This window comes from Streptomyces sp. x-19, from assembly GCF_046549115.1.
Lineage (GTDB): Bacteria > Actinomycetota > Actinomycetes > Streptomycetales > Streptomycetaceae > Streptomyces > Streptomyces albulus_C.
In genome coordinates this window covers 458,405-516,075 of the sequence record NZ_JAJPWK010000005.1, presented here as the reverse complement: position 1 = coordinate 516,075, position 57,671 = coordinate 458,405, and the positions used below count along the sequence as shown (strand labels likewise).

Here is a 57,671-nt window from a genome sequence, read left to right as displayed (position 1 = left end):
AAGGTCGTCATCGACGGGCGGTTGCGGCAGCCCAACGGCATCGTCGTCACGGCGCCGGGGGTGGCCGTGCAGAACCTCACCGTGCAGAACAACACGCAGAACGGGGTCCTCGTCACCGGCTCGGCGAAGGCGGCCGCCGGTCTGCCGGGGGCAAGTGGTGGCTACGACACCGGCGATGAGCCCGTCACCTTCCTGAAGTCGTTCCTGGTCTCCTACGTGACGGCGACCCGCAACGGCCTGTACGGCATCTACGCGTTCTCCGCGCAGAACGGCGTCATCGAGCACTCGTACGCGTCGGGCGGGGCCGACTCGGGGATCTACGTCGGACAGTGCAAGCCCTGTCGCATCGTGGTGCGGGACAACGTCGCCGAACTCAACGCGGTCGGATACGAGGGCACCAACGCCAGCGGAGACATGTACGTGATCGGCAACCGCCTGGTCGGCAACCGGGTCGGGCTCACCACCAACTCCGACCACCAGGAGAAACTGCTGCCGCAACAGGGCGCCGTCCTCGCCGGCAACCTGATCGCCGCCAACCAGCAGAAGGCCACCCCGGCGCAGGCGGACGGCGCGTGGGGCATCGGCATCGGCGTCGACGGCGGCAGCGACAACCAGTTCGTCCGCAACCGCATCGCCGACAACGGCCATGCCGGCCTGGTGATCACGGCGACCGCCGACATTCCTCCGGTCGGCAACCAGGTCGTGGCGAACGCGTTCACCGGCAATGGCGTGGACGTCGGCTGGACGTTCCCCACCGCCACGCGGGGGCGGGGCAACTGCCTGCGCGGCAACGACCTGCGCAGCACGGTGCCCGCCGTGCTCGCGACGACCGCGCCCTGCCCGCTCCCGCTCAAGTCGACCTCGCCGAGCGGTAGTTGGCCGAGGCCGACGGCGCCCGCCGGCATCCCGTTCACCGAGGTCGCCGCGCCCGGTCCCCAGCCGCAGTTCCCCCACGCCACCACTGCGGGCGCCACCACCGTCCCGGCCGTTCCGTCCCTACCGGCAACGGCGGACGTCCCGCTGCCGCCGGCGTCCCTGCTCGCCGCGCACGCACGAGTGCGGACGTCCTGAACGGCGGCTACGACCTCGGGGTGACTCCCGGTGCGGGCTCGACCGGAACGTACTTCTGGGGGCCGAAGTCGATGACCACCGGTTGTGTCTCGGAACCCACGCTGATCCGGACCCGGTACATGGTGCCGTCCTCGCCGACCCAGTAGCGCACGGTGCCCGCCGTTCCGGCGCGGCCACGGGAGTACGGCCCGGTCATGACGTCCACCCGGTGCCCGTCCACCTCGTCCCGTCCCCACCAGGCGGCGCCGTTCTGCGGCAGCAGCTGGGCGTTGTCCGGTCGGTCGCTGGCGAGGTTGAGCGCGATGGTCAACGAACTGTCCAGTGCGCTGCCGGATGACTGCAAGGGACGGTTGTACCAGCCCGAGCGGGGCGGCGCGGCGGGTGCCTGCGCCGGGGCATGCGCCATCGGGTGGACGAAGACCGAGGCGGCCGTCCACTGGATCAGCCCGTCGCTGGACGTGTCGCGTCCGGCGCCGTGCACCACGCCGTAACCGAGCTTGCCTTGGAAGTCGAGGGATCCGGTGACGACGAGCCCGCCGGCGGCGCCCGGCACGGTGATCGTCACCGTGCGGCCGTGCGCCTGGTAGTTGCGGAACCGCGTGATCGCCAGCCTGTTCGCCTCGTCCGACGTCAGTGCGCGCTGACCGCTGTCACCCGAGCTGCCGTCGACGATGGCGAACGCGGCCACCGCGGCCAGCGCCGTGCCGATGCCGATGCCGGCTGCTGCCCAGCGTGGCCGTAGCCAACGGCGCCGGCCGGCCGCACGGCCCGGTGGGGCTTTCTGGGTTCGGACGCTTCGCACCCGGCTCGACGCTGACACTCTGCTGCTTCACCCTCTCCGTCACCGCACTGCTCGGCCGCCGTGCGGTCACGGCGGCACTCGGCAGGCGGTGTCAGACGACGCCGAGGCCGGCCCTCGTGGGCCGGCCAAGACGTGAGCCGCCCGACCGCGCCCGCCGGGACGCGGGCGGGCAGCTCACCGTTGTTCCGTTCGTTCAGTGTTGCCGGGCCCGGCGCTTGCGGCTCACGAAGGCGAGGGCCAGGCCCCCACCCACCAGCAGGCCGACGGCGGCGAGCATCTCCGGCAGCCGGGACATACCGGTATTCGCCATCGATCCCGAACTCCCGCCGCCCGGTGCCGGGTTGGCGGGCGGCGCGGGCGACGGCGGCGTGGAGGCCGGAGGCGCGGACGGAGTGGGCGTCGGGGTCGGCGTCGGCGTTGCCTTCGGGACGTACACCCCGGCGTCGATCGTGTGGTCGACCCCGCCCGGCTTGGCCGGCGCCGTGACGGGAGCGAAGCCGTTGCACGGCTTCCCGGTGGTCGGCGGGGTCACGTTCGAGTCGTGCGCACGGTTGGCACCGGCTCGCGGGAGCGTGAAGCGCAGCTCGCTCGTGGGGGGTTGGCCGGGCACCTTGCTGGTGTCCGCGGTGCACACGTCGAACTGCACCGTGTACTTCGCGCCCGGTGTGAGCTGGTACGCGGCGCCGACACCACCGAAATAGTATTCACCGGCGGCATCGGTCCTGGTCGTGGCGACCTGTTTGCCGTGCGCGTCCAGCAGGTTGATCGTCGCCCCCGGCAGCAGGGGTTCCCCCGGGTCCTGGATCCCGTTGTGGTCGCCGTCGAACCACACGAGGTTGCCGATCTGGATCGGTGCGTTCGCCGCCGTGTAGGCGATGTCACCGAGCCCGCCGGCCTTGCCGAACCCGTTCTGTTCCTGACCGATGAACTGGTACGCGTTGGCGGCCGGACTGTTGCCCGGGCCCTGACCGGTCGCGATGTCGTAGTAACCGGTACCGGCGGTTTCGATGTTGACGGTCGGGTCGAACTCCGTACTGACGACCCATTGTTGCTGCGGGATGTAGGCCACCGAACCCAGCGCGGTCTCCTGGTGCCCGCCGCCGAAGAAGTCGCCCGGGAAGTATTCGACGACTCCGCCGTCCTCACCGCCGTCGTTGGCGGGGGTGGCGTGGTTGGGGCACTTCCCCGTGCCTTCCCACGCGTATCCGCCGCCGGGATCGGCGCAGGCCATGGTGATGTCCCCACCGGACATGCCGAGTTCCGGCGTGTTGTTGTCCGGGCGGGGGTCCAGTCCCTTCGCGCTGAGCACGTCCATGAACCGATCGCGGAAGCCCAGGATCATCGAACCGTCGCGGGCGAAGGCGAGGGAGGCGAGCTCCGGCTGCGGATCGATGAAGGCGCCGCCCAGCTTCCGTTGGTCCCACGTCTCCAGGCTGGTGTTCCACGGATTCCAGTGGGTGGCCTGGGCGACGTTGCCCGCACCGGTGAAGACGGTGCCGCGCTGGTCGGTGAGCACGTGGGTCAGCACCGTGTTGAACCGCTTGCCGTCGTAGGCGTAGACGACGGCCTTGAGGTCCGCGCGCTGCTGGGTGCTCTCCGCGTCGCACACGCCGCCGACGTAGAGCGTGTTGTCGTGGACGGCGAGACCGAACGGTCGCCAGTCGCCGGCGCTCGCGCACCCCGGGTCCGGGATCCGCACCGTGGCCTTGGGCCCCGCGGCGGTCGCCCCGGTGGCGTCGAAGCTCACCAGGCTGCGGGTCCGCAGGTTCACCGCGTACAGCGTGGAGCCGTCCTCCGACAGGGCCAGGCCGCCGATGCTCTCCTTGCCCGGTGCGTCGGTGAAGCCGGGGTCCTTGATCATGTTTGCGGTGTCGTGCTGCGTGGACGTGGCGCCCGGCACCTGTGCGAACAGCTCCGGTGCACCGGAGCCGTTGGTCGGCACCGTGTAGATCGCGCCGCCGCCCTTCGGCCCGTACGGGGCGTACCGGCGGGCGAACGCGCCCTGGAACAGCCGGTTCTGGTACTTGTCGTACGCCAGCCCGAACGTCGTGCCCACCTGGGCCTGCGTGGCCAGCGTGGTGGGGCACGACACATCGCCGGGACACGTGCCACGGACCTTCGTCCCGAACGCCACCAAGGCCCGGTTGTCGGTTCCGTTGGCGCCGTTCTGGACGGGTACGAAATACCGCGAGTCCGGCAGGGTGTAGTCGGCCGGATTCCAGACGCCGGTCACCACCGAGGCGTTCTTGCCGCCCGACACGTCCACGAACGACGTGAAGCTGTTGAAGTGGTTCTCCGCCGTCGACGCAGGCGCCGCCTGCAGGTGGTTGTCGTACGGTGCCGGAATGCTGACGTCGACGCGGTATCGGCCGCCGGTCAGCGTCGTCGACCGCGACACCACGACCTTTCCGGTGGTGTCCGTGAGGCCGGTGACGACGTGCCCGGCGCGGTCGGACACCTGCACCTTCATGCCCCGCTGCGGCACGTCCATCGTCGTGTTGATCACGCCGGTGCCGAAGAAGTCGCGCAGCACCTGAACCGTCAGTGTGCCGTCGGTGGTTGAGGCGGCGGCCGGTCCAGCCGTCGCCCCCATGGCGCCGCCCGCCAGCAGAAGAACAGCTAACCCGGTGCGCGCCAGGGGCGCCGCGAGCCTTCGGGCCGGCCGGCCCGAATCTCTGCCCACTTGGTTCATGGCATCACGCTCCACACTTCTCTCTCGACAGGAAGACGAAGTACCTACTTCTCGCTGCGCGTCCACTTCTCGGCACCCGGACACGGGCACCGGGAAACGGGAAAGCGCCCACTGCTGGTGAGGGGAAGGCTTTGTGGATTGAGGCTGTGACAGATGGTGCTTAAGTGGCGCGGGCGAGGAAAAGCGAACGCCCGTTCAAAACCTCGGGGAGAACCACCCTGCATTGCGTGTTCTTGCAGCTCAACCACGGCACTCCGCCCCCACCGCCCACCTCACCGGCCGCCATCGCGAGCAGCGCGCGACATTCTATGGGCTGACGTCTCGGCGTCACCAGCAGAATCCTGTTATCCATCGGGATCGGCAATAGTCACCGAGCGCCCGGAGATTGGCGACCGGAAGAATATGCGAAGGCGACGTCACGGTCGATGAAGGACGACCGGGCCGCACGCCAGGACCCCGCCGGTCTCCGACGCGGGGCGCAGGGGTGTCGCGGGCGGCACCGAGGACTCCGGTGTCGCTCGACCGCAGCACGGCGTGGGTGGGATCGGTCTTCGAACTGGCGGGCGGGTCAGGGGACTTGATCCACGCCGCGGCTCCTGGGGTGTCGCCGCGCACGCGGGGCGCGGGGCCCTCGAAGCAAGAGCCGCAGCTGACACGGCCGGCACCACCACGTCACTCGCGTCACTGTCGCCCGTGCTTTTCTCGCCATCCACAGGCTTGTACCGAGCATCCCGAGCGCGCAACTGATTACTCGTCAAGTCGCCCTCCCCTGACGGGCCTTCCGTGGTGCCGGACCAGCACCTGAGCCCCCTGCGGCCGGGCCCGCTGCCCATGCATGGCCCGATGGCGCACGGCCAAGCACGGCCGGGTGCTGCCCAGTTGGCAGTGCCGCTTCGCCCCGGGGTGGCGGTGCCGGTGGCCCCGGCAACCGCCGTCGCCACAGGTCGCAAGCTGCGGCTTCGTGGCCGGGCACCGCAGGTGGTGACCTTTCCGTGGAATCACCTCCAAAGTTTGGCCACAAGTTGCACACATTCCCCTCTCCAGGTGGGCTCCGATGGTCTACATTGACGCTGCTTCACATGACACCAGGCGACAAATCATGATCTTTAGGTCCGGTGCCACGAACGACCGGCAGTCGTGCCCTCGGCGCCAGACCTGGGGGGATCAATCCTTTGAGCCCGAGAGAGGGTCTCGGGTGAGGGGAGCCTGAGGCTTCGACGGTTTCCGCGCACCTGGGGGGCCGGCACGGCATGCGCGTCCCCCGCTGCCTGGACGGGGCGTTCATGCGGCACCGCACCGGCGGGGATGTCACGCGGGAGGACGGGGCCTCCTGGGGGAGGAACGGCACGGCGGGGGGCGGGCCGCCCGAGGGGAGAAAGCTGTGGAGCGAATACGTCGAGCCCACTGGAGACCTGGGGGGATCTGTGCAGCAGGGGGAACTGGGCAGCCCGTTGCTCTTGGCGCGCGGCGGTCCGGAGAACGGGGCGACCGACCGGCCCGCGACCGACTGGGAGCAGCGGTACCGCCGTACCGTGATCACCAGCGACACCGTGGCCACCGCCTTCGTGGTGGCGGCGATCGGCAACTTCTTCGGGGCCAGGGACGCGGCCAACTGGCACGAGAAATGGGGGATCCTCGCATTCGGCACCGAGTTGCTGGTGCTGGGGTCGCTCGCGGTGAGCCGGTCGTGGGCTCCGGCCGTACTCGGCCAGGGCGCCGAGGAGTTCCGCCGGCTCGGACGCTCGCTGTTCACGGCGACCGTCGTCCTGGCGCTCGGCGGGATAGCGCTCGCCTCGCGCAACATCAAGCTCTGGATATTCGTCGCGATCCCCACGATCGCACTGATCACCATGACCGCCCGGTACCTGCTGCGTCTGTGGTTGCACAGACAGCGGAAGGAAGGACGGTGCCTGCGACCGGTGCTCGCCGCCGGCAGCCTGGCCACCGTGCGCGACCTGATCGCCCGGACCCGCAGGTTCCCGCACCTCGGCTGGCGGGTGGATGCGGTGTGCACGACGGACGGTCGCGGGGCCGTCGGCGACCAACTGGACGGAGTGCCGGTCGTCGGCCGGCTGACGGACGTCGCGGGCCACGTCCACCGCGACGGGTACCGCGTCGTCGCCGTCACGCCGGACCCGCACTGGTCACCGGACCGGCTGCAGCGGCTGGCCTGGAACCTCGAAGGCAGCGACGCCGAGATGGTCGTGGCCCCCGTGCTGATGGAGGTGGCCGGCCCGCGGCTGCACGTCGACGCGGTGCTCGGCATCCCGCTGCTGCGGGTGAGCATGCCGACCTTCACCGGCGGGCACCGGGCGGTCAAAGAGGTCGTCGATCGGATGGGCGCGGCGATCCTGTTGATCCTCTTCGCGCCGCTGATGGTGCTCGTCGCCCTGCTCGTGCTGGTGGACAGTCGGGGCGGGGCGTTCTACCGCCAGCGCAGGGTCGGCAAGGACGGCCGAGAGTTCACCATCGTCAAGTTCCGCACCATGGTCGCCGGGGCCGACGGGGCGCGTGCCGCGCTGGCCGACCGCAACGAGGGCGCCGGTCTGCTGTTCAAGCTCCGCCGGGATCCACGGGTGACCCGGGTGGGAACGGTGCTGCGCCGCTACTCGATCGACGAACTCCCCCAGCTGTTCAACGTGCTCACCGGATCGATGTCGCTCGTCGGTCCACGACCTCCGTTACCGGAGGAGTGCGCCGCGTACGGCCCGGACATCCGGCGGCGGCTGCTGGTCAAGCCCGGGCTCACCGGCCTGTGGCAGATCAGTGGACGCAGCGACCTGCCGTGGGAGGAGGCCGTCCGACTGGACCTGCGGTACGTGGAGGACTGGTCGCTCGCCCTCGACACGGTGATCTTGTGGAAGACCCTGCGTGCGGTGCTGCAAGGGCAGGGGGCCTACTGATGCGCGGGGGGCTGCGACGTCGTACGGCCGGCGCACGGACCGCAGGCCGAAGGTGCCTGCCCGGGGGGAGGAACGCGTCATGAGAATAAGCGTCCTGGGGCTCGGCTACGTGGGCTGCGTGTCGGCCGCGTGCCTGGCCAGCATGGGTCACGAGGTCATCGGGGTGGACGTCAACCAGGTGAAGGTCGACCTGGTCAACGACGGCAAGGCACCGGTGGTCGAGGAGCGGATCGGCGAGCTCGTCGCCGAGGTCGTGCGGACCGGAGCGCTGCGCGCCACCGGCGACGTCCGCGAGGCCATCGCGGGCAGCGAGGTGTCGCTGGTCTGCGTGGGCACGCCGTCGGAGCCCAACGGCAGCCTGTGCACCACGTACCTGGAGCGGGTCACCGCACAGATCGGCGCCGCGCTGGCGGACCGCGGTGGGCGCGGCGGGCGGCACACCGTCGTGTTCCGCAGCACCATGCTCCCGGGCACCTGCCTGAACCTGCTGGTGCCGATCCTGGAGAAGTCCGTGGGCGGCACGGCCGGGGTGCACGTCGGGGTCGCGGTCAACCCGGAGTTCCTGCGCGAGGGCACGAGCGTGCGGGACTTCTTCGACCCGCCCAAGACCGTCGTCGGCGAGCTCGACCGGGCCAGCGGCGATGTGGTGGCGGCGCTGTACGAGGGGTTGCCCGGCGCGGTGTTCCGGGTGCCGATCCCGACGGCCGAGGCGATCAAGTACGCGGACAACGCGTTCCACGGCCTCAAGATCGGCTTCGCGAACGAGCTGGGCGCGGTGTGCCAGGCACTCGGGGTGGACTCGCACCAGGTGATGGACGTGTTCCTGGCCGACCGCAAGCTGAACATCTCCCCCGCCTACCTGCGACCCGGCTTCGCCTTCGGCGGCTCCTGCCTGCCCAAGGACCTGCGCAGCCTGGTCCACGCGGCACGCCGGGCCGACGTCTCGGTGCCGATCCTCGCCCACGTGCTGGCCTCCAACGCCGACCACCTGCAACGCGCGGTGGACCTCGTCGAGCGCACCGGCAAGCGCCGGGTGGGCCTGTTCGGGCTGTCCTTCAAACCGGGCACCGACGACCTCCGCGAGAGCCCGCTCGTCGAGCTGGCGGAGGTGCTCTTCGGCAAGGGGTACGACCTGCGCATCCACGACGCCAACGTCAGCCTCTCCCGGCTGCTCGGCGCGAACCGCGAGTACATCGAGACCCGGCTGCCGCACCTCGCGCAGCTGCTCGCGGACTCCGTCGACGAGGTCCTCGACCACGCCGAGGTGTGCCTGGTCGGGACCAAGGACCCGGCCGTACTGTCGGCGCTGCCCCATGGCGGCGGCCCGGTGATCGTCGATCTCATCCGCCTTCCCGACGCCGAGGCGCGCCGGGCCGAACCGGGGTACGTGGGCCTTGCTTGGTGACACATCGTTCGGTGAGACGGTCAGCGGCGACGGGACGGCCCGGCGCGCGCTGGTCCTGGTGGAGAACCTGTCGGTGCCGTTCGACCGGCGGGTGTGGCAGGAGTGCACGACACTGCGCGACGCGGGCTGGGAGGTCCACGTCATCTGTCCCCGGGGGGAGAAGCGGGACACCGAGCCGGAGGCGGTGATCGACGGGGTCCGGATCCACCGCTACCCGCTGCGCGCGGCCACCGGGGGCCCGGCCGGCTACCTGCGGGAGTACGGATCGGCGTTGTGGCACACGGCCCGGCTGGCCCGCAGAGTCGGCCCGGTCGACGTGGTCCACGCCTGCAACCCGCCCGACCTGCTGTTCCTGCCGGCGCTGTGGCTGAAACGGCGCGGCGCACGGTTCGTCTTCGACCAGCACGACCTGGTGCCCGAGTTGTACCTCTCCCGGTTCCACCGCGGCGAAGACCTGCTCTACCGCGCCGTGTGCGCACTGGAACGGCGGACCTACCGGGCGGCGGACATCGTGCTCGCCACGAACGAGAGCTACCGGGACGTCGCGGTGCGCCGCGGCGGCAAACAGCCGGCGGACGTCTTCGTGGTGCGCAGCGCGCCCGCCGTCGACCGGTTCCAACCTGTGCCGCCCGAGCCGGAGTTGAAGCGTGGCAAGCCCCATCTGCTGTGCTATCTGGGCGTCATGGGCCCGCAGGACGGCGTCGACTACGCCTTGCGAGCCCTCGCGAAGCTGCGCGACGAGCTCGGCCGGACCGACTGGCACGCGGTGTTCGTCGGCGCCGGCGACGCCTTCGACGCGATGGTGGCACTGTCCCGGCGGCTCGGGCTCTCGGAACAGGTGGAGTTCACCGGGCGCATTCCGGACGCCGACCTGGTGCGCCATCTGTCCACCGCGGACGTGTGCCTCTCCCCCGACCCGCGCAATCCGCTCAACGACGTGTCGACCATGAACAAGGTCCTGGAGTACATGGCGATGGGCCGGCCCGTCGTCTCGTTCGACCTCCGGGAGGCGCGGGTCTCCGCCGGTGACGCCGCCGTGTACGCGCCCGCCAACGACGAGGCCGCGTTTGCCCGGCTCATCTCGCAGCTGCTGGACGACCCGGAGGCGCGGGCCCGGATGGGCAAGATCGGCCAGGAGCGGATCAGCGGCCAGCTCTCCTGGCGGAACTCGCAGGCGGCGCTGCTCGCCGCCTACTCCGCTGCCTGCCGGGACCGCACTCCGGCGTCGGCGGGCCACCCGAACCGGACGGGGAAGAGGCCCCGCCGTTGAGCGACGACACGATACGCCTGGCCACGATCGGGCGGATCATCCGTGGGCGCTGGCGGCTCCTGACCGTCCTCGCCGTGGTGGGCGCGCTCGTCGGCTACGGCGCCTCGCTGCTGTTTCCGCCGAGTTTCACGGCGTCGGCATCGGTCCTGCTGCCGGGGCAGTGGGAGGAGCGCGAGCTGCTGACGCAGGTGGACGTCGCGACCAGTTCGACGGTGGTCGACCGTGCGGCGGCCACCCTGGGCTGGGCCGGGGTGAGCGGCAGCGAGCTGCGGGACCGGGTGGGCGCCAAGGCAGCCGACGGGAACATCATCACGGTGTCGGGTACGGCCGACACTCCGGAACGCGCCCAGCAACTCACCGACCAGATGGTGCATCAGTTCGTCACGTTCGCCGCACGGATGGCGGGCGAGAGCGCCGACCCCGAAGCGGCGGCACGACCCGAGGCGCTGCGGCAGACGGTGGTGCAGACCAGCCGCCGCATCACCGAGCTGGCCGACGCCGCCGATCCGGGACGGACCGTGGAGGGCGTGCAGACCCGCACCGAGCTGGCGAAGCTGCGCACCGCATTACAGGAGGCCCTCAACAAGCTGGACCAGGCCGCCCCGGCCGCCAACAAGGCCAACATGGTCGTCATGGGGCCGGCGACCCGGCCGGCCGGCGCGGCGCCACCGACGCGCACGCAGCTCATCGCCGCCGGGGCGCTGCTGTTCCTCCTGCTCACGGTCATCGGCCATCTCACCGCCGCACGGCGGGGTCACCGACTGCGCGCCGCACCGGAGATCGCCGCGGCGCTGGGCTCGACGCTGCTGGGCACCGTCGACGTACCCGAGGAACGACCCGCGCGCCGGCCGGCAGGCCGGGGCCCGTGGGCCCGGATCCGCGCGCTGCTGGACCTCGACGTCCGGTGGGACGCACCCGCCCCGCAGACGTCCGGCGACGAGGCCACCAGGCGGCTCCGCTACCGGCGGCTGTGCGCCCGCCTCCGGGACGAACTGCCGTCCCCCCGGCGGCTGCTGGTCGTCGTTCCGGACGGCGACGAGATCGCCCGCCGGGCCGCCGGGCAGCTCGTCGTCGAGGCCGGGGGCGCTCCCTCCCCGAGCTCCTCGTACAGGGGGTGTCCCGTGCTGCGGACGGTGCGGGTCTCGGTGGGCCGGCCGATGGTGCCGGACCGCGACGACGAGTCGGGTGTCCTGGTCGTGCTCAGCGCGGGCAGTTGGACCGCGTCGGAGCTCACCGGCATCGCCGAGGCGTGTGCGGACGCCCAGCAGGAGGTCGTCGGGATCGTCCTCGCCGGCCCGGTCCGGGCCCGTCCGACGCGGTCCGCGGACCGTCCTCGGGCCGCCGCGGCGCCGGTGCTCGCGCTGGCCGACGACACGACGGGAGGTGCCGGGTGACGACGCGTACGACGTCGGAGTCGTCGGCCACCGCTCCGCTGCTGGACCTCCAGGCGCTGGTGGTGGCGGTGCGGAGGCGGCGCCGCCTGTGGTGCGCCATGGCGCTGCTGGGGCTGCTCGTCGGCGCGGCGGTGGCGGTCCTGCTGCCGACGCCGCCGACCGCGGTGACCAAGGTGCTGGTCGCGCACAAGGAGGACCAGCCGAACGACCCCGGATCCCTGATCCGCACCGACGTCGCGCTGCTGGGGACCACCCGGATCGCCGACGAGGCCCTGAAGTCCCTCAAGTCCCCGGAAAAGCCGGCGGACTTCCTGCGGGACTACCAGGGCACCGGCCTGACCAACAACCTGTTGCAGATCGACGTGACGGGTCACAGCGACGCGGAGGCGGTGGCCCGTGCCAAGGCGCTGGCCGAGGCGTTCGTCGCGGACCACGTGCGGCGGATGTGGGACGCCGCGAAGGCCGAGGCCAAGGCCCTGGACGACCAGCGCGACCGCTTGCGGGACGAGCTCGCCCAGGTCAACAAGGCGATCGGAGACCGAGCGCCGGGCGGCGGCCCGAAGGACTCCGCGAGCCTTGAGTCGCGCTTCGCCCGCCGGGCCGAACTCACGTCGAGGATCGCCGACTTCGACCAGCGCGCCGAGGAGGCGCGCACCGGCACGCCCCAGGTCATCGCCGGCACGCAGATCGTGGACGCCCCGCGCGCGCTGCCACGCTCCCTGGCCAAGGCCGCGCTCACCCACGCCGCGGTCGGGCTCGTCCTCGGCCTCGTCCTGGGGCTCGCGCTGGCCGCGGTCGGCGTGGTGGTGGCGGACCGCCCGGTGTTGCGCCGGGACATCGCCGCGAACCTGGGCGCGTCGGTCATCGCCGAGCTGCCCCGCCGGTCGGGCCGGCCGTGGCAGCGCCGGCGGATCCGGACGGCGCGCGAACGGCTCGTCGCGTCCCTGGCCCGCACCGTGCGCGGCTCCGCCGAACCGGTGTCGCTGCTGGAACTGGGCTGTGCGCGCAGCACGAGCGCGCTCGCCCTGGACCTCGCCGGGGCCCTCGCACCGGACGGGCCGGTGGTCGTCGTCGACGGGCTGCCCGGGCCGCAGCTCGCGGGTCGCCGCCGAAGGCCGGGAGGCCCGAGCGTGGTCGGCGGCGAGCCCGCGGCGGCCGGGTCGCGCGACGAACGCCGGTTCGGCGTGGGCTCGGTGGCGCCCGGCACCGCGTGGACCGACCTCCAGTACCTCGGCACCCGGACCGTGCTCGTCGTGCGGGCCGGGCACGGCAACGCCGCCTGGCTGCACACCGTGGCGCGGCAACTCGCGGACCAGCGCATCGCGGTGCTCGGCGTGGTGCTGATCGACCCCGATCCTCGGGACCGGACCGACGGCACGCTGTGGGACGGGCTGCAGACCGCGCTGCGCGGCCGCAGCGAACGGCCGGCCCGGCAGAACGGTGGGGGTACCTCCCACGCCGTTCAGGCAGTGGGGGAGGGCCGGCCGCGGGCGCAGCTGCAGCCGATGTGCGCGACGCGGGTCCCGGACAACGACCAGGAGGCTCGGTAGGACATGTGTGGCATCGCAGGGACGTACCGATGGCCGGACGGGAAGGTCGTCACCGACCGGCTCACCGACACCCTCGTCCACCGCGGCCCGGACGGGGCGGGCCGGTACGACCACCCCGTCGGGGACGGCGAAGTGTCCCTCGGACACCGCCGGTTGGCGATCATCGACCTGTCCGGGACCGGCGCCCAGCCGATGGTCGCGGGCGGCCTCGCCCTGACGTACAACGGCGAGCTGTACAACGCGCCCGAGCTCCGTGCCGAGCTGGCGTCCGCCGGGGTGCGCTTCCGCGGCACCTCCGACACCGAGGTGCTGTTGGAAGCCTGGCGGCGCTGGGGCACGGACTGCCTGCCCCGGCTGCGCGGCATGTTCGCGTTCGGGATCTTCGACGAGCGGACCGGTGAACTGGTGCTCGCCCGCGATCAGTTGGGCATCAAACCGCTGTTCCTGCTGCGGCGCGGTGCGGGCCTGGCGTTCGCCTCCGAGCTCAAGGCGCTCGCCGCCGCGACCGGCGGCTCGCTGGAGGTGGACCACGCGGCGCTGGTGGCCTCGCTCCTCTACTACTGGGTGCCGGATTCGCGGTGCGCGTTCCGCGAGGCGGAGAAGCTGCCGCCGGGGAGTTGGCTGAGGTGCCGGCCCGACGGCCGGGTGGAGCGCGGCCGGTTCTGGCACCTGCGGGACGTCGCCGCCGAGGGCCGGGAGCGGGCCCGGGCCGGCGAGCTGCCGGACATCGCGGCCGTCGTCGAGGAGTCGACCCGGCGTCACCTGCGCTCCGACGTGCCCGTGGCGACGTTCCTCTCCGGTGGTCTCGACTCCAGTTACCTGACCGCGCTGGCGGCCCGCGACCGGCCCGGGATCTCCGCCTACACGATCGGGTTCCGCGCCGAGGACGCCAGGTTCGAGGCGATGCCGGACGACCTGCGCCACGCCCGGCAGGTGGCCGGGCAGTTCGGCGTCGACCTGCACGAGATCGAGATCGCTCCGAACGTGCTCGACCTGCTGCCGCAGATGACGTACCACCTGGACGAGCCGATCGGCGACCCCGCCGCGATCAACACGTTCCTGATCTGCTCGGCCGCCCGGGAGGCCGGGGTCAAGGTGATGCTCTCGGGGATGGGCGCCGACGAGCTGTTCGCCGGGTACCGCAAGCACCTGGCCAACCTGCTCGCACTGCGCTACCAGCGCGTCCCGCGCCCGGTGCGGCGCGGCCTGTCCCGGGTCGTGGACCGGCTGCCGGTCGCCACGGCCCGCCGGGGATATCGGTCGGTGCGTTTCGCGAAGCGGTTCCTCTCCTTCGCCGAACTGCCGGAGGAGACCGCGTTCCGGCGCAGCTACACGATGTACGACCGGGACGAGTTGCTCGCCCTGCTCGATCCGGACCTGGCCGGGACGGTCCAGGACGTGCTCGCCGAACACGCGGACGTCTATCAGGACAACGACCTCGACGACTTCGTCAACCGCATGTGCCTGGGCGACGCCCGGATGTTCCTGCCGGGCCTGAACCTCGCGTACACCGACCGGTCGAGCATGGCCGCGTCGATGGAGGTGCGGGTGCCGTACGTGGACGTCGAGGTGGTCAGGGCGGCGTTCGCGGTGCCCGGCGACCGCAAGATCGTCGGGCGGCAGGGCAAGGCCGTCCTCAAGGAGGCGGCCACCTCCATCCTGCCGCGGGAGATCGTCTACCGGCCCAAGGGCCTGTTCAGCGCTCCGCTGCGCGCCTGGATGAGCCGGGACCTGGCGCCGCTGGTGCGCGAGGTGGTGCACGACGGCGTGCTCGTCACCTCCGGGCTGCTGCGCCGCGACGCCCTGGCGCGCATGGTCGCCGAGGACGCCACCGGGCAGCGGGACTACTCCAAGCATCTGTGGCATGTGCTGACCCTCGAACACTGGTATCGCGGCGCGACCTCCGGGTCCGGCCCGAGCGCGCGCACGACGGCGTAGAAGACGGCTGAGGAACAAGGGGACTTCGGGTGAAACAGGTTGTGCAGAACTACAAGAGCGGCGAGCTGGCGGTGCTCGACGTGCCGGTGCCGGGGTGCAAGCCGGGCGGCGTGCTGGTCCGCAGCGCCTACTCGCTGATCTCCACCGGGACCGAGCTCATGAAGGTGTCCGAGGCCGGCATGTCGATGCTGGGCAAGGCCCGCTCGCGGCCGGACCAGGTGGCGAAGGTCATGCAGAGCGTGGCCACCAACGGGGTGCCCGCCACCTACCGCAAGGTGATGGGCAAGCTGGACTCCTACACGCCGCTGGGCTACTCGCTGTGCGGGATGGTCGAGCAGGTCGGGACCGGCATCGACGACGTGAAGGTCGGCGACTTCGTGGCCTGCGCCGGCAACGAGCACGCGTTGCACGCCGAGCTGAACTGGGTGCCGAGGAACCTCTACGCCCCGGTGCCGGACGGCCTCGCGCCGCGGCACGCCGCCTTCGGCACCGTCGGGTCGATCGCGATGCAGGGCGTGCGCCGCGGCGAGCCACAGCTCGGCGACGTGGCGCTGGTCATCGGCCTCGGCCTGATCGGCCAGTTGGTGGTGCAACTCCTCGGCGCCTCGGGAGTCCGCGTCGTCGGCGTCGACCCCGACCCGGCGCGCTGCGAGCTGGCCGAGCGTCTGGGCGCCGCGGCCTGCGGCGATCCCGCGTCCGCGGCCATGGAGGCCGCCGTCGCCGAACTCACCGACGGCCACGGCGTGGACCAGGTGTACCTGGCCGCCGGCGGCGGCAGCAACCAACCCGTCGAGCTGGCCGCCCGGCTGTGCCGGGACCGCGGCCGGGTCGTCGACATCGGCAAGTGCCGCCTGGACCTGCCGTGGAACGCGTACTACGAGAAGGAACTCGACGTCCGGTTCTCCCGCAGTTACGGCCCCGGGCGCTACGACCCGGAGTACGAGCTCCAGGGGCGGGACTACCCGATCGGCTACGTGCGCTGGACCGAGCGCCGCAACCTGGCCTGCTTCCTCGACCTCGTCGCCCGCGGCCGCGTCGACGTGGAGCCGCTGGTCTCGCACGTCGCCGCCTTCGACGACGCCGTCGAGACGTACCGGCGCCTGGAGGACGGCGCTCTGAAGGCCGTGGCCGTACTGTTCCGGTACCCCGAACACCCGGGCGCCGGGGAGGTGGCGGCCCCGGCGGTGGCCGTGCCCTCGGTGCAGGTGCGGCGGAGTCCGGCCCGGAGCGCCAGGACACCGGTGCGCCTGGCGTTCGTCGGCGCGGGGAACTACGCGACGTCGATGCTGCTGCCGCACCTGGCCGGGCGCGACGGCGTCGAGCTGTCGGCCGTCGTCACCACGACGGCGCTGTCCGCGGCCAACGCGCAGCGCACGTTCGGCTTCGCCGAGGCGACCACCGACGTCGACGCCGTGCTCGGCGACGAGGCCATCGACGCGGTGTTCGTCGTCACCCGGCACAGCTCGCACGCCGAACTGACCCGGCAGGCGCTGCTGGCCGGCAAGACGGTGTTCGTCGAGAAGCCCCTGGCCCTCACCGAGGACGAGCTGGCCGGCGTGCTCGCGGCGGTGGCGGAGTCCGGCAACGACCGGTTGCAGGTGGGGTTCAACCGGCGGTTCGCGCCGCTGCTGACCGAGGCCAAGCGGCGGTTCGGCACTCGGACCGGCCCGGCGAGCCTGCGCTACCTGGTCAACGCGGGCCGCCTCCAGCACGGCAGCTGGTACCTCCAACAGGGCACCGAGGGCTCGCGGTTCGAGGGCGAGGGCGGGCACTTCATCGACACGGCGAGCTGGCTGCTCGGGGCCGACCCGGTCTCGGTGTACGCCGTCGCCCCGTCCGGCAACGAGGACCTCCAGGTCGTGCTGCGCTACCCGGACGGGTCCCTCGCCACCCTCAGCTACGTCACCACCGGCGCGCCCGGCTTCCCCAAGGAGACGCTGGACCTGGTCGCGGACGGCAAGGTGCTGCGGCTCGACGACTTCGTCCGGGCCTCGGTGCACGGCCCCGAGAAGTGGGTCAGTTCACGGCTGCCCAAGGCCCGGGACAAGGGCCAGAACGCCGAACTGGCCGCGTTCGTCAAGGCCGTGCGGACCGGCGGGCCGATGCCGGTGCCGCTGGAGTCGCTGGTCGCCACCACGACGGCCACCCTCGCCGTGCGGGCCGGCCTGGTCGGCGGCGCGCCGGTGACGTTGGCGAGGGCGCGATGACCGTGATCTCGGGGAGTACGGGCTGGTACCTGCGGCGGCTGTCCCGGATGGCGCCGGCCGAAATCGGCGGCCGGGTGGGCGACGCGGTGCGCAGGCGGCGGTGGCGGTCGGCGCGGCCGCACTGCCCGCGCGTGACCGGTGCCCGGTTCACCGCGGTGCTGCCCGCCGGGGCGCTCTCCGCCATATCTCCGGACGCCGCGAAACGGCTCGTCGCCGAAGCGGACCGGCTGATGGACGGGCACGTCGCGTACTTCGGGGTGGTCCGCGACGACCTGGCCGACCCGGACTGGTGGGCCGATCCGAAGACCGGACGCCGGGCCCCGTCGGGCTACGCCTTCGACGTGCCGTACCGGAACGAGGACGCGGTCGGCGACATCAAGCAGATCTGGGAGCTGTCCCGGCACCAGTACCTCACCGTGCTCGCCGCCGCCCACGCGGTCACCGGGGACGAGCGGTACGCGGAGCGCGTGGCCGCGCACCTGCGGTCGTGGTGGGCGGCCAACCCGCCGCTGCGCGGCGTGCACTGGATCAGCGGCATCGAGCTGGGCATCCGGCTGCTGTCCTGGGTGTGGATCCGCCGGCTGCTCGACGGCTGGCCGGGCGCGGCCGGGCTGTTCGAGGACAACCCGGTGGCGGTGAACCAGATCTGGCACCACCAGCGTTGGCTGGCCGCCTTCCCCAGCCGGGGGTCCTCGGCGAACAACCACGTCATCGCAGAGGCCGCCGGGCAGTTCGCCGCGGGCTGCGCGTTCGGGTGGTTCCCCGCCTCGGCGTGCTGGCGTGCGGACGCGCTGCGGTCGCTGGAGCGGCACCTGCGCGGCAACACCTTCGGTTCCGGCCTCAACCGCGAACTGGCCACCGAGTACCACGGACTCGTGCTGGAACTCGGCCTGGCCGCGCTCGCCGAGGCGGACGCCGCCGGCGTGCCGGTGCCCGCGACCGTCCGGCTGGTGCTGCTGCGGATGACCGACGCGCTCGCGGCCGTCGTCGACGACCGGCTGCGGCCGCCGCGTCAGGGCGACGCGGACGACGGGCACGGTCTGGTGGTCGACGGCGCGGGCACCGACCGCTGGGCCTCGCTGCTGGCGACCGGCGACGCCGTGTTCGGCCGGCTCGCCTGGTGGCCGACGGTGACGGGCACCGATGTGCGCACCCCGTTGCTGGCCGCGCTGATCGCACCTGACGTGCGGGACGTGGCCCGCCCGGCGAGCCGGCCGGCGCACTTCGCCGACGCCGGGATGACCGTCCTGCGCGGCCCGGCGGGGATCTGGTGCCGCTGCGACGGCGGTCCGCACGGTTTCCTGTCGATCGCCGCACACGCCCACGCGGACGCGCTGTCCGTGGAGGTGCGGCAGGACGGGATCGATGTGCTCGCCGACCCGGGGACGTTCTGCTACCACGGGCAGCCCGAGTGGCGGCAGTACTTCCGCTCGACCCTCGGCCACAACACCCTGCAACTGGACGGCGGTGACCAGTCCGGTTCCGGCGGCCCGTTCCTGTGGACCCGGCATGCCCGCAGCCGCGTCCTGGTCGCGGACCCGTCCGACGAGGGCGTGGCCCGCTGGTGTGCCGAGCACGACGGATACGAGGGCCGGGTGCACCGCCGAAGGGTGGAACTTACTTCCGTGCGGCGGGAGTTGAGGATCGTGGACGAGGTGCGCGGCCGGCGCCGGGCCGCGGTGCGCCTCGCGTTCCACCTCGGCCCGGCGATCGTCGCGGACCTGGTGGACGACCGGGCGGTGCTCACCTGGACCCGGGACGGCGAGGACCGCTCCGCGGTGCTCGACCTGCCCGGGCAGCTGCGCTGGCGGGCCCACCGCGGCGAGACCGCTCCGCCGCTGGGCTGGTACTCCGCCGGCTTCGGGCGCAAGGAGCCCGCCACCACCCTGGTCGGCACCGGCTTCGCCGACGGCGCGGAGGGCTTCACCACCGTGCTCAGGTTCCGCGGCTAGGGGGGCGCGTGGGGAGCGAGAGGCGGCACTGGGCGTGGGCGGCGGCACCGCTGGCGCTGGCCCTGCTGGCGGCGACCGGCTGCGAGGGCGCGCAAGACGCCCGGGCGAAGGCGACCGCTGCGCCCGTCACGTCCGGGGCGTCGTCCACGTCCGTGGCCCGGGTGTGCGCCGCACCCGCGGCCGGGCCGACGAAGGCGCCGGCGGGCGCGGTGACGGTCGATCCCTCGGTGGTCGGCGACCTGGCGGCGAAGACCAAGGACAGTCCCCCGCACACCACGTTCTGGCTCCGCCCCGGCACGCACCGGCTCGCCCCGGACCGCTACGCCCAGGTCATCCCCAAGGAAGGGGACCGCTACCTGGGGGCGCCGGGCGCGGTGCTCGACGGCCGGGAGGAGAACCAGTACGCGTTCGGCGGCGGCGCCCGCGACGTCACCCTCCGCTATTTGACCGTGCAGCGTTTCGTCGCGCCGCAGAACGAGGGCGTGGTCAACCACGACTCGGCCGACGGATGGGTGATCGAGCACGCCACGCTCCGGAACAACTCGGGGGCCGGCCTGATGGCCGGCGACCACCAGCGGGTCCGCGCCAGCTGCCTGCGCGACAACGGGCAGTACGGCCTGAACGCGTACACGGCCCGCGGCCGGGTCACCGACCTGGTGGTCGAGGGCAACGAGATCGCGGGCAACAACACCGGTGACTGGGAACGGCGCCGGCCGGGTTGCGGCTGCACCGGAGGGGTGAAGTTCTGGGCCGTCAACGGCGCCGAGGTACGCGGCAACTGGGTGCACGACAACCGCGGAACGGGGGTGTGGGCGGACACCAACAACAACGACTTCCGCATCGAGGACAACGTGATCGAGGCCAACGACGGCGCCGCCCTGATCTACGAGACCAGCTACAACGCGGTCATCCGGAACAACACGATCCGGCGGAACAACTGGGTCGAGGGCCGTCGGGCCGCCGACCGCGGCGACGACTTCCCGTTCGCGACCGTCTACCTGTCCGAATCCGGTGGCGAACCACGGATCCGAGCGCGCACCGACAAGATCGAGATCTACCGGAACGTGCTGGAGAACAACTGGAACGGCATCACCCTGTGGGAGAACGCCGACCGGTTCTGCAACAGCCCGGCCAACACCTCGTCCGGTGCCTGCACCCTGCTGGTCCGGGACACCCACCGCTGCGCGGAGCCGGCGATCGCCAGCGCACCGCTCTACGCCGACTGCCGGTGGAAGACCCAGCGGGTGGACATCCACGGCAACCGCTTCGTGCTGGACCCGTCCGTCGTCACGTGCACGGCGAAGTGCGACCGCATGGCAGTGCTGGCCAACTACGGAACCTACCCGGACTGGTCGCCGTACCAGGGCGACCAGGTGGCCGAGGCGATCACCAGCCGGCAACACAACCGCTGGCACGACAACGTCTACGTCGGACCGTGGAAGTTCGTCGCCCACGATCCCAGCCGGGTCCTCGACGCCGGGCAGTGGCAGGGCACGCCGTACCAGCAGGACGCCGGCAGCACCCTCGCCCCGCAGGCCGGTGGTTGAGATGGGCGGGGGCCTGACGCCCGGTGGGCCGCCGGGCGGACCGGACACGGCGGGCACCCGGCCCGGCGCGGCACCGCGCCCCGCCGGCACGCCGAAGGCCGTCGGGATCGTCTGGGGGTTGCTGGTCCTCAACACGCTCGGCTCCGCCGGGGCGAAGACCGTCATTCCGCTGCCCCGCTCCCTGATCCAGGTGGTCACCATGGGCGCGCTGGTCGCCGCGTTCGTGCTGGCGCTCGTCCTCAATCGCCGACTGCGTGTGCGCCCCAGCGCCTTCTTGTCCCTGCTCACGCTGCTGCTGGTGACGAGTGTGATCTCCAGCGCCCGCCTGGAGTCCGGGTTCGGTGCGCTGTTCCGCTGCGCCCGGCTGGCCCTCTTCGTCGGCACGCTGTGGCTGCTCAGTCGCTGGTGGGACGACGGCCCGACGTTCGTCCGGCACCACGTCCGGACGTACTTCGCGGTGCTCGGATCGGTGGCCGCCGGCCTGGTCGCCTCACCGGGCGCGGCCCTGCCCGACCTCTACGGCGGGCGCCTCGTCGGCGCGCTGTGGCCGCTCACCCCGCCGCAGATCGGGCAGTACGCCGCGGTGATCGTCGGGCTCACCGTGCTGCTGGTACTGGGCCGCCGGGCCGACCGGGCCGGCGCGGCGGTGGTCATCGTGCCGTCACTGGTCCTGCTCGCGTTGACCCACACCCGGACGGCCACGCTCGGGCTGTTCCTCGGGCTGGCGTTGGCGATCGGCTCGCTCCTGCTGACCAGCGCCGCCGCCCGCCGGTTCTTCACCTGGGCGGTGCTGTGCGCCGCGGTGGCCGCGGTGGCGCTCGGTTCCGTGCTGGAGGCGTGGTTCCTGCGCGGACAGAGCCAGGAGAACTTCTCCAGCCTCACCGGGCGGGCCAAGGTCTGGGACGCGCTGCTGGCGGCCCCCCGGTCGACCTCGGAGCAGCTGTTCGGCGTGGGCCTGGGCGACAAGTCGTTCGGCGGGCTGCCGATCGACAACAGCTGGCTGGCCGTCTACAACGAGCAGGGTCTGATCGGCATCGCCCTCGTGGCGGCGCTCCTCCTCGTGCTGGGCGGCGTCGCGTTGCTGCGGCCGCCGTCGCTGCCGAGGGCCTGCGCGATCTTCCTGATCAGCTACTGCGCCATCGCGTCGTACACCGAGGCCGGGTTGGGCGACGCCTCGCCGTACCTGCTGCACCTGGCCCTCGCCGCCGCGCTGCTGGCGACGCCCGCCGCGGCCACGCCCGTCCCCGCGCCCGAAGTTCCCCGACGCCGCGCCCCGCGACGGGCCCAGAGATCGGAGGTGACCTGACCATGCACGTCCTCGTGGTGCACAACCGCTACGCCTCGGCGCAGCCGAGCGGGGAGAACAAGGTCGTCGACCAGGAGGCGGCGCTGCTGCGCGCGGCCGGCCACCGGGTCGAGGTGTTCGAGCGGCGCAGCGACGACATCGCCGCCCGGTCCCTGCCGGGCAAGGCCGCGGTGCCGCTGCTGGTGCCGTGGAACCCGGCGGTCCGCGCGGAACTCACCGCCCGGCTGCGCACCGAACGGCCGGACGTGGTGCACGTCCACAACGTCTTCCCGCTCCTGTCGCCGGCGGTGCTGGCCGCCTGCGCCGACGCCGGTGTGCCCGCCGTCGCCACGCTGCACAACTACACGCAGGTCTGCCCGCCCGGCACGTTGCAGCGGGACGGCCGGCCGTGCACCGAGTGCGTCGGGGCGGCGCCGCTGCCCGCCGTCCGGCACGGCTGCTACCGGGGCTCCCGGCTCGCGACGGTGCCGCTCGCGGTCAGCCTGTCGGTCAACCGGCGGCGGTGGTGGTCCGGCGTGGAGCGGTTCCTCTGCATCTCCGCGGCGCAACGCGACGTCCTGGTGCGGGCCGGCATGCCGGCCGAACGGCTGGCGGTGAAGCACAACTTCGTGCCCGAACCGGACGTCCGCCGAACGGACGCCGGCGAGCACCTGCTCTATCTCGGGCGGCTCGCGGAGGCCAAGGGCGTGCGGCTGCTCATGGCCGCGTGGGACGAGCTCGCGGCGGGCGGCGGGGTGGGCGTGCCGCTCGTGATCGCCGGCACGGGGCCGCTGGAGCGGGAGGTGACCGCCTGGGCGGCGGCCCGGGACGACGTGCGCTACGTCGGCCTGTACGACACGGCGGAGTGCCGGCGGGCCCTCGCGCGCTCGGTCGCCGTGGTGGCTCCCTCGACGTGGCTGGAGGCGTTCGGCCTGGTGGTCGCCGAGGCGATGGCGGCGGGGGTGCCGGCCGTCGCCGCCGGTCACGGCGCGTTCGTCGAGCTCGTCGAGGACGGGGTGAGCGGGCTGCTGCACCGGCCGGGCGAGGTCGCCTCGCTCGCGGCCTGCATGCGCCGGGTCACGACCGAGCCGGCCCGCAACCGGGAGATGGGCCGGGCGGCCCGCCTCCGCTACGAGCGGGGCTTCAGCCCGGCCGTCGGGCTGGAGCGCCTGCTGGAGGAGTACCGCACCGCGATCGCGGGGCGGTCGGCACTGACTCGCGGCGGGGAGACCCGCGCGAGCAGGGGGGATGGGGACAGTAGATGACACGATGCCGACTCTGCGGCTCGGAAGCGCTGGCGAGCGTCGTCGACCTTGGGGCGACGCCACCGTGCGAGAGCTTCCTCGCCGCGGACCAACTGGACACGGTGGAGCCGACGTACCCGCTGCACCTGCGGGTCTGCGCCGACTGCTGGCTGGCGCAGATCCCTCCGCTGATCACGCCGGAGGAGACGTTCACCCAGTACGCGTACTTCTCCTCCTACTCGTCCTCCTGGGTGGAGCACGCGCGCACGTTCGTCGCCGATGCCGTGCGGCGCCTGGCTCTCGGCCCCGACTCCTTCGTGGTCGAGGTCGCGAGCAACGACGGGTACCTGCTGCGGCACATCGTGGACCGGGGGATCCGCTGCCTGGGCATCGAGCCGTCGGTGAACGTCGGTGCCGCGGCCCGGGACGCGGGGGTGCCCACGCGCACGGAGTTCCTGTCCCCGGACACCGGCTCGGCCGTCCGCGCCGAGCACGGCCCGGCGGACCTGGTCGTGGCCAACAACGTGTACGCGCACATCCCGGACGTCGTCGGATTCACCCGGGGACTGCGCGCCCTGGTCGCCGACGACGGCTGGGTCTCCATCGAGGTGCAGCACCTGCTGACCCTGATCGAGGAGAACCAGTACGACACGATCTACCACGAGCACTTCCAGTACTACACGGTCGGTTCCGCGATCCGGGCGCTGGCGAGCGGCGGACTCGCGCTCGTGGACGTCGAGTTGCTGCCCACGCACGGCGGCTCCATCCGACTGTGGGCCCGGCCGGCCGAGGTGGCCGGCGAGTCGAGTCGGCACGTGGCCGACGTGCTGGCCCGGGAGAAGGCCGCCGGGCTACAGGAGCTGTCCGGCTACACCGAGTTCTCCGGTCGCGTGGCCAAGGTCCGCCGGGACCTCCTGACGTTCCTCATCGGGGCGGCCGAACGCGGCGAGACCGTCGTCGGCTACGGCGCGCCGGGCAAGGGCAACACCCTGCTCAACCACTGCGGCATCCGCCCGGACCTGCTCCCCTACACCGTCGACCGCAACCCGTACAAGCACGGCAGGTTCACGCCGGGCACCCGCATCCCGATCCTGCCGCCCGAGCAGATCGCCGCCGACCGACCGGACTACGTCCTCGTCCTCCCGTGGAACCTGCGGGAGGAACTGGTCGAGCAGTTGTCCTTCGTGCGCGCCTGGGGCGGCCGGCTGGTCTTCCCCATCCCGGAACTGAGCATCGTCGAGGTCACGTCGTGAAAGAGGTCACAGCATGAAGGTCGTCCTGTTCTGCGGCGGCTACGGGATGCGGATGCGCAGCGGCGCCGGCGTCTACGATGAAGCGCCCAAGCCGATGGCGATGGTCGGTCCCAGGCCGCTGATCTGGCACGTCATGCGCTACTACGCGCACTTCGGGCACCGGGAGTTCATCCTGTGCCTGGGCTACGGGGCGCACCACATCAAGGACTTCTTCCTCAACTACGAGGAGACGACGTCCAACGACTTCGTGCTGCGGGGCGGGCGGACCGAGCTGCTGTCCACCGACATCGCCGACTGGACGATCACGTTCGCGCAGACCGGCGTCGAGTCGCCGATCGGGGAGCGGCTGCGCCGGGTGCGGCACCACCTGGACGGCGACGAGATGTTCCTCGCCAACTACGCGGACGTCCTCACCGACGCCCCGCTGCCGGAGATGATCGACAACTTCGCCCGGCGCGACGCCGGTGCGTCAATGATGGTGGTGCCCCCGCAGTCCTCGTTCCACTGCGTCGACCTGGCCGAGGACGGCCTGGTCGGGGGCATCACCGCGGTGAGCGAACTGCCGCTGTGGGAGAACGGCGGCTACTTCGTGCTCCGCCAGGAGGTCTTCGACCACATACCCGAGAACGGGGACCTGGTCGCCGACGGATGCGCCCAACTCGCCAAGCAGGGGCGGTTGGTGGCGCACCGGCACCGCGGCTTCTGGAAGCCGACCGACACCGTGAAGGAACGGGCCGCGCTCGACGCCGCCCACGCCCGGGGCGACCGCCCGTGGGCCGTGTGGGAACGGGGCGGACCGGGGGCCGGCGCGACCGGCAGCAGGGCCTGCGCCGGAGCGCGGGCGTGATCCGGCTCGGGGCGGAGCGCCTGGACCGGATCGTCGCGGTGGGCGCGCACTGCGACGACATCGCCATCGGCGCCGGCGGCACGCTGCTCGCGCTGTGCCGCGCGCGGCCGGGCCTCCGCATCGACGCGCTGGTGCTCTCCGGCGGCGGCAGCGAGCGGGAGCAGGAGGAGCAGGCCGCGCTCACCGCCTTCTGTCCGGGCGCCGAACTGCACCTGACCGTCGACAAGTTGCCGGACGGCCGACTGCCCGTGCACTGGGACGAGGCCAAGGCCGCGGTCGAGGAGTTGCGCGCGCGGACCGAGCCGGACCTCGTACTGGCCCCGCGCACCGACGACGCGCACCAGGACCACCGCGGCCTGGCGCAGCTGGTGCCCACCGCGTTCCGCGACCACCTCGTACTCGGCTACGAGATCGTCAAGTGGGACGGCGACCTCGGCCGGATGGCGGCGTACCAACCACTGTCGCCGGAGACCGCCGAAGAGAAGGTGCGGCTGCTGCAGGAGCACTACCCCTCGCAGCGGCACCGGCCCTGGTACGACCGGGAGTCCTTCCTCGGGCTCGCCCGGATCCGCGGCATCGAATGCCACGCGCGCTACGCCGAGGCGTTCGCCGTCAACAAACTCACTCTCGACCTGGGGGAATGAACCTTGCGCGTACTGCTCACCGGACACCAGGGCTACCTGGGCACCGTGATGGCCCCGGTCCTCACGGCCGCCGGGCACGACGTCGTCGGCCTGGACGCCGGCCTGTTCGCCGACTGCGTCCTCGGCCCGCCGCCCGCGGACCCCGCGGGGCACCGGGTGGACCTGCGTGACGTCACGGCCGCACACGTCGCCGGAGTGGACGCGGTGATCCACCTGGCCGCGCTCTCCAACGACCCGTTGGGCTCGCTGGCGCCGGAGCTCACCCACGACATCAACCACCACGCGTCCGTCCGCCTGGCGCGACTGGCCCGCGACGCCGGGGTGCGGCGGTTCCTGTACGCGTCGACGTGCTCGGTCTACGGCGCCGCCGGCGGGGACGAGTTGGTCGCCGAGGACGCCCCGCTGCGCCCGGTGACGCCGTACGCGGAGTCCAAGGTGAAGGTGGAGGACGACCTGCACGCCCTTGCCGACGGCGACTTCAGCCCGGTGTACCTGCGCAACGCCACCGCGTTCGGCTACTCGCCGCGGCTGCGCGCCGACATCGTGCTGAACAACCTGGTGGGCCACGCGCTGCTGTCCGGCGAGGTGCGGGTGCTCTCCGACGGCACCCCCTGGCGCCCGCTGGTGCACGCCGCCGACATCGCCCGGGCCTTCGCGGCCGCGCTCACCGCGCCCCAAGAGGCCGTGCACGACCGGGCGTTCAACATCGGCAGCGAGGCCAACAACGTCACGGTCGCCGAGATCGCCGCGCAGGTCGCCGAGGCGGTGCCCGGCTCGCAGGTGAAGATCACCGGCGAGAACGGCGCCGATCCGCGGTCCTACCGGGTGGACTTCTCCCGGTTCCGCACCGCGATCCCCGGCTTCGACTGCGCGTGGACGGTCAAGCGGGGTGCGCTCGAACTCGCCGACGCCTACCGCAAGCACGGCCTCACCGAGGAGGACTTCGCACGACGCTTCACCCGGCTCGCCGTGCTGCGCGCGGCGTCCGAGGCCGGCGCGGTCGACGACACCCTGCGGCGGCGCCGATGACCGGGCTCGGCGCACAGATGCACGCGCTGGTGGAGCGGCTGTACCCGCTGTGCCGGAGCATCACCGGCGACGGTGTGCGCGACACCCTGGACATCGTCGGCGAGTACGTCCCGCTCACGGTCCACGAGGTGCCGACCGGAACGCAGGTGCTCGACTGGACGGTGCCGCAGGAGTGGAACATCCGGGACGCGTACATCGCCGACGCCACCGGCAAGCGGGTCGTCGACTTCGCCGCCTCCAGCCTCCACGTGCTCGGCTACAGCGTGCCGGTGTCGGCGACCATGCCCCTGTCCGAGCTGCGCGGACACCTGCACACCCTGCCGGAGCACCCGAGTTGGGTGCCGTACCGCACCAGCTACTACACGCCGGACTGGGGGTTCTGCCTGGCCCAGGAGACCCTGGACGCGCTGCCGGACGGTGAGTACGAGGTGTGCGTCGACTCCACCCTCGCCGACGGTCACCTCACCTACGCCGAGCACGTGGTCCGCGGCCGGGTCCCCGACGAGGTGATCGTCTCCTGCCACGTCTGCCACCCGTCGTTGGCCAACGACAACCTGGCCGGCATCGCGGTGGCCACGTTCCTGGCCCGGGCACTGGCCGAGCAGACGCCGTACTACACCTACCGGTTCGTCTACGCGCCCGGCACCATCGGGGCGATCACCTGGCTGGCCCGCAACGCACAGCGGATCGACCAGGTCAAGCACGGCCTGGTGCTGGCCTGCGCCGGCGACCCGGGCCACCTGACGTACAAGCAGAGCAGGCAGGGCGACGCGGAGATCGACCGGGTGCTGCGGCACGTGCTGGCCGCCTCCGAACGCCCGCACCGCGTGGTCGAGTTCACGCCGTACGGCTACGACGAGCGGCAGTACTGCTCACCCGGATTCGACCTCGGCGTGGGCTCCCTCACCCGCACCCCGTACGCGGGCTACCCCGAGTACCACACCTCAGCGGACAACCCGGACTTCGTCTCCCCGGCGTCGATGGCGGACACGCTCGCCGTCTGCCGGGAGGCGTGCGCCGTGCTGGACCGCAACCGGCGGTACCGCAACCTCAGCCCCTACGGCGAACCGCAGCTGGGCCGGCGCGGGTTGTACGACGCCCTCGGCGGCCGCAGCGACACCCAGCAGGCCCAGCTGGCCATGCTCTGGGTGCTCAACCTCTCCGACGGCGAGCACGGTCTGCTGGACGTCGCCGAGCGGTCCGGGCTGCCCTTCGACACCGTCGCCGCCGCCGCGGACGCCCTGCTCGGCGCCGGGCTGATCAAGGCATGACGCCGATGCCCACCGAGGGCGAGCAGACGACGGCACCGGCGGCCCCGACCGGACGGGCCCGGCGGACCGCCAAGCGGGCCATGGTCGGCCGACTGTCCTGGGGACTGGCCGACCAGGCGGCCTCCAGCATCTCCAACTTCGTGGTGGGGGTCTACGTGGCCCGCTCGCTGGGGGTGGCCGCGTTCGGCGTGTTCAGCCTGGCCTGGGTGACCTACGGCGTGGTGCTCAACGTCTCCCGCGGGCTGGCCACCGACCCGCTCGTGGTGCGCTTCAGCAGCGTGCCGGCGGCGTCCTGGCGCGCGGCGGTGGCCCGGTCCTCGGGTACCGCGCTCGGCCTCGGCACCGCCCTCGGCGCGGCGTGCCTGGTGGTCGGGCTCGCCCTCGGCGGCCGCGTGGGGCCCGCGTTCGCCTGCCTCGGCGTCGTGCTGCCGGCGCTGCTGCTGCAGGACGCCTGGCGGTTCGCGTTCTTCGCCGCCGGCACCGGGCGCAAGGCGTTCGTCAACGACGTCGTGTGCGGCGTCGCGCTCGTCCCGGCCATGGTGGTGGCGACCCACGTGGGCAGCGTGGCCGCCTTCGTGCTCGTCTGGGGCGCGTCCGCCGCGGTGGCGGCGGGGTACGGCTGCCTCCAGTCCGGTATCCGGCCCCGGACGTCCCTGGCGGGCGGGTGGCTGCGCGAGCAGCGCGACTTGGGCTATCGGTACCTGGTCGAGAACGTCGCCCTGAGCGGAGCGAGCCAGCTCCGGGCCTACGGGCTCGGCGCGATCGTCGGGGTCGGGGCGGTGGGTGCGGTCCGGGGCGCCGAGCTGCTCCTCGGCCCGTTCCTCGCGGTGCTGATGGGACTTTCGCTGGTCACCGTCCCGGAGGCGGCACGGGTGCTGCGGCAGGCTCCGCACCGACTGGGCCCGTTCTGCCTCCTGCTGGGCGGCGGGCAGGCCGCGGCCGCGCTGTCCTGGGGCGGGGCGCTGCTGCTGGTACCGGACCGGCTCGGCGTCCTGGTGCTCGGCGGCGTGTGGCCCTCCGCCGCGCAGCTCATCGTGCCGATCACGCTCGGTGTCGCGGGCGCCGGTCTCGGCACCGGCGCGGCGGCCGGGTTGCGCGCGCTCGCCGCGGCCCGACGCAGCCTGCGCTGCCAGCTGTTCGCCTCCGCCTGTTACGTCGGTGGCGGGCTCGGCGGGGCGGTGGCCGCCGGCACCGTCGGCTCGGCCTGGGGCGTCGCCGCCGCGACCGTCAGCGGCTCGGCCGTGTGGTGGCTGCAACTGCGGTCCGCCCTGCGCGAGCGCCACCACTCCCCCACCCCCGAAGTGAGGACCCCATGACCGCCCGACCGAGGCTGAGCATCGGCCTGCCCGTGTACAACGGCGAGGAGTACCTGGCCGAGTCGTTCGAGGCCCTGCTGGGCCAGACCTACGAGGACTTCGAGCTGGTCGTCTCCGACAACGCCTCGACCGACGGCACGCAGGACATCTGCCGCGCGTACGCGGCGCGGGACGCACGCATCCGCTACCTCCGGCTGTCCCGGAACATCGGCGCCACACCGAACCACAACCGGGTGTTCGTCGAGTGCCGCGGCGAGCTGTTCAAGTGGGCCTCGCACGACGACCTGTACGGCCGTGACCTGCTGCGGCGCTGCGTGGAGGCGCTGGACGAGCGGCCGGACGTGATCCTCGCGCACACCGGCCAGGCGGTCATCGACGGCGACGGCCAGGTGAAGGTCCCGTACGAGTACGGGCTCGCCACCGACTCCCCGCACCCGCCGGAGCGCTTCCGCAGCCTGCTGTTCGAGCCGGGCGGCGACGACTTCTACGGGGTGCTGCGGGCCGACGTGCTGCGCCGGGTGAAGCCGCTCGACAGCTACCACCACGCGGACCGCACGTTCGTCGCCGAGCTCACCCTGCACGGCCCCTTCCACCAGGTGCCGGAGCTGCTGTACTTCCGCCGCGACCACCCCACCCGCGCCGAGCGGGCGAACCCCTCCAAGCGCGCCCGGTGCGTCAACCTGGACCCGCGCCGGGCGGGCCCGCTGCACCCGACGCCCCGTCTCCTCGCCGAGTACGTCTGGGGCTTCGCCGCGGCGATCCGGCGGGCGCCGCTGTCCCCGGCCGACCGGCGCGCGTGCCACCGCCACCTGGCCGCCTGGATGACCAGCCGGGTCCGGCCGGGCGCCGGCGAGCGGGTCGAGGACCGCGCCCCGGTCGACCCGGCCCACCTCGGCGTCTCGGTCGACGCCCTCGTGGCCGGCCGTGAGGGGAGGCGGCCATGACGCCCACGCACGCCACTCCGGTGCGCGTCGGGGTGTTCGGTCTGCTCGGCTCCGGCAACCTCGGCAACGACGGATCGCTGGAGGCCGTGCTCGGCTACCTCCGCGCCGCGCACCCGGACGCGGTCGTGGACGCGCTGTGCGGCGGACCCGAGGTCGTCACGTCGCGGTACGGGATCCCCGCGACGCGGCTGCACTGGTACCGCGGGGAGTACCGGACCGCGTCCCGTGCCGGTGCGATCGCGGCGAAGGGGCTGGGCAAGCTCGTCGACGCCTTCCGCACCGCCGCGTGGGTCCGCCGGCACGACGTGGTGATCGTGCCGGGCATGGGCGTCCTGGAGGCCACGCTGCCGCTGCGGCCGTGGGGCTTCCCGTACGCGCTGTTCCTGCTCTGCGCGTCCGGCCGGCTGCTGCGCACCCCGGTGGCGCTGGTCGGTGTCGGCGCCGCCGCGATCGGCAACCGGTCGACCCGGGCCCTGGTGCGCTGGTCGGCGCGGCTGGCCGCGTACCGCTCGTACCGGGACGCCCAGTCCCGCGACGCGATGCGGGCGATGGGCGTGGACACCAGGGACGACGCGGTCTTCCCGGACCTCGCGTTCTCCCTGCCGACGCCGCGGACGGGCCGGCCGGCGGGCCCGCCGGGCCTGGTGTGCGTCGGCGTGATGGCCTTCCACGGCAGCGACGACGACCGGGCCCGGGCCGAGGAGATCCACCGCCGCTACCTCGACGGGACGACGCGGTTCGTCCGCGCGCTGGTCGCGGACGGCAGACCGGTCCGGCTGCTCACCGGCGACGCGTGCGACGCGCCGGTGGTCGCCGTGATCCTCGACGCGGTCGACTCCCCCCTGGTCTCCGCCGCCACGGCGTCCTCGCTCGCCGACCTGATGGCGGAGACGGCGGCCGCCGACAGCGTGGTGGCGATCCGCTACCACAACCTGATCTGCGCGCTGAAGGTCGGCACGCCGACGCTCGCCCTCAGCTACGCGGCCAAGAGCGACGCGCTCATGGCCCGGATGGGCCTCGGCGCGTACCGCCACCCGGCCCGCGAGGTCGACGCGGACCGGCTGCTGGAGCAGTTCCGGGCCCTGGAGAAGGACGCGGCGGAACTGCGGCGGACCCTCGTCGAGCGGAACCTGGCCGCCGCCCGGCAACTCGACTGCCAGTTCGCCGCCTTGACCACGGCCCTGTTCCCTGCGGCCCACCACGCCCACGCCTTGCGGGAGGCTCCATGAACGCGCCCGGCATGCAAGCGACCGAAGTCCCGGCGATCGCCGGCGCCTACCTGTTCGAGCCGACGCCGTACGCCGACGAACGCGGCTTCTTCTGCCGTACCTTCGACGCCGACGTGCTCCGCTCGGTGGGCCTCGACCCGCACGCCTTCGTCCAGGACAGCGTGTCCCGCTCGGCCCGGGGCGTGCTGCGCGGGCTGCACCTGCGCTCGGGCGCCGGCGAGGCCAAACTGGTGCGCTGCTCGTACGGGAGGATCTTCGACGTCGTCGTGGACCTGCGGCCGGACTCGCCGACCTACCTGGGCCGGGCCTGCTTCGAGCTGTCCGGCGAGACACAGGCGACCGTGTACGTCCCGGCGGGGTGCGCGCACGGCTTCCAGGCGCTGACCGAGACCGCCGACACCTCGTACCGGATCGACCGCCCGCACGATCCGGCCGAGGACGTGACGATCGCCTTCGACGACCCGGAGCTCGGCATTCCGTGGCCGCTGCCGGTCACGTCGATGTCCCGGCGGGACCGGGAGGCGCCAAGCCTCGCCAAGGCCCTTGAGAAGAAAGAGAGTTGAGGTCGGCGTGACCACCGAAGACATCGAATCACTCCCCCTGACCCGGTCGCGGCAGGCGAACGAGCGGCTGCACGCCCTGGTGCCCGGGGGCGCGCACACCTACGCCAAGGGCGACGACCAGTACCCCGAGAACCTCGCCCCGGTCATCAGCCACGGCCGCGGTGCCCACGTGTGGGACGTCGACGGCAACCGCTACGTCGAGTACGGCTCCGGACTGCGGTCGGTCAGCCTCGGGCACGCCCACCCCCGCGTGATCGAGGCCGTACGGCGCGAACTCGACCGCGGCAGCAACTTCGTGCGGCCGTCCATCGTGGAGGTCGAGGCCGCGGAACGCTTCCTGGCCACGGTGCCCACCGCCGAGATGGTGAAGTTCACGAAGAACGGCTCCGACGCCACCACCGCCGCGGTACGCCTCGCCCGAGCCGTCACCGGGCGCCCTCGGGTGGCCGTCTGCGGCGACCAGCCGTTCTTCTCCGTCGACGACTGGTTCATCGGCACCACGCCGATGTCCGCCGGCATTCCGACGGCGACCACCGAACTCACCGTGACCTTCCCGTACGGGGACCTGGCCGCAACCGAAGAAGTGCTGACGCGGCATCAGGGCGAGATCGCCTGCCTGATCCTCGAACCCACCGGCCGGACCGAGCCTTCCCCCGGCGCCCCACTGCGTTCGAGCGGGGAAGACCCCACTCCCGGCTACCTCGCGGGCCTGCGCCAACTGGCCGACCGGCACGGCTGCGTCCTGGTCTTCGACGAGATGATCACCGGCTTCCGCTGGTCCGAGGCGGGCGCCCAGGGCCTGTACGGCGTCGTCCCCGACCTCTCCACGTTCGGCAAGGCGCTGGGCAACGGGTTCGCCGTCTCCGCGCTGGCCGGACGCCGCGACCTGATGGAACGGGGCGGGCTGCGGCACTCCCACGACCGGGTGTTCCTGCTGTCCACCACGCACGGCGCGGAAACGCACTCCCTGGCAGCCGCGATGGCCGTGCAGCGCACCTACACCGAGGAGGGGATCACCGACCGGCTGCACGCCCTCGGCGAGCGGTTGGCCGCCGGTGTCCGCGACGTCGCGGCCGGCGCGGGCGTCGGCGACCACGTCGTCGTCCGGGGTCGGGCCAGCAACCTGGTCTTCGCCACCCTCGACGAGCACCGGCAGCCGTCGCAGCGGTACCGCACCCTGTTCCTGCGCCAACTCCTCGCGGGCGGAGTGCTGGCCCCGTCGTTCGTGGTGAGCAGCGCGCTCGACGACGCCGACATCGACCGCACCGTGGACGTGGCGGCCCAGGCATGCGCGGTGTACCGGAAGGCCCTGGACGCCGCCGACCCCACCCCCTGGCTGGCCGGGCGACCGGTGAAGCCCGCGTTCCGCCGCCTGGCGTGAAGCGACGAAGCGCCGTGACCTGACGTCAGCGATGCTCCCGCCGGCCGGCGTTCGCCGTCCGGTCGACCAGCCACGCGGTCGCTGACGTCACCGCCAGGGCGGTGCACCCACCGCCGAGGACGTCGGTCGGGTAGTGCGCGCCCAGGGCGACCTGCGCCCATCCCATCGCGCCGCCGGCCACCAGCGCCGCGGCGAGCACGAGCAGCGCGCCGGCCGCCCTGCCGAGGCCGAGCCGGCCGGTCACGAGCAGCGCCACCACGAGGGAGATCGCGGTGAGGAAGGCGGTGTGCCCGCTCGGGAAGGACAGGTTGTCGCCGTGGATGGTGCGCCCCACCAGGGACTTGATCAGCGTCGCCGTCCCCACGGTCAGGCCGACCCCGGCGACCACGAACACCGCTGCGCGCGGACGCCTGAGCAGCAGGCAGCCCGTCACCGTGGCCGCGACCAGCGTCGCCGATCCGGCGGGCTCCCCCAGGAAGTCCAGGGCCAGGGCGACGTACCGCCACGGCGGCCCCGCACCGTCCACCGCCCCCCGGATCCACGCGTCCACGGTGCCGGGCTTGGAGCCGTCGGCATAACGAACCCCGAGCACGACGACCACCAACGCCGCGAGACCCGCAACCGACCCGAGCCACCCGCGCAGCACCGGGGGCAGCACCCCGGGCGCAGGTCGGCCGGTCACGCGCCCACCGCGCCCGGTCGACCTGCCCCAGCGGCCACAACCACCCCACGGACACCCGCTCCTGGCCTGCCGGATGTCCTGGCCAAGTCGCCGTAATCAAGCATGAGTTGTCACTCTAGCCAACGATCCGGTTCGCCGCCCTCCGCGACCTCCGGCCCGCCGCGGCAGCCACGACGGAGTCGGCTTACGGCCTGATCGGGGACGCGTCATCCGACGATGCGCGCCGCTGAGACCGTCGGGGCGGGCTCAGCGGCGCGGGAACAGAGCATGACGGACGCGCCCAAGCCTCCACCTGCCTCGACCTCCCCCGTGGCCTGGCCGGCTGCTTGCGTGCGGCCGCTCCGTCGACGGTGGGCGGCTCAGCGAAGTGACGTTGGACTACGTCGTGCAACGGCTGAAAGGTGTGCCGACCGTCGGCGGATGATCTTCTGTCGGGTACCAGCCTCACGCAGGTCTCCCTGGAACGGGTATAGGTAGAAGTGCGTATCGACTACGGGGGGTTGCGGTGTCGGAGATGTCCGCGCGTGAGTACGCACGGATTCTGGACCTGGCCACGGCGGCGCTGCACGAGCGGCGCCCGGAGCGGTTGTGGCCGCTGATCGCGGCGGAGGTGCCGCGGATCTGCGGCGGCGACGACCTCTTCATCCGCAAGTCGGAGGAGTGGAGTGCGGAGGCGGGCACGGTCCGCCTGTGGACACCGGGCAGTCCGGGGGCGGGCTGCGTGGACGACGACGCGGGCCGGGCGCTCCGGCACGGCTATCCCTGGGCCGACTACGCACGCTCGACCACCGACCGCGCACCCGTGACCGCGGGCCAGGCGGCAGGCGAGAGGACGTGGCGCATGAGCCCGACGGCCGCCATGATGCGCACGGCCTTCGGCACGGACCACATCCTCGGACTTCCCCTGCCCCGTGCGTCCGGTCCCTTCAACGGCTATCTGCTCTACCGTTCGGGAAGCGCCTTCACGGAAGCGCACTTGGCCCGCGCCAGGAGACTGCAGCCGGTCCTCGACAGCATCGAGCGGCAGCACGAACTGCTCGTCCAGTGGCGGCAGGCGACACGGTCCGCCGATGCCCACGCCGATCCCGACGAACGTGCGGACGACTACGGGCTGACGCCGCGGGAGATCAGCGTCCTGTCGCTGCTCGCCAAGTCCCTGACCGCCACCGCCATCGGACGGCGCCTGGGCATCTCACCGCGTACGGTCCACAAGCACATCGAGAACCTCTACCGCAAGATGGGCACCACGGACCGCATGGCCACCGTCCTGCGCGCCAAGGCATGCCACCTCCTCCCCCGCTCCCCCCAAGCACGACTGTGACGTCGTCTCCGCTACGCGGGAGGCACCCCTTTCACGGCTTGTCGCTACCTCCAACATCCGCATCACAAATGCAGGGCATTTTGGGGAAACACCCAAGCAATTTCCAGGAGATTGTCGAATCCTAGCCGCATATGCAGGATGGATCGTGTCACGCTGCAAAGGAGGCGGTCAGGTGGGCGACAGAGATCACGGCAGTGCCGTCCGCAGGACCGCACTCACCTCCCACCGGCCCCCGCACGGCCGACGGGTGCGCCTGCGCGGGCCCGTGACGCGGGGGTCCGCCCGGGACAACGCAGCCGACCTCCTGGACCGTTCGGTGACCGCCCGCCTGCGCCACGAGCGAGCCGCCGACGGCTGGCAACGCCTCCAGCTCTGGTCGTAGCTCCCGCACGCACTCCGCGGCCCGGCCGGCACAACCGGCGGCCCGCGGGCCCAACCCCCTGACCCTGCTCACGAGGCGAGGCAAGACCACATGACGACACGTACCACGGACGGCAGCGCCGGCGGCGTCGACCACGGGACCGTCGGCGCCGACCACGCGTCCTACCGTCGGCCCGACGAGCGCATCGCCCGGTTCATCGCGGAGGCCCTGGGCGACTCGCGGACCGTCCTCAACGTCGGCGCCGGTGCCGGATCTTACGAGAGCGCGGGGCACACGGTGACGGCGGTCGAGCCCTCGGAGTCGATGCGTGCCCAGCGGCACGCGCGGCTCACCCGGGCGATCGACGCCGTCGCCGAGCACCTGCCCTTCGCCGACGGCGAGTTCGACGCGGCGATGACGCTGTTCAGCGTCCACCAGTGGTCGGACGTCCGATCCGGCCTGCGCGAGATGCGACGCGTGACCCGCGGGCCCGTGGTGGTCCTGACCTGCGATCCCACCCTGGTCCGGGACTTCTGGCTGTACCGGTACGCGCCCGAGGTCCTCGACACCGAGTCCCGCCGCTACCCGCCCCTCGCGGAGCTGACCGCGGCCCTGGGCGGCACCGGCACCGTCCAGACCGTGCCCATCCCGTTGGACTGCACCGACGGGTTCAACGAGGCGTACTACGGGCGACCCGAGATGCTGCTCGACCCGGCGGCGCGCCAGGCGTGTTCGGCCTGGAGCTTCGTCGACGACCGGGTCCGCGAGCACTTCGACGGATCCCTGCGCCATGACCTGGACAGCGGCGCCTGGGACGAGGAATTCGGCCACCTGCGCGGTCAGCCGACGTACGACGGGTCGCTCGTGATCGTGCGCGCGACCCCGTGAGAGGAAGAGGAACGCACGATGGCAGCACCCGACCGGATGGACGAAAAGCTTCGGGCCCTGGGGTTGGTGGAGGCGCAGCGGACGGCCCAGGACCTGTTCGCGGAGGTCGTGGCTCGCGCTCTGGTGGCACCGGGCCACAGTGAACGCGAGGCGGGCGACCGGATCGGGGTGCTGGCGGGAGAACGGTTCGGTTCGGCCGCGCGCCACCGCGGGTGCATCGTCCGCTCCGGCCGTCACACCACCCTTCCGTACGGCGAGGACCCGCCGGACCTCGTCATCGGACTGGACGACGTCGTCGTCATCGACCTCGGTCCGCTGCTCGCCGCGTCCGAGACGGACTTCGCGCGGACCGTGGTCCTCGGCGACGATCCGGTCAGGAAGCGCCTGTGCGAGGCCCTGCCGGAGCTGTTCGCCGCCGGTCGCGAGGCGTTCCACGCGGAGGCCGACATCACCGGCAGCCAGCTCCACGCCGAGGTCAAGGCACATGCCGCCAAAGCGGGCTGGGCGCTGGGCGGTTGGCACGCCGGCCGCCTGGTCGGCGCACCCTCGGCCGCGAACGCCCCCGGCACGCCGGCCGACGCGTACGTCGGCCCGGGCAATGACCGGCCCCTGCGCCGCACGGTCCAGGGAGGGTGGCGGGCCCACTGGATCCTGGAGATCCACCTGATCGACGAACACCACGGCTTCGGCGGCTCCTACAAACAGCTGCTGGACCTCGTGTGAGGGAGGCCGCCGTCAGCGGGCCGGCCGCGACGTGACGCGCGCGCAGGCGGCAGGCGGCAGGCGGCAGGCGGCAAGTGGCAAGTGGCAAGCCGACGTCGCCGGATGGCCGGAAGAGCGCGCCTGGCGGAAACCTTCTCCGGTTTCTTCATCCGAGGCGCAGGCACATATGCAGCAGCTGGCCGGATCGGTGCCGCATTTGCCATGACCGAAGTGCCTCCAGGCCCGCATTTGCAATTTCACGGAATTCCTCACGGCGCATTGCAGTTCGCAAGGTCAGCCACAAAAGACCAGCTCAGACGGACGATGGCTTTGTGAGCCAGGGCGTCGCGGGGCCCTCATGAAATACGCCAAGACGCTGCGCCCATTTGGCTGGCGAACGCGCAACAGGGCCGCCGGGCATGGTTTTCCATCCGGTATTGTCAGGCGTGAAGCACGTCGTGGAAGTGCTTGCCCATTCGTTTCTGACTTTGTGGGGCGTGTATTCATGAGCCTGTCCATCCGCAACCAGATTCCCGGCACGGTTCTCTCCGTCACCGCCGGCGAGGCCATGGCGTCGGTGAAGGTCCGTCTGGCCGGCGGCCAGGACATCACCGCCGCGATCACCACGGAGGCCGTGAAGGACCTGGGCCTGGCCGAGGGGTCCGCCGTCACGGCGCTGGTGAAGTCCACCGAGGTGTCCCTCGCGACCGGCCCGGTGGAGGGCATCTCCATCCGCAACCAGCTCGCGGGCACCGTCACCGACGTCTCCACCGGTGGCGCCATGGGCGCGGTCACCGTCGCCGTCGAGGGCGGTGGACTGACCGCCGCGATCACCAAGGACGCCGTCGAGGACCTCGGTCTGGCCTCCGGCACCGCCGTCGTGGCCCTCATCAAGTCCACCGAGATCTCCCTCGCCGCCGCCTGAGCATCCCGCCACCCCGTCGAGGGCCGCGCACCGCAGAGGTGCGCGGCCCTCGACGTGGAGTCAGGGCTCACACCCACCGGCCGCGAGCGGTGAGCAGACCGGAGCGCAACGGCAATCCACCGGGCAGGAGCCGGAAACGCCCCGGCCCGACAGTGGTGTTCATGTTTTCCGCGACCGCCACCTCCCTGCCGGCACGGCCGTCGGCGGTGTCCTGGACGCACGCCCGTGCGCTGGCGCACGGCGCGGCACGGCCGTCTCCGGCCCGTACGGTGCCGCTGCGCGAGGCCGCCGGGCTGACGCTGGCCGGCGACCTCCGCGCCCTGCAGCCGCTGCCGGCGTTCGACACGGCCGCCATGGACGGGTACGCCGTGGCGGGCCGCGGCCCCTGGAGAGTGCGCGCGGCACTCCGGGCAGGCGGGGCCTGGGAGGACACCCTCGGCGCCGGAGAGTGCGTGGAGATTTCCACCGGGGCCTGCCTACCGGCAGGTGCCTGCGCCGTGCTGCCGCTGGAATCGGCCGTGGCCCGCGCCGACGGCACCGTGGCCGGCCCCCTGCCACCGTCGGGCCGGCACGTCCGCAAGACCGGCGAGGACGCCCCGGCAGGGCGCCGCCTCGCCCCGGCAGGAGCCAGGATCGGCCCCGCGCTGCTCGGCCTCGCCGCGTCCAGCGGCCATGACACCCTGCCGGTGCACGCCAGCCCCCGGGTCGGCGCACTGATCAGCGGGGACGAACTGGACCAGTCGGGCATCCCCCGCCCGGGGCGGGTACGCGACGCCCTCGGGCCGGCGCTGCCGACTCTGGTCGCCGAACTCGGCGGCGTGAGCTGCGGGGTGCGGCACGTCCCCGATCGGCCGGCGGGACGGCTGGCCGCGGCCGTTCGAGGGCGGTACGACGCCGACGTCGTGGTGGTGACGGGCTCCACCTCCGTCGGCGCCACGGACCAGCTGCGCCGGCTGCTCGACGACGCGGGAGCCCGGATGGTCGTCGACACGGTCGCCTGCCGCCCAGGACACCCGATGCTGCTCGCCCAACTCCGCGACGGGCGCTGGGTGGTGGGGCTGCCGGGAAATCCCTACGCGGCGCTGGTCGCCGCCCACACCCTGCTCGGCCCGTTGCTCGCCGGCCTGTCCGGTCGCTCCTTGCCCGCCCTGCCGCACGTCCCCGTGCGTGGGTCGGTGCGGCCCGCCCGTGGGCGGACGCGGCTGGTGCCCGTCGCCTGGGACGGTTCCGAGGCCAGGATCGTCAGCGGCCACGGCTCGGCGTTCCTCCACGGCGCGACCATGAGCGACGCGCTCGCCGCCCTCACTCCCGACTGGACCGACGGCGACCCGGCACCCCTGGTCCTGACGCCCGGCTGATCCGAACCGGCACAGCGCCATCCGTCCCGGGCCACGGTCCGACAGACCAGCCGACCCCGCCACAGCGGCACGGAGCCACAAAGACACGAAGACACAAAGCCACAAAGACGCGAGGACGCGAGGACGCGAGGACGCGAAAGCACGAGCCCACAGATTCAAGGGCGCACGGTCATTCCATGGAGCATCTGCCAGCCTCTCCTGTGTGATTCACCGGTAGCTGCGGATTCTTGTGGACTGTTACTGTCCGCGTCGGCAAGCCGCATTGAGTGCCAGTTCGCACGGGTTCCGTCTCCTGCCGTCGAAGGCTCCCCAGCCACCTGGGACCCGTGGCGACCGCTCCCCCCAAAGTGGTCAGTTCTTCTCGTGCACGGCTTTTCCGCGCTGCCCCGTGCGCAGCGCTGCGAACCAGAGAGGAAGAGTCCGATGAAGACCACATACGTGCCTCGGCCCTTGGCCGGCGGGGCACTGGTGGTGGGCGCCCTGCTGGCGCTGGCGGGGCCCGGCGTCGCGTACGCCGACACCGTGAGCGTGACCGTGCGGACTCCCGGCGCGACCGCCGGGCCCACCCACGCCTCCGCGAACGTCTGGGCGCTCCGCGCCGACGACCGCGTCTGACCTTCCGGTTCGCCCCGATCCGCAGGCCGCCCCCATCCGTCTGCGCACCATCCGTTCCCTCACCTTGCCTGCCCACCGGGCCGGAGAAACAGTGTCAACAGCCATGAGCAACAGCAGCCCGACCTCCCCTCGGAGCATCTTCAGAGCCAAGATGATGGCGGTGGTCGGCACCACCGGCCTCGTCGCCACCGCGATCGTGCCCCTCACCGCGGCCGCCGCCACGGCGAGTGCGGCCGAACCCTGCGGCGCCGGCGGCGTCTTCACCTCGGCTCCAAAGCCCGCGTGCACCTACGACGCCGTGGGCACGGACACCTTCACCGTCCCGGACGGTGTGACCGCGGTCGACGTCGACCTGTACGGCGGCGAGGGCGGCAGCGCCGCCGGCTACATCGACCCACACCCGGTGGTGTCCGGCGCCCCCGGCGGACTGGGCGGTGAGACCCGCGCGACCCTGCCCGTGTCCGCCGGCCAGACGCTCCAACTCACCGTGGGCGCGGCGGGAATCCCCGGTTCGTCCCGGCACGGCGAGTTCGCCCGGCCAGGCGGCACCGGCCACGGGTCCGGCGGCGGCGGCGCGCACGGTGGTGGCGGTTCGGGCGGCGGCGGTTCGGACGTCCGGGTCGGCACGTTCGACGGTTCCGACCGCGTCCTGGTCGCCGGCGGCGGCGGTGGCGCCGGCAACGGCGGGCCCGAGCTGCCGGGCGGCGCCGGCGGCGGCCCGGTCGGCCAGGACGGCAGCCAGAGCAACGGCCCGCTGGGCTCTGGGCTCGCGGGCGGCGGCGGCAGCCAGAGCGCGGCCGGTCACGGCAACCCCAACACCCTGTACGGCGGCCCCGGTACCCCCGGCATCGACCTCGACCCCATCACCAGCCAGCCCAACCCGGGCAGCGGCGGCACCGGCGGCAACGGCGGTGCGGGCGGCCCAGGTGGTGGCGGGGGCGGCGGCGGTTGGCACGGCGGTGGCGGCGGCTCCGGCGGCGGCAACCCGGGCTATTTCCCGGGCGCGGGCGGTGGTGGCGGCAGCAGCTACGCGGATCCGTCGGTGACGGGCGTCACGCTCCTCCGCGGCGTCAACCACGGCGACGGCAAGGCCATCGTCACGTTCCGGTACGGGACTTCGGTCACGCTCGACGCGGACACCCCGTCCCCGCTGTTCGGCCACGCCGTCAACGTCACTGCGACCGTGGCCCCGGCCAACCCGGGGGCGGGCACCCCGACCGGGTCGGTCACCTTCTCGGACGGAACGACCGAGCTGGCGACCGTGCCGCTCGACGGCGGCACGGCCACGTTCACCACCGGCAAGTTCCAGCCGGGTACCCACTCCCTCACCGCCACCTACAGCGGCGACCCCACGTTCACGGCCGGCAGCACGGCCGCGCCGACCGACGTCAACGTCGGCTTCAGCCAGCCGTGCCTCACCCACCACGAGGGCGCGTTGACCGTGTCCGCGGGCCAGTCGCTGTGCCTCGCCCCCGGCGGTACGCAGAACGGCCCGGTGGAGGTGCAGCCCGGCGGGGCGCTGGCGGTGTCGGGTGCGGAGGTCAACGGCCCGGTGTCCGCAGCGCGCGCCCTCGCCCTCACGATCTGCCACTCGACCCTCGATGCTCCGGTGACCCTCACGGCCACCAGCGGCTTCGTGCTGCTGGGCGAGGGTGCGAGCGAGGGGACGAACTGCGCAGGCAACGTCTTCAAGGCCCCGCTGACCCTGGACGGCAACACCGGCGGCATGGAGGTCTCGTCCAACACGATGGCGGCGCCGGTGACGGTCGACGGCAACAGCGGCGGCGGGCTGCTGGCCGAGGACTCCGTCCCGGAATTCGAGGACAACGGGGTCGGGGGGCCGCTGCGCTGCACGGGCAACGCACCGACCCTGCGGCAGTCGGGCAACACCGTGAGCGGACCGCGGACGGGGCAGTGTAAGTAAGCGGAGACCCCGGCCCCCGGCCCCCGGCAGAACCGTCTCCGGGCGGACATCAGGAGTCGTCCCGTCCCGCCCCGATCAGGGGTCGGGGCGGGACGACTTGCTCGGCGTCCGCCCACCGCGGGACCACCCGCCCGCCGGCCGCCCGAATCCGCCGGCCCACCCCTTCGGCCGCGGCGTTGCACCGAACCACCAGGCGGAACCAGAACGCGGCCAGGATTCCCGCCAGTTGAAGGATTTCGGCGTCAGGGGGCCGTCCGCAGGGAGGACTTCACCCGGTCGAGGGCCTTGCGGGTGCGCTCGTCGGCGCCGGGGTTGCTGGCGCGCACGCCCAGGAACTGGTCCTCGGGGACCTGACCCGCCGGCCGCTCGGGTTCGGTCAGGCGAGGGCGAGGAAGAGCTTTTCGAGTTCTTCCTCGGTCATCGGGGCGGCGTCGTCCTGTTGCTCGGCGCTCAGGCACTGGCGCATTCCGCTGGCCACGATCTTGAAGCCGGCCCGGTCGAGGGCCCGGGAGACGGCGGCGAGCTGGGTGACGACGTCCTTGCAGTCCCGGCCGGCTTCGATCATGGCGATGACGCCGGTGAGTTGCCCCTGGGCACGGCGCAACCGGTTGAGGACCGCGCCCATCGCTTCTTCTTCCACCTTCACCGGACTCCTCCTCGCTCGTGCGGACTGCCTTCCAGGATACCCCAGCGGGTATATGTCGGGTCAGTGACGGCTGGACCCTGAGGCGGGTGCCACCGCCCTGGGCGGACTTTCGGTGCCCGGTGCGCGCCTGCGTCGGACCAGCAGCGTCGCCGCCACGACGGGGACCGGGGCCAGGACGACCGGGCCGATCTGCTGGCCGAGGACGAAGCCGCCCATGGCGACGACGAACCAGCCGAAGCCGGTGCGCAGGGCGCGCTGGGGGATGCGTCCGGCGAGGCGCCCGCCGATGAGGCTGCCGAGGACGGCGGCCACGGTGACGGCCAGGGTCAGGCTCCAGTCGAGGTGCGCGTCGGAGAGGTGTCCGGCCAGTCCCGCGAACGAGTTCATGGCGATGACCAGCAGCGAGGTGCCGACCGCGCTGCCCATCGGCAGGCCGGCCAGCAGTGCCAGCGCGGGCACGATGAGGAAGCCGCCGCCGGCGCCGAGGAGGCCGGTGACCACGCCCACGAGCAACCCTTGCAACAGCAGGCGGTAGAGCGGGAGTTCACCGTGCGCCCGCTTCGAGGTCTTGCGCGGGCCGCGGAGCATCGCCGCCGCCGTGGCGAGCATCATCAGCGCGAACGCGACCAGCAGCACGGTGTCCGGGATGTACGCGGCCAGCCGGCCGCCCGCGTAGGCGCCGGCCATGCCCGCCAGGCCGAAGAGCGTCCCGGTGCGCCAGCGCACCCGGCCCGCGCGGGCGTGGGAGGTCAAGCCCGCGAGACTCGTGACACCGACGACGAACAGGGAGGCGGCGATCGCCTGCTGGGTGTGCTGGCCGGCGAGGTAGACCAGGATCGGGACGGTGAGCATGGACCCGCCGCCGCCCAGGACGCCGAGGAAGACCCCGATCAGGAGCGACGCGGCGAGGGTCAGGACGCTCACGGTCGACTCCTGAGGGCGGCGATCACGGATCCGATGTCGGTCCGCGGGCCGCGGTTGTAGGGGAGCTTGGCGAGCAGCAGGCCCATCGCGCAGGTGTTGGTGACCGCGGCGAAGGTGAGTCCGGCGCCGACGGCCGTGCCGATCAGTCCCACGCCGGGCACCGCGAGGCCGACCAGCCCGGAGACGAGCACGAGCGAACCCGCGACCAGCCGGACCTGCCGCTCCAGTTCCCAACGCGCCGGCCCGCGGGTCACCGGTCCGCCGGCCGCCTCCCACGCGGTCACGCCGCCCTGAAGGACGCGCAGGTGGGGCAGCCCGGCCTCGGAGAGCGCCTGCGCCGCCTGGGCGGCGCGGGCGCCGGAGCGGCATATCAGGACGGTGTCCTCGTCGAGGTGGTGGAGCAGTTCGGCGCGGTGCTCGCGCAGTACGTCCAGTGGCACGTTGTAGGCGCCGGGGAGGTGAACGGCGTGGAACTCGCCGGGCGTGCGCACGTCCAGCAGGCGCGGGCCGCTGCCGTCCTTGGCGAGTGCTCCCAGTGCGGCGGCGTCGAGTTCGGCGGGGGTGCGGGGTGCGGTGGTCATCTGGCCTCCGGTGTCGGTTCGGCCGGGTCGGGAGAAATACCCGCCCGGGTATATGTGGAGGTGCGGTGGGGCAAGGGGGTCCGACGGGGACGGCGGGGCGACCCCCTCTCGGGCACCCGCGCCTTGGGGGTGGTCAGGCGGCGGATTCGGTGAGCAGCGCCCAGGCACCGTAGCCGCCGAGTACGTCGGAGACGTCCTCGAAGCCGTGGTGACGCAGCAGGCTGGCGGCGAGGGACGAGCGCTGCCCGCCGGCGCAGTGCAGCACCAGGGGGCGGTCGGTGGGGATCTCGTCCAGGCGGCCGGGCAGTTCGCCCAGCGCGATGTGCAGCGAACCGTCGATGAAGCCGCCCGCGCGCTCGGCGCAGTTGCGGACGTCCACGACCACCGGGGGCCGGCCGCCGGCCAGGGCGGTGCGCAGCTGGTCGGCGGTCAGACGGCTGGCCGGGGTGACCTCGTCGGACATCGCCGCGAGGGCGTCGTCGGGGCTGCGCAGGTAGCCGGCCACGCGGTCGAAGCCGATGCGGGCGAGGCGGGTGGTGATCTCCTCCTCGCGGTTCTGCGGCGCGACGACCAGGATGCGGCGCTCGGGGGCCAGTACGGTGCCGGCCTGCTCGGCGAAGCGGCCGTCGGCGGGGACGTTGAGCGCGCCGCGCACGTGACCGGTGCCGAACTCCTGCGGGCTGCGGGCGTCCACCACCACCGCTCCGTCCGCGCGCTCGGTGCGGAACTCCGCCACGGACAGCGGCCTGGGCGCGGCGGCCGGGTCGAACAGGTCGCGTTCCTGGCGGTTGAGGGTGGCGTCGTAACCGAAGTAGCCGGGTGCGGCGGCCTGTCCGGCCGTGACGAGGGCGACGAACTCGTCCTCGCTCATCGGCTGGCAGGCGTAATTGGTGGCGCGCTGGGCACCGATGGTGGATTGCTTCTCGGTGGAGAGGTTCTTGCCGCAGGCCGAGCCCGCGCCGTGGGCGGGGAAGACCCGCACCTCGTCGGGGAGGCCCATCAGCTTGTGCTGCACGCTGAGGTGGAGCATCCGGCCGAGTTCCTCGGCCGTGACGCCCACCGAGGCGAGCAGGTCGGGGCGGCCGACGTCACCGATGAACAGTGCGTCTCCGGTCAGCACTCCGTAGGGGACCTCGTCGGCGGCGTGCTCGCGGACCAGGACGCTGATCGACTCGGGGGTGTGGCCGGGCGTCTCCATGATCTGCAGGGTGACGTCGCCGAGGCTGATCCGCTCGCCGTCGGCGAGCTTGCGGATCGGGTACGCGGTTTCGGCGCGCTGCCCGTAGCCGATCCACGCGCCGGTGCGGGCGGCCATCTCCAGGTGGCCCGCGACGAAGTCGGCGTGGAAGTGGGTGTTGATGACGGCCTCGACGGTGAAGCCGCGGGCTTCGGCGTCGGCCATGTACTCGGAGATGTCCCGGCGCGGGTCGACGACCACCGCCCTGCCGGTGGACTCGTCGGCGATCATGTACGACGCCTGGGAGAGGCAGTCGAGGTAGTACTGGGCGAAGAACACGGTGAGCAGCCTTCCGATTCCGATCTGGGAGTCAATCCAGGGTGCGGGATACCCAGGGGGGTATCAAAACGGGCGCAGTGAGGCCATGACCCACCAGCGGCAGGCCACGACTCCGGACGCCGGGGCAAAGACGCCGGCGGACCGTCCAGGGGTGGATCGGCACGCCATTCCGCACATACCCCCGCGGGTATATCGCTTGCGAACGTAACGCCGCCTCGGCGCCGCTGTCAAATACCCCCCTGGGTATCAGCCGGACAAGCACGTGCCCGGCACGTGTGCGCGGTCGGCGCCGCGTCGGCGCCGGCGCATGATCGGATCGGATCGCCGCGATCGGGTGCGGCCGGGTTGCCGTGCGGCAGGGTTGGCGCCGAAAGGAGGACCCGTGATCTCTGCGCTCAACCAACTTGTCGATCTCGTCGAGGAGCACCTCGCCGAGGAGTTCGACGTCCACGCATGGGCCGGGGAACTCGGCACGACCGAGTACCACCTGCGCCGCATGTTCTCGTCGTTGGCCGGCATGCCGCTGTCGGAATACGTGCGCCGGCGCCGCATGACCGTCGCCGCCGCCGATGTCGTCCGGGGCGAGGGCGGTCTGCTGAGCATCGCCGTCCGGCACGGATACGGCTCGACCGAGGCGTTCGGACGTGCCTTCCGTGCGGTCCACGGCGTCGGCCTCAGTGACGCGCGCCGCGACGGAGGTCCCCTGCGCACACAACCGCAGCTCAGGTTCCACCTGACCGTCGAAGGGAGCATCCCCATGGACACCCGCCTCATCGACCGCCCCGCGTTCCGGCTGGTCGGACACGCGGCCCGGGTTCCGCTCATCCACCAGGGCATCAACCCGCACATCCAGCGGCACATCACCGCACTGCCGCAAGAGGAGCATCTCCGGCTCAAGGCCCTCGGCGGCACCGAGCCGGCGGGCCTGTTGCAGGTCTGCGACGACCTCGACCCAGACGGCAGAGAGGGGAGCGAACTGACCTACCTGCACGGGGTTTCGGTCTCGCTGGACACGCCGGCCCCCGACGACCTCGACGCCATCGACGTACCGGCCGGCACGTGGGCCGTCTTCCGCACCATCGGACCACATCCGCAGGCTTTGCAGACGACCTGGGCCGCGACCGCAACCGCGTGGTTCCCCTCCAACCCGTGGCGCCTGCGGACCGGACCCTCGATCGTCGCGATCCTCGAACGGGCGGCTGACTTCAGCACCGCGACCTGCGAGCTGTGGCTGCCCGTCGAACCGTCGTGACGGACTGCGGTCACGGAATCGACCCGGGCGGCCGCGGGTGTTCGCCGTTGCCCCGGGTCCCCCTCCCGGTCAGTGCCGTCGGTCCCACGCCCCGGCGGCCTGCGAGGACGTGGCGGTGGGCGGTGTCCGTCCCAGGAAGAGGCTCGTGATCACCTGCACCCGGGCACGTCCGCCGTGTTCGGCCACGATCCGGGCCATCTCGGTCATGACCCGGTCCCGGGGGCCGGCCGGGAGCGCGCGGTAGCCCCCGTAGGAGGTGAAGAGGTCGATGAGGGCGGACGTGGACCGCTCGTGTGCCGAGGCGTACAGGCGGTGGTCCGGTTCGACGAAGCCGGCCGCCGTCATGTCGCGCCACTGGCGGGACTCGGGGCCCCGGCGGGCGGGACGGGGCCGGGGATCGAGGAGGGTGTCCGGCGGCACCTCGACGCCGTGCCGGGCGTGGGCGGCGGTCAGCCGGTCCGCCAGTTCGCCGCACTGGAGGAACCAGTGGTTCCAAAAGAGGGCTATCGCACCGCCCGGAACCAGGGCGCACCGCGCTCTGGCCCAGCGCACGGACGGGTCGATCCAGTGCCATGCCTGTGCGCAGTACAGCAACCCGTAGCGTCGCCGGGGATGCCAGGCTTCGAAGTCGGCGACCGCGATGGTGACGTCGCCGTCCGGCAGGTGCGCGCAGCGCCGGCGCAGCACCCGGGCCATGCGGACGTCCGGTTCGACGCAGGTCACCGGTACGCCGGCGCGGGCGAAGTCGAGCGTGGCCTTGCCCGTGCCGGCGCCCACCTCCAGCGCCGGCTCGTGCGCGGCCAGTGCGGAGAAGTCCAGGACGTCCTGGACGAGTTGGTGGGGGTAGCCGGGTCTGGCCGTGTCGTACTGGTCCGCGTCGTCGCCGAAGATGTGGCGGCGCGACCCCGCCGGCGCCGGCTCGTTGCCAGGGATCCCGTTCGGCATGGAGACCACGGTAGGCGTCCTGCGCCCTGCCGGGGAGGGCGCCTTCGCCCACACGCTACCCGCTGCCGGCCGCCGGGGAAGGCGCGGCGAGGGCCGTCGCGTGAGGTGCCGGCGCCGTCACCCTTCAGTGACCACGGCGAAGTGGTCCACCTCCGCTGCCGCCCGCGTGAAGTGGGCCTCGTCCTCCGGGTACAGCACGGCTCGCCCGACGTCGTCGCCCGCGAAGGCCCGGATGGCTTCCTCGGACTCCCAGAAGGTCAGCAACCAGAACTCGACGGTGCCGTCCGCCGCCGGTCGACGCATCAGCATCGCCCCTTGGTTGCCCGCCGTGTCCCGTGCCCGGCCCACGCCGGTTCGTTCGAGGTAGGGGGCCACCTGCTCGGCCAGCTCGACGGTCGTCCAGACTTTCCATGAGCGAGCGATCACGGTCCCAAGTATGCCTGGAACCACGGCACATGGTCCGCGGCGCGGGGGCTCCGCGCCACCGGTTCCTGCTGCTTCAGCGGTCGGGCGGGCTGTGCTCGACGGGTTCGGGTCCGGGCTCCGCCGGGCTGTCGGCGACCTCGCGAAGGCGTCGGCGGCCGACGAGCAGCGGCAGTTCGAGGGGGAGGCCGACGACGACCTGCGGAAGGTTCTGCTGCACGTGGAAGAGGAGCGCGAACGCCAGCGCGGAGCTGGGCAGTACGTGCATGAGGTCGAGCGCGTAGAGGGCGCCGACCTCGAAGGTGCCGAAGTGGCCGGGGGCGACCGGCAGCATGTTGGCGAAGTCGATCAGGAACAGGGTGAGGATCGCGGCGGTGACCGGCAGGCGGATCCCGAGCGCGTGGAGCACGACCGCCGCGCCCGCGACGTCGGCCGCCTCCCCCACCAGCATCACCCCGAGCATCGCGACGACCCTGCGCGGTTCCCGCAAGGGGTACATGCCGCCGACGACGCCGCTGAGGAACTTCGGCAGCCGCTCGGTCCTGCCGCGGCGCGCGATGACGATCAGCACGCCCAGTTGCACGACCATGAAGACCGCGAACACGGCGATGCAGCCGCTCACCACGCCGGGGACACCGTCGAGGAGCCACGGCACAGGGATCACCAGGATCGCCAGCCCGATGGCGCCGAACAGCTTCTCCAGCCAGATGAGGGCGCCCGTGGTGGTGACGGGGACGGCGTCCCGCTTCAGGAACCACAGGCGGATCAACTCGCCCGCCCGTCCCGGGCTGATGGCCGAAGCGGCCTGTGCCGAGAACTCGTAGCGCAGCAGTCGCCCCCGGGGAACCGGGTGCCGGGAGCCCAACATGATGCGCCAGCCCTCGGCGCTGACGTACTGGCTGAACACGTTGAGCAGGAGCGCCACCACGAGCAGCCACGGCGTGGCCCGTTCGAGGGCCCGGCCCAGGGCCGTCACGTCGATGCCGCGCAGGAACCACCACAGCGCTCCGATGATCGCCGCGATGTTCAGGACGCGGAACGCGATGCCGGCCACCCGCTTCGCCCGGCTCCGGTGTTCGTTCACCGGTCGTGCCCGTGGGAGGCGTCCGGGTCGCCTGCCGTGACGGGCGACGGGCTGCGCGGGAGCCGACGGGCAGCCGCGCCGGCCGGCCAGCGGGCGCGCTCTCGCCCGTAGGCGGCGACGAGGGCCCGGGGGTCGATCCCCACCGACGCGCGGAGCGGGCCGAGGCGCCGGTGCATGAGGTCCCGCCACGGCAGCGTGTGCAGGGGCCTGATCCCGGTGTCCCTGGCGAAGGCGACGGCGGTGCGGAACACCTCCAGGTCGGTGTGGGAGAAGCGGAATCCGCCGCGGTAGAGGTGGCGGGCGCCCAGCGTGAACAGCTTCTCCTGCCAGGCGCCCAGTTCTCCGCTGGCGCCCATGGTGACGCCGATCACGAACGCCTCGTCCGGGGGGAGCGTGCCGCGGCCGAGAAGGATGTGGATGCAGTCGTGCCCCAACAGGTCGATGGCGCCCGGCAGTGCGACCGGGCTGGCCGGGTTCTCCAGGAGCCGGACGTACCACGGGATCGCCGCGGAGTCGTCGCCCGGCATCGCGTCGTAGGCGGTGCGCAGCGTCACGGTGTCGTCGAGCCCCGGATTCCATGCGGCGAGCGGTCCTCGCGTCGGCACCGTCGTCCTCCCGTCAGTAGACCCGGCCGAGGTCGCCGTCGACGGTGACGAGCTGGCCGTCCTGGATCAGCTTGGTGGCGTTGTTCGTGCCCATGACGGCGGGGATTCCGTACTCGCGCGCCACGATGGAGCCGTGCGACAGCGCGCCGCCGGTGTCGGTGACGACCCCGCCGGCGATGGCCAGCAGGGGCGACCAGGCCGGGGTGATGTAGGGCGCGACCAGCACGTCGCCGGCCTGGAACGTCGGGAAGTCCCGTACCGAGAAGACGCGTCGCGCGGGGGCCGTCACGCGGCCCGGGCTGACCGGTGAGCCGTGCAGTCCCGCCCCCTCCTCGGCCTTGGTGTGGTGCCCCACGAGGGCGACCGAGGTGACATCCACCTTGCCCATGAAGATCCGGGCTTCCGCCGGAACCTGCGGGGGCGGACTGAGGAGCTTCTGCTCGTCGCGCCGTGCGCGCCGCCGTTGCACCACGTCGTCCCAGGTCTTCGGGGGCTGCCCGCGGCCGATGGTCCGGAGTTCACCGTGCAGTTCGTCGCCGGTGAGGAAGAAGACGTCGTCCGGGGAGCGCAGCCCACCGGCCGTGGTGAGCCTGCGCCCCAGTTCCAGGTAGGCGCGCCGCATGATCGGCCAGCCGCGGGTGAAGTGGAAGAGCGCCTGGTCGCGGACCTGTCCGTAGCGGCGGTTCCAGCTCAACAGGGCCGCGAGGGCGCCGCGTCGGAGCGGGAAGGGACGCAGTGCCGCCTCCATCTGGGCTCGTGCGGAGGTGCGGCGTCGGGCCAGGGTGCGCATCCGCTCGCGCGGGTCGGCGGCCCGGCCGTCGCGGTACGCCGCGATGGTGGTGCGGAACGTCGACGGGTCCTCGGCGGGCGTGGGTTCGACGAAGTCGAGGTGGTAGACCTGATGCCCGTAGCGTGCGAGGAACGTCTCGAACGCGCGCTCCGCCTCGTCGTCGTCGCCTTCGGTGCGCGCGAGGTCGTGGAGTGCGAAGGTGGTCTCCGAGGTCTTGCTCGGGAATCCCTGCAACAGGGCGCCGTGGCCCGGGACTTCGGTGCCGGTGTCCTTCAGCGGCTTGGCGATGCGGGGGTATGCGGTGGCCAGGAGCCATTCGCCGATGTTCCAGTACCAGGCGAGGCCGCCGAGGATGGCCCAGTACCTGCCGCTCAGTTCCTGGGCCTCGGCTATGAGGCGGAGGAGGTCGTCGGTGGCCAGTCGGGTCAGGTCCGTGCGGCGCATCGCCTCCAGCCGCGCGACGTGCCGCGGCAGGATCACCGTGCGCCATCGGCGCTCCAGCGGGCCGAGGTGGAACCGGTAGCAGTTGAGCGCCAGTTTCACGGTCCTGAGCGGATACTTGTTCATGGGGTAGTCGAGCCGCAGGTAGGCGAAGCCGTTGATGGTGCCGGACATCGGCTTGGGCAGCAACGGGTTGGTGAGCTGTTCGGCCGCGGGCCCGGCCCAGTTCTGTGACCAGTGCGCGACCAGGCAGGGGAAGAGGGTGGTGGCGAAGAGCGGGGACAGCGGTTCGGGCAGCCAGGAGTCGCAGATGCTGATCCGCGCCCACCACGCTCCGTCGACGGGACTCTGCCAGCGCACGTCGGCCGGCGCGGTCGGCTCCGGTGCCCGGTCCGTCAGGGGCCGGGCCTGCAGGATCGCGATCCGGTCCGCGTGGACCGCCCACTCCACGTCCTGGGGGCGGCCGAAGTGCGCCTCTATCGCGAGGCCGTGGCCGGCGAGTGCGACGGCCTGCTCCGCGGTGAGCGAGGCGGCGTCCTGCCGGTCGGGGGGTACGTCGACGACGGCGGTGCCGGTCCGGGCGTCGGCTCCCGCGCCCTCCCCTTCGCCGGCTGCGACCGCGGGCACGACCATCCGCGCCTTGTGCGCGAGCTGCGTGCGCGCGACCCGCGCGTCGGCACGGGACACTTCGAAGCGGTCCGGGGTGACGAGGCCGCCGACGACCGCCTCGCCGTATCCCCAGCTCGACTCGATGACGGTCCGTCCGGCGGGCGGCGGATGCCCCGCCCCGTCGGTGGCGGTGGTGGCGCGCGGGTCGACGGTGAACATCACCCCGGCCGACTCCGCGGGCACCAGGGCCTGTACGACGACCGCCATGCCGGCCGTCGCGTGCGGGAGGCGTTGGCGCTCCCGGTAGCGGATGGCGTGGACCTGCCACAGTGAGGCCCAGCAGCGTCGGACCGCGGTCACGACGTCCTCGGGGGAATCCACGGCGAGTTCGGTGTGGTACTGCCCGGCGAAGCTCGCGGTCGCGGAGTCCTCGGACGTGCCCGAGGAGCGGACGGCGACCCCACCGCCGTCCGGGCGGACGGCCCGGTACGCCCGCGCCAACTCGTCCAGCAGCGGCGAAGGGAGGTCCACGGCCAGGATCGCCTTGCGCAGCAGGCGGGCGCAGTCCGCTATGTCGCCGTCCGCGGCGCCGTCGGCGAGCCGTGCGGTGAGGGCGTCGAGGTGCGGCCCGAGGGCCGCTGCCGTCGTGGTCCGGTACACGGAGATCGGCAGGCAGAAGCCGTCGGGGACGGGGAGGCCCGCGGACATCAGCTCGCCGAGGTTCGCGGCCTTCGCGCCCGCCCGGGGGGCGTCGCCCGCCCGCAGGTCTCGCAGCATCACGACGTCAGGCATGGTCGGCCACCCGGTCCACCCACTGTTGGTAGTGCTTGCGGAACCTCAGCACGCCTCTGTCGCGTTCGAGGTAGATGCCGTGGCGGTCGCCGGGCTCCATCGTGTTGAAGACCGGCAGGTCCTGGTGGGAGGCGAAGGTGATCTCCAGCCGGTTCGCCAGGTAGTGCCTCAGGTCCCGCCAGCGGCGGCCGGTCGTCAGGACGGCCGCGGTGATGTGCTGGATCGTCCGGTTGGGGGCGATCGGTGTGGTGGCCAGCAGCAGCCGGTACTGCGGGACCCCGTCGGCCCAGTAGGAGATCCGCTGGCCCGCGGGCCAGCCGTCGACCCGCAGGACGAACTCCTCGGCGTTGGTCCCCAGCAGCCTGGTGACCGCGCCGAGCTTGCCGGTGTAGCCGGGCCACGTCAGTTCGGCGCCGAGCCACGCCTCCGGGTCGATGGGCGGGCCGTGGTCCTGCGTCTGCTGCTGGTCGGTGAGCATCCGCAGCCGGCACGGCCCCGCGACCTCCAGTCCGTGGAGCGCGACGAGGTGGTCGGGGTCGTAGGTGTTCTCCAGGATGCGGCGGACCGTCGCGCCGGTGCTGTCGGCGAGCCGGAACCTGCGGTGGCCCGGCTGGTCCTCGTCGAGCGACGGCATCTCGGGCAGCGGGAACATCGGTTCTTCGCTGCCGTACCAGGCCCATACGTAGCCGTAGCGTTCCACCGTCGGGTACGGGCGCAGGCGGGCCTTCGACGGGATCCGCGCCGTCCCCGGGACGGCGACGCACGCGCCGGACCGGTCGAAGCGCCAGTGGTGGAAGGGGCATTGCAGGCCACCGTCGACGATCTTGCCGTCCGCCAGGCTGGCTCCCATGTGCGGGCAGTGGCGCGGCGTCAGCACCGGTCGGCCCGCACCGTCGCGCCAGGCCACCAGCGGCTCGCCGAACAGCTTGAGTGCCCTGGGCCGCTTCGCCAACTGGCCGGAGGGGAAGGCGACGTACCAGCTCGCGGGGAGGTTGAGGCCGGTGGGTACGCGTGCGTCCACCGCGGCCGTGTGGGGTGTCATGTCCGTGCCGTCCCGTCGTGCTCGGCGCACCGCGCGCGCTCCACCCACGTCTGGTAGAGCTTGCGGAACTTGAGGACGCCATGGTCGTTTTTGACCGGCACCCCGGAGTGCGTCTCCTGGGCGTGCCGGTAGATCATGAGGTCCTCCCGGGTGCCGAGCAGGTGTTGGGCCCGGTACGCGAGGTAGGTCGGTGCGTCCCGCCAGACGCGGCCCGATCGGCGCACGAGCGACCAGCCCTGGAAGACGGTCCTGCCGCGGGAGACCGGTGTGATGCCGAGGAGTTCCTTCGCGACGACCTTGCCGTCGAGGAAGAACGTCAGGCGTTGGCCGCCGGTCCACCCGTCCACGAGGAGGGCGAAGCTCTTCCCCTCGATCCCCAGCGCCGTCAGCACGCGCGGCAGTTGCAGTTCCCGCGAGGCGAGCCGCGCGCCCGCCCACACCTCGGCGTCGATGGGCGGGCCGTTCTCGGCCGCGGCCCCGGGGTCGGTCAGCATGGTCAGGCTCAGGGACTGCGTCGATTTCACGCCGTGCAGGGTCATGAAGTGCGAGAAGTCGAAGGCGTTCTCCAGCACCCGCTGGGGGGAGGCCGGGGTCGTGTGGGAGAAGCGGTACGTCGCGTAGCGGTCGCGCTGCGATTCGAGTGCCGGGAAGTCCGGCAGCGGGTACATCGGTTCGTCGCCGCCGTACCACGCCCAGACGAACCCGTACCGCTCGATCACCGGGTACGTCCTGCGGTGCGCGGTCTCCGGGATCCGCCGTGCGCCGGGGACCCGGGTGCAGGTGCCCGCTCCGTCGAAGCGCCAGTGGTGGAACCGGCAGCGCAGGTGGCCGTCGACCACCTTGCCCAGCGCCAGGCTCGCGCTGAGGTGCGGGCAGTAGCGGGGCATCACGACGGCGCGGCCCCCGCCGTCCCGCCAGGCGACGAGTTCGCGGCCGAACAGGTCGAGCGCCCGCGGCTTGGCGAGCGAGGCGGACGGCAGCGCGACGTACCAGCCGGCGGCCAGCTCGGGTACGGGCGACGGCTTCGGCCGCGCCTGCGGCGTCGGGTCCCGCCTCATGGCCTCTCCCCGGGGACCGTCGGGGCGAGGGCGGCACGGTCCACCCACGACTGGTAGTACCTGCGGTACTTGACGAGGACGTTGTCATACCTGACGTACGTGCTGTCCTGTCCCGTCGCGGTGGTGTTGTAGATGGGGATGTCCTGTGCCGTGCCGCCGCGGTTCTGCGCGTAGAAGAGGAGGGAGTACAGGAAGGTCTTCCCGTGCTTGTTGGCCTTCCTGACCCCGGCCCAGCCCCGTTGGACGGTCCGGTACTCACCGGTCGGCGTGATGCCCATCAGCACCTTGGAGATCTCTTCTCCCTCGATGTACGTGGTGAAGCGCTGGCCGCCGGGCCACCCGTCGATCAGGAGCCGGAAGTGGGGGCCCGAGCCGAAGGTCGTGACCATCTGATGCACCCAGCGGACCGGGTTCTCCAGGAGGCTCCACGTCCGCAGGGTCCCGTCGACCTGCACGCCGAACCACGCGTCGTCGGCGATCGCCGGCCCGTTGTCCCGGGCGTGCGCCTGGTCGTGCAGTTGCCGGAACGCCACCGGGTCCAACGACATGCCGTGCAACGCCATGAAGTGGAAGTAGTCGATGGCGTTCTCCAGCAGTTGGCGGGCCGTGCCGGTGGTCCGGTCCGAGAACCGGAAGCCCACGTAGTCGCCGCGGTCCTCCTCCATCGCCGGGAAGTCCGGCAGCGCGAACTGCGGGTCCGGTCCGCCGTACCAGACCCAGACGTAGCCGTAGCGTTCGACCGTGGGGTACGGGGTCCGGCGGGCGGTGCGCGGGATCCGGTCGACTCCCGGGATCGCCACGCACGTCCCCGACGCGTCGAAGCGCCAGTGGTGGAACGGGCAGCGCAGGGCGCCGTCGACGACCCGGCCGAGCGCGAGGCTCGCCCCCATGTGCGGGCAGAAGCGGGGCATCACCACCGGCCGGCCGGCACCGTCGCGCCAGGCAACCAGTGGCTCGTCGAACAACTCGACGGCGCGTGGGCGGGAGGTCAGCTCCCGCGACGAGAGCGCGATGTACCAACTCGCGGCGAGATTGAGGCCGTTGGGGTTCGGAGGCAGTCCGGTACTCATGTGGTCCTGCTGAGGGGTCATGTGATCAACTCGTGCGGGTGCAGACGAACTCGGCCATCGCCAGCAGCGGAACCGCCGGCCGGCCGAACGGAGCGATCTCCTTCTTGGCCGAGTCGACGAGTTCACGGGCGCGTTGCATGGACCCGTCGACGCCGAACAGCCTGGGGTACGTGGCCTTGCGGGACTTCTCGTCCTTGTTCGGCGTCTTGCCGAGTTCCTGCCGGGTCCCGATCACATCGAGGACGTCGTCGACGATCTGGAAGGCGACCCCGATCTTGCGCGCGTAACGGGAGAGCCGGGCGATGGTGTCGTCGTCGGCACCGGCGAGCGTGGCTCCGGTCACCATGGCCGCGTCGATCAGCGAGCCGGTCTTGCGGGTGTGGATGAACTCCACGGTCTCCAGGTCGATGTCCTCGCGGCCCTCGCACTCGATGTCCACGGCCTGGCCGCCGACGAGCCCGGAGATCCCGACCCGGTTGATCAGCGTGTGCATCACGCGCAGCAGCCGTTCGGCCGGCACCTGGCGCGTGTTGAGCAGGATGAACTCCAGCGCGTACGCCAGCAGGGCGTCGCCGGCGAGCAGGGCGATACCCTCCCCGAACACCTTGTGGTTGGCCGGTTTGCCCCGCCGGTAGTCGTCATCGTCCATCGCGGGCAGATCGTCGTGGATCAGAGACGCGACGTGCAGCATCTCCAGGGCGCACGCGGTGGGGATCGCCAGCTCCGGATCGCCGCCGCCCAGGGAACAGCCCGCCAGGCAGAGGATGGGCCGTAACCGCTTCCCGTCAGAGGACAGGGAATACCACATCGACTCGAAGAGCCTCTCGGGATATCGAGGTTCGAGCGCGCTTTCCAGATGACTCGCAACAATCGCCTGTTGCGAAAGCAGATAAGCCGGGAGGTCGAACTTCGCCACGACATCGGCGCTGACTGTATCGTTCGCTATATCGATGTCCCCCATGGCCGCAACGTACCACCCTCCAATTCTGGAGATCTACGGTGCGAACCAGCCGAACGGGCCGGGCCTTGATGATCTTATTGCGCGTGCCGCACACCATTCCGTCAGCGCAGGCGAGAACGGATCTCCTGGCGATAGGCCCCCCTGTCCAAGCACGCCCGACGGACGCGCTTTTCAGCCACCGGCAGGAAATGGGAATGATCAGTTTCGCTTTTCAATCCCGGCAAACTCGGACCAAACGGAAGATTAACTACAGGTGAACATCACCATGCATCCGACGTTCTGAACCATGTACGCTAACCGCCGGATACAACTCACCGTCACGGGACCGCAATTCAACAAAGCGCACCGCAACGCGAAGGATCCTGGATGGCTACACACGCGATACGCGCGAAGGAATTACCGAGGGAGCGCGCCCTCGT

The 57,671-nt window shown here is 72.3% G+C and carries 48 protein-coding genes (2 of these 48 running past the window's edge); 32 read left to right on the top strand and 16 right to left on the bottom strand.

Annotated elements, in window-relative coordinates:
* Positions 1 to 1,071, top strand: partial view of a right-handed parallel beta-helix repeat-containing protein gene (locus tag ACLJT4_RS16915; protein ID WP_411123146.1) — the 3' portion only. Its footprint begins 267 nt before the window's first position; the window shows 1,071 of its 1,338 coding nt (coding positions 268-1,338); the start codon falls outside the window, past its left edge; it ends in the stop codon at positions 1,069 to 1,071.
* A 7-nt stretch (positions 1,072 to 1,078) separates the two neighbouring features.
* On the opposite strand, the gene ACLJT4_RS16910 is transcribed toward ACLJT4_RS16915, so the two are convergent.
* Together ACLJT4_RS16910 and ACLJT4_RS16905 are read right to left on the bottom strand one after the other, a co-directional pair.
* Positions 1,079 to 1,759, bottom strand: coding sequence for a hypothetical protein (locus tag ACLJT4_RS16910; protein ID WP_411123188.1), 681 nt, complete (start codon positions 1,757 to 1,759; stop codon positions 1,079 to 1,081).
* A gap of 307 nt (positions 1,760 to 2,066) precedes the next feature.
* A complete protein-coding gene (locus ACLJT4_RS16905; protein WP_411123145.1) occupies positions 2,067 to 4,466 on the bottom strand; it encodes an SdrD B-like domain-containing protein in 2,400 nt (799 codons plus the stop codon).
* A gap of 1,523 nt (positions 4,467 to 5,989) precedes the next feature.
* On the opposite strand from ACLJT4_RS16905, the gene ACLJT4_RS16900 reads away from it, so the two are divergent.
* The 21 genes from ACLJT4_RS16900 (at position 5,990) to ACLJT4_RS16800 (ending at position 33,737) form a co-directional block, all read left to right on the top strand.
* Positions 5,990 to 7,468 carry a sugar transferase gene (locus ACLJT4_RS16900; protein ID WP_411123144.1) on the top strand — a complete coding sequence of 493 codons (1,479 nt, stop codon included), beginning with the start codon at positions 5,990 to 5,992 and terminating at the stop codon, positions 7,466 to 7,468.
* 79 nt (positions 7,469 to 7,547) lie between these two features.
* Positions 7,548 to 8,873, top strand: a complete 1,326-nt coding sequence (locus ACLJT4_RS16895) for a nucleotide sugar dehydrogenase (protein WP_411123143.1) — start codon at positions 7,548 to 7,550, stop codon at positions 8,871 to 8,873.
* Entirely contained in the window at positions 8,863 to 10,143 is a 1,281-nt protein-coding gene (locus tag ACLJT4_RS16890) for a glycosyltransferase family 4 protein (RefSeq protein WP_411123142.1), read from the top strand. Before ACLJT4_RS16895 ends, ACLJT4_RS16890 begins: the two co-directional genes overlap by 11 nt.
* Entirely contained in the window at positions 10,140 to 11,537 is a 1,398-nt protein-coding gene (locus ACLJT4_RS16885; RefSeq protein WP_411123141.1) for a polysaccharide biosynthesis protein, read from the top strand. The genes ACLJT4_RS16890 and ACLJT4_RS16885 overlap by 4 nt, the downstream gene beginning before the upstream one ends.
* Positions 11,534 to 13,087 carry a Wzz/FepE/Etk N-terminal domain-containing protein gene (locus ACLJT4_RS16880; RefSeq protein WP_411123140.1) on the top strand — a complete coding sequence of 518 codons (1,554 nt, stop codon included), beginning with the start codon at positions 11,534 to 11,536 and terminating at the stop codon, positions 13,085 to 13,087. Before ACLJT4_RS16885 ends, ACLJT4_RS16880 begins: the two co-directional genes overlap by 4 nt.
* Positions 13,088 to 13,090: 3 nt before the next feature.
* A complete protein-coding gene (asnB, locus tag ACLJT4_RS16875; protein ID WP_411123139.1) occupies positions 13,091 to 15,025 on the top strand; it encodes an asparagine synthase (glutamine-hydrolyzing) in 1,935 nt (644 codons plus the stop codon).
* A gap of 29 nt (positions 15,026 to 15,054) precedes the next feature.
* Positions 15,055 to 17,232, top strand: coding sequence for a bi-domain-containing oxidoreductase (locus tag ACLJT4_RS16870; RefSeq protein ID WP_411123138.1), 2,178 nt, complete (start codon positions 15,055 to 15,057; stop codon positions 17,230 to 17,232).
* The gene (locus tag ACLJT4_RS16865) at positions 17,229 to 19,184 is read left to right on the top strand and encodes an alginate lyase family protein (RefSeq protein ID WP_411123137.1); all 1,956 of its coding nucleotides are present in this window, start codon (positions 17,229 to 17,231) and stop codon (positions 19,182 to 19,184) included. The genes ACLJT4_RS16870 and ACLJT4_RS16865 overlap by 4 nt, the downstream gene beginning before the upstream one ends.
* 8 nt (positions 19,185 to 19,192) lie before the next feature.
* Complete coding sequence (locus ACLJT4_RS16860) at positions 19,193 to 20,731, top strand: right-handed parallel beta-helix repeat-containing protein (protein ID WP_411123136.1); 1,539 nt, start codon at positions 19,193 to 19,195, stop codon at positions 20,729 to 20,731.
* Between the two features lies 1 nt (position 20,732).
* Positions 20,733 to 22,037 (top strand): O-antigen ligase domain-containing protein, encoded by a 1,305-nt coding sequence (locus ACLJT4_RS16855; RefSeq protein ID WP_411123135.1) that lies wholly within the window; start codon positions 20,733 to 20,735, stop codon positions 22,035 to 22,037.
* Positions 22,038 to 22,039: 2 nt separating this feature from the next.
* Positions 22,040 to 23,281: a glycosyltransferase gene (locus tag ACLJT4_RS16850; protein WP_411123134.1), complete on the top strand. Its 1,242-nt coding sequence runs from the start codon at positions 22,040 to 22,042 to the stop codon at positions 23,279 to 23,281.
* A complete protein-coding gene (locus ACLJT4_RS16845; protein ID WP_411123133.1) occupies positions 23,278 to 24,513 on the top strand; it encodes a class I SAM-dependent methyltransferase in 1,236 nt (411 codons plus the stop codon). Before ACLJT4_RS16850 ends, ACLJT4_RS16845 begins: the two co-directional genes overlap by 4 nt.
* Positions 24,514 to 24,526: 13 nt before the next feature.
* On the top strand, positions 24,527 to 25,360 hold the full coding sequence (locus tag ACLJT4_RS16840) for a glucose-1-phosphate cytidylyltransferase (RefSeq protein ID WP_411123132.1): 834 nt from the start codon (positions 24,527 to 24,529) through the stop codon (positions 25,358 to 25,360).
* Positions 25,357 to 26,004, top strand: coding sequence for a PIG-L deacetylase family protein (locus ACLJT4_RS16835; protein WP_411123131.1), 648 nt, complete (start codon positions 25,357 to 25,359; stop codon positions 26,002 to 26,004). Before ACLJT4_RS16840 ends, ACLJT4_RS16835 begins: the two co-directional genes overlap by 4 nt.
* 3 nt (positions 26,005 to 26,007) lie before the next feature.
* Positions 26,008 to 27,033, top strand: a complete 1,026-nt coding sequence (locus ACLJT4_RS16830) for an NAD-dependent epimerase/dehydratase family protein (protein ID WP_411123130.1) — start codon at positions 26,008 to 26,010, stop codon at positions 27,031 to 27,033.
* Complete coding sequence (locus ACLJT4_RS16825) at positions 27,030 to 28,304, top strand: DUF4910 domain-containing protein (RefSeq protein ID WP_411123129.1); 1,275 nt, start codon at positions 27,030 to 27,032, stop codon at positions 28,302 to 28,304. The genes ACLJT4_RS16830 and ACLJT4_RS16825 overlap by 4 nt, the downstream gene beginning before the upstream one ends.
* 5 nt (positions 28,305 to 28,309) lie before the next feature.
* Positions 28,310 to 29,620 (top strand): hypothetical protein, encoded by a 1,311-nt coding sequence (locus tag ACLJT4_RS16820; RefSeq protein WP_411123187.1) that lies wholly within the window; start codon positions 28,310 to 28,312, stop codon positions 29,618 to 29,620.
* On the top strand, positions 29,617 to 30,564 hold the full coding sequence (locus ACLJT4_RS16815) for a glycosyltransferase family 2 protein (protein WP_016570733.1): 948 nt from the start codon (positions 29,617 to 29,619) through the stop codon (positions 30,562 to 30,564). Before ACLJT4_RS16820 ends, ACLJT4_RS16815 begins: the two co-directional genes overlap by 4 nt.
* Entirely contained in the window at positions 30,561 to 31,793 is a 1,233-nt protein-coding gene (locus ACLJT4_RS16810) for a polysaccharide pyruvyl transferase family protein (protein ID WP_411123128.1), read from the top strand. The genes ACLJT4_RS16815 and ACLJT4_RS16810 overlap by 4 nt, the downstream gene beginning before the upstream one ends.
* Before the next feature lie 11 nt (positions 31,794 to 31,804).
* Positions 31,805 to 32,356, top strand: a complete 552-nt coding sequence (locus ACLJT4_RS16805; RefSeq protein WP_411123127.1) for a dTDP-4-dehydrorhamnose 3,5-epimerase family protein — start codon at positions 31,805 to 31,807, stop codon at positions 32,354 to 32,356.
* Positions 32,357 to 32,363: 7 nt separating this feature from the next.
* A complete protein-coding gene (locus ACLJT4_RS16800; protein ID WP_411123126.1) occupies positions 32,364 to 33,737 on the top strand; it encodes a glutamate-1-semialdehyde 2,1-aminomutase in 1,374 nt (457 codons plus the stop codon).
* Between the two features lie 25 nt (positions 33,738 to 33,762).
* Here the strand turns inward: ACLJT4_RS16800 and ACLJT4_RS16795 are convergent, their stop codons facing one another.
* Positions 33,763 to 34,419: a phosphatase PAP2 family protein gene (locus ACLJT4_RS16795; protein ID WP_411123125.1), complete on the bottom strand. Its 657-nt coding sequence runs from the start codon at positions 34,417 to 34,419 to the stop codon at positions 33,763 to 33,765.
* Positions 34,420 to 34,933: 514 nt separating this feature from the next.
* Here ACLJT4_RS16795 and ACLJT4_RS16790 point away from each other — a divergent pair.
* From ACLJT4_RS16790 to ACLJT4_RS16755, 8 genes are all read left to right on the top strand, one after another.
* Positions 34,934 to 35,740 carry a response regulator transcription factor gene (locus tag ACLJT4_RS16790; RefSeq protein WP_411123124.1) on the top strand — a complete coding sequence of 269 codons (807 nt, stop codon included), beginning with the start codon at positions 34,934 to 34,936 and terminating at the stop codon, positions 35,738 to 35,740.
* A 172-nt stretch (positions 35,741 to 35,912) separates the two neighbouring features.
* Positions 35,913 to 36,122, top strand: a complete 210-nt coding sequence (locus ACLJT4_RS16785; RefSeq protein WP_411123123.1) for a hypothetical protein — start codon at positions 35,913 to 35,915, stop codon at positions 36,120 to 36,122.
* Between the two features lie 90 nt (positions 36,123 to 36,212).
* A complete protein-coding gene (locus tag ACLJT4_RS16780; RefSeq protein ID WP_411123122.1) occupies positions 36,213 to 36,989 on the top strand; it encodes a class I SAM-dependent methyltransferase in 777 nt (258 codons plus the stop codon).
* 18 nt (positions 36,990 to 37,007) lie between these two features.
* The gene (locus tag ACLJT4_RS16775) at positions 37,008 to 37,712 is read left to right on the top strand and encodes a M24 family metallopeptidase (protein WP_411123121.1); all 705 of its coding nucleotides are present in this window, start codon (positions 37,008 to 37,010) and stop codon (positions 37,710 to 37,712) included.
* 484 nt (positions 37,713 to 38,196) lie between these two features.
* Complete coding sequence (locus ACLJT4_RS16770) at positions 38,197 to 38,616, top strand: TOBE domain-containing protein (protein WP_411123120.1); 420 nt, start codon at positions 38,197 to 38,199, stop codon at positions 38,614 to 38,616.
* Positions 38,617 to 38,777: 161 nt separating this feature from the next.
* The gene (locus ACLJT4_RS16765) at positions 38,778 to 39,974 is read left to right on the top strand and encodes a molybdopterin molybdotransferase MoeA (RefSeq protein WP_411123119.1); all 1,197 of its coding nucleotides are present in this window, start codon (positions 38,778 to 38,780) and stop codon (positions 39,972 to 39,974) included.
* A 423-nt stretch (positions 39,975 to 40,397) separates the two neighbouring features.
* Positions 40,398 to 40,589, top strand: coding sequence for a hypothetical protein (locus ACLJT4_RS16760; RefSeq protein WP_411123118.1), 192 nt, complete (start codon positions 40,398 to 40,400; stop codon positions 40,587 to 40,589).
* A 103-nt stretch (positions 40,590 to 40,692) separates the two neighbouring features.
* The gene (locus ACLJT4_RS16755) at positions 40,693 to 42,513 is read left to right on the top strand and encodes an Ig-like domain-containing protein (RefSeq protein ID WP_411123117.1); all 1,821 of its coding nucleotides are present in this window, start codon (positions 40,693 to 40,695) and stop codon (positions 42,511 to 42,513) included.
* A gap of 376 nt (positions 42,514 to 42,889) precedes the next feature.
* On the opposite strand, the gene ACLJT4_RS16750 is transcribed toward ACLJT4_RS16755, so the two are convergent.
* From ACLJT4_RS16750 to ACLJT4_RS16735, 4 genes are all read right to left on the bottom strand, one after another.
* Positions 42,890 to 43,138, bottom strand: coding sequence for a metal-sensitive transcriptional regulator (locus ACLJT4_RS16750; RefSeq protein ID WP_267953150.1), 249 nt, complete (start codon positions 43,136 to 43,138; stop codon positions 42,890 to 42,892).
* A gap of 81 nt (positions 43,139 to 43,219) precedes the next feature.
* On the bottom strand, positions 43,220 to 44,083 hold the full coding sequence (locus ACLJT4_RS16745) for a sulfite exporter TauE/SafE family protein (RefSeq protein WP_411123116.1): 864 nt from the start codon (positions 44,081 to 44,083) through the stop codon (positions 43,220 to 43,222).
* Positions 44,080 to 44,664, bottom strand: a complete 585-nt coding sequence (locus tag ACLJT4_RS16740; RefSeq protein WP_411123115.1) for a rhodanese-like domain-containing protein — start codon at positions 44,662 to 44,664, stop codon at positions 44,080 to 44,082. Before ACLJT4_RS16740 ends, ACLJT4_RS16745 begins: the two co-directional genes overlap by 4 nt.
* Before the next feature lie 133 nt (positions 44,665 to 44,797).
* Complete coding sequence (locus ACLJT4_RS16735) at positions 44,798 to 46,180, bottom strand: MBL fold metallo-hydrolase (protein ID WP_411123114.1); 1,383 nt, start codon at positions 46,178 to 46,180, stop codon at positions 44,798 to 44,800.
* A gap of 382 nt (positions 46,181 to 46,562) precedes the next feature.
* On the opposite strand from ACLJT4_RS16735, the gene ACLJT4_RS16730 reads away from it, so the two are divergent.
* Positions 46,563 to 47,432, top strand: a complete 870-nt coding sequence (locus ACLJT4_RS16730; RefSeq protein WP_411123113.1) for a GyrI-like domain-containing protein — start codon at positions 46,563 to 46,565, stop codon at positions 47,430 to 47,432.
* 69 nt (positions 47,433 to 47,501) lie between these two features.
* Here the strand turns inward: ACLJT4_RS16730 and ACLJT4_RS16725 are convergent, their stop codons facing one another.
* The 9 genes from ACLJT4_RS16725 to ACLJT4_RS16685 form a co-directional block, all read right to left on the bottom strand.
* Positions 47,502 to 48,377 carry a class I SAM-dependent methyltransferase gene (locus ACLJT4_RS16725; RefSeq protein WP_411123112.1) on the bottom strand — a complete coding sequence of 292 codons (876 nt, stop codon included), beginning with the start codon at positions 48,375 to 48,377 and terminating at the stop codon, positions 47,502 to 47,504.
* A 117-nt stretch (positions 48,378 to 48,494) separates the two neighbouring features.
* Positions 48,495 to 48,803 (bottom strand): hypothetical protein, encoded by a 309-nt coding sequence (locus ACLJT4_RS16720; RefSeq protein WP_411123111.1) that lies wholly within the window; start codon positions 48,801 to 48,803, stop codon positions 48,495 to 48,497.
* 73 nt (positions 48,804 to 48,876) lie between these two features.
* Positions 48,877 to 49,884 carry a lysylphosphatidylglycerol synthase transmembrane domain-containing protein gene (locus tag ACLJT4_RS16715; RefSeq protein WP_411123110.1) on the bottom strand — a complete coding sequence of 336 codons (1,008 nt, stop codon included), beginning with the start codon at positions 49,882 to 49,884 and terminating at the stop codon, positions 48,877 to 48,879.
* Positions 49,881 to 50,489 (bottom strand): hypothetical protein, encoded by a 609-nt coding sequence (locus ACLJT4_RS16710; protein WP_411123109.1) that lies wholly within the window; start codon positions 50,487 to 50,489, stop codon positions 49,881 to 49,883. Before ACLJT4_RS16710 ends, ACLJT4_RS16715 begins: the two co-directional genes overlap by 4 nt.
* 13 nt (positions 50,490 to 50,502) lie before the next feature.
* Positions 50,503 to 53,121: a PEP/pyruvate-binding domain-containing protein gene (locus tag ACLJT4_RS16705; protein WP_411123108.1), complete on the bottom strand. Its 2,619-nt coding sequence runs from the start codon at positions 53,119 to 53,121 to the stop codon at positions 50,503 to 50,505.
* The gene (locus tag ACLJT4_RS16700; protein WP_411123107.1) at positions 53,114 to 54,163 is read right to left on the bottom strand and encodes a Rieske 2Fe-2S domain-containing protein; all 1,050 of its coding nucleotides are present in this window, start codon (positions 54,161 to 54,163) and stop codon (positions 53,114 to 53,116) included. Before ACLJT4_RS16700 ends, ACLJT4_RS16705 begins: the two co-directional genes overlap by 8 nt.
* Positions 54,160 to 55,221 (bottom strand): Rieske 2Fe-2S domain-containing protein, encoded by a 1,062-nt coding sequence (locus ACLJT4_RS16695; RefSeq protein WP_411123106.1) that lies wholly within the window; start codon positions 55,219 to 55,221, stop codon positions 54,160 to 54,162. The genes ACLJT4_RS16700 and ACLJT4_RS16695 overlap by 4 nt, the downstream gene beginning before the upstream one ends.
* Positions 55,218 to 56,312, bottom strand: a complete 1,095-nt coding sequence (locus ACLJT4_RS16690) for a Rieske 2Fe-2S domain-containing protein (protein ID WP_411123105.1) — start codon at positions 56,310 to 56,312, stop codon at positions 55,218 to 55,220. The genes ACLJT4_RS16695 and ACLJT4_RS16690 overlap by 4 nt, the downstream gene beginning before the upstream one ends.
* A 4-nt stretch (positions 56,313 to 56,316) precedes the next feature.
* On the bottom strand, positions 56,317 to 57,252 hold the full coding sequence (locus tag ACLJT4_RS16685; RefSeq protein WP_411123104.1) for a polyprenyl synthetase family protein: 936 nt from the start codon (positions 57,250 to 57,252) through the stop codon (positions 56,317 to 56,319).
* A 366-nt stretch (positions 57,253 to 57,618) separates the two neighbouring features.
* Here ACLJT4_RS16685 and ACLJT4_RS16680 point away from each other — a divergent pair, with 366 nt between their 5' ends.
* Positions 57,619 to 57,671, top strand: the beginning of a protein-coding gene (locus tag ACLJT4_RS16680) for a hypothetical protein (protein WP_411123103.1). Its footprint extends 799 nt past the window's final position; the window shows 53 of its 852 coding nt (coding positions 1-53); its start codon is at positions 57,619 to 57,621; the stop codon falls past the right edge of the window.

Coding starts and splice junctions, on each gene's coding strand:
- ACLJT4_RS16905 (WP_411123145.1), bottom strand. CDS start 4,466: ATGGGGGCGACGGCTGGACCGGCCGCCGCCTCAACCACCGACGGCACA.
- ACLJT4_RS16895 (WP_411123143.1), top strand. CDS start 7,548: ATGAGAATAAGCGTCCTGGGGCTCGGCTACGTGGGCTGCGTGTCGGCC.
- asnB (WP_411123139.1), top strand. CDS start 13,091: ATGTGTGGCATCGCAGGGACGTACCGATGGCCGGACGGGAAGGTCGTC.
- ACLJT4_RS16865 (WP_411123137.1), top strand. CDS start 17,229: ATGACCGTGATCTCGGGGAGTACGGGCTGGTACCTGCGGCGGCTGTCC.
- ACLJT4_RS16855 (WP_411123135.1), top strand. CDS start 20,733: ATGGGCGGGGGCCTGACGCCCGGTGGGCCGCCGGGCGGACCGGACACG.
- ACLJT4_RS16850 (WP_411123134.1), top strand. CDS start 22,040: ATGCACGTCCTCGTGGTGCACAACCGCTACGCCTCGGCGCAGCCGAGC.
- ACLJT4_RS16845 (WP_411123133.1), top strand. CDS start 23,278: ATGACACGATGCCGACTCTGCGGCTCGGAAGCGCTGGCGAGCGTCGTC.
- ACLJT4_RS16840 (WP_411123132.1), top strand. CDS start 24,527: ATGAAGGTCGTCCTGTTCTGCGGCGGCTACGGGATGCGGATGCGCAGC.
- ACLJT4_RS16825 (WP_411123129.1), top strand. CDS start 27,030: ATGACCGGGCTCGGCGCACAGATGCACGCGCTGGTGGAGCGGCTGTAC.
- ACLJT4_RS16820 (WP_411123187.1), top strand. CDS start 28,310: ATGCCCACCGAGGGCGAGCAGACGACGGCACCGGCGGCCCCGACCGGA.
- ACLJT4_RS16815 (WP_016570733.1), top strand. CDS start 29,617: ATGACCGCCCGACCGAGGCTGAGCATCGGCCTGCCCGTGTACAACGGC.
- ACLJT4_RS16810 (WP_411123128.1), top strand. CDS start 30,561: ATGACGCCCACGCACGCCACTCCGGTGCGCGTCGGGGTGTTCGGTCTG.
- ACLJT4_RS16805 (WP_411123127.1), top strand. CDS start 31,805: ATGCAAGCGACCGAAGTCCCGGCGATCGCCGGCGCCTACCTGTTCGAG.
- ACLJT4_RS16790 (WP_411123124.1), top strand. CDS start 34,934: ATGTCCGCGCGTGAGTACGCACGGATTCTGGACCTGGCCACGGCGGCG.
- ACLJT4_RS16780 (WP_411123122.1), top strand. CDS start 36,213: ATGACGACACGTACCACGGACGGCAGCGCCGGCGGCGTCGACCACGGG.
- ACLJT4_RS16775 (WP_411123121.1), top strand. CDS start 37,008: ATGGCAGCACCCGACCGGATGGACGAAAAGCTTCGGGCCCTGGGGTTG.
- ACLJT4_RS16770 (WP_411123120.1), top strand. CDS start 38,197: ATGAGCCTGTCCATCCGCAACCAGATTCCCGGCACGGTTCTCTCCGTC.
- ACLJT4_RS16765 (WP_411123119.1), top strand. CDS start 38,778: ATGTTTTCCGCGACCGCCACCTCCCTGCCGGCACGGCCGTCGGCGGTG.
- ACLJT4_RS16760 (WP_411123118.1), top strand. CDS start 40,398: ATGAAGACCACATACGTGCCTCGGCCCTTGGCCGGCGGGGCACTGGTG.
- ACLJT4_RS16755 (WP_411123117.1), top strand. CDS start 40,693: ATGAGCAACAGCAGCCCGACCTCCCCTCGGAGCATCTTCAGAGCCAAG.
- ACLJT4_RS16750 (WP_267953150.1), bottom strand. CDS start 43,138: ATGGGCGCGGTCCTCAACCGGTTGCGCCGTGCCCAGGGGCAACTCACC.
- ACLJT4_RS16740 (WP_411123115.1), bottom strand. CDS start 44,664: ATGACCACCGCACCCCGCACCCCCGCCGAACTCGACGCCGCCGCACTG.
- ACLJT4_RS16725 (WP_411123112.1), bottom strand. CDS start 48,377: ATGCCGAACGGGATCCCTGGCAACGAGCCGGCGCCGGCGGGGTCGCGC.
- ACLJT4_RS16705 (WP_411123108.1), bottom strand. CDS start 53,121: ATGCCTGACGTCGTGATGCTGCGAGACCTGCGGGCGGGCGACGCCCCC.
- ACLJT4_RS16700 (WP_411123107.1), bottom strand. CDS start 54,163: ATGACACCCCACACGGCCGCGGTGGACGCACGCGTACCCACCGGCCTC.
- ACLJT4_RS16695 (WP_411123106.1), bottom strand. CDS start 55,221: ATGAGGCGGGACCCGACGCCGCAGGCGCGGCCGAAGCCGTCGCCCGTA.
- ACLJT4_RS16690 (WP_411123105.1), bottom strand. CDS start 56,312: ATGACCCCTCAGCAGGACCACATGAGTACCGGACTGCCTCCGAACCCC.
- ACLJT4_RS16685 (WP_411123104.1), bottom strand. CDS start 57,252: ATGGGGGACATCGATATAGCGAACGATACAGTCAGCGCCGATGTCGTG.